We start from the raw sequence: 57,671 nt of genomic DNA, 5'->3' as shown, positions 1-57,671 counted from the left end.
AGGGGCACAGCTCTGCGAAGAGCTGCCAGTGCCAGGACCGCCGAGGCCCGTCGCCCAATGAAGGGACGGGCCTCGCGTCATTCTGTGACGTCCCGATGAGATGCCGTTGCGGGGAACTCATTCCATCGGGGGGCATGCCGGTACCCCGTGCTCCGCAGAGCGTCCGGCGCGGAGCTGAGGCGGGTTACTCGAGCATGCCGTGCATGCGGAGCCAGGCAATGCAGAGCGGTGGCCAGCCACGCTCCGTGGTCGTTCGCGTTGTCGCGAGTCCGTAGCCGTGGCCGCCGCGCTCGAAGACATGCAGCTCTGCCGGGACGTTGTTCTTCTTCAGAGCCTGAATGTACCGCAGGCTGTTCTCAAGGATGACGACACCGTCATCGGTGGAATGGACCACGAAGGCGATCGGCGTTTCCGGCGTTACGCGCAGTTCGTTCGAAGAGCGGTCGACCAGCTGTTGGTCCGGATCATTCCCGAGGAGATTCCTCCGCGAGCCGTTGTGGGTCACCCCGGTCTGCATGGAAATGACCGGATACATCAGGATCGAGAAGTCGGGGCGTGCGCTGGTGGTGTCCGACGCGTACACCTTCTCTGCGAAGCGGGTAGAAGCACTTGCCGCAAGATGGCCCCCGGCGGAGAATCCCATTACCCCGATGCGGTGCGGATCCAGATGCCATGCGGAAGCATGACGCCGCGTTATCCGGATGGCTTCTTGCACATCCTGCAGCGGCCCGACGGTCTTGTCCACCATCGCTGAATCGCTCGGGACGCGGTATTTGAGCAGGATGCACGTGATCCCGGCATCGTTGAGCCAGGCAGCGATCTGGGTCCCCTCATGGTCCATGGCGAGCCGGATATACCCTCCGCCAGGGCACACAACAACAGCGGTTCCGTTCGCTTTTGTTTTCTCGGGGATGTAGACCGCGATGGTGGGGTCCGCGATCCTCAGGGTCCGCTCGGCCCCTGTTTCTATCTTAATGGTTTCCTCTGTATATTGCGGGTGGTGGACCGCACCGGGGACCCCTTCGGGCCACACCTTCAGCAATTGCGGTTGAGAGTACGCCGATCCGGCGAAAAAGTTGGCGAGGACGAGGAAAAGGACAGCGGGTCTCATGGACATCTCCGAGTATGATGGTCAACGCATCAAGATGATGAAAAAAATCATGAAAATCAGTACACCGATCGCAGACCATGCCTGCATCTGATGGAGGGATCACTCTGGTCCTCGGCAGCGGAGGCGCACGCGGGTTGGCTCACATCGGGGTGCTCAAGTGCCTCCAGGAGTATGGTGTTCCCGTCCGCGCCGTCGCGGGGACGAGCATCGGTGCATTCGTCGGGGGATTGTACGCGTCCGGTATGAGTGCGCTGGATATGGTGGAGGTGATCGTGTCGATGCATACCCTCCGCGTGACGAAGATCCTCCTTCCCGGCCTTTCGTCGTCCGGCCTCATCAGCGCCCCATCGGTCAGGAAGTTCGTTGCGAGCCTGACGGGACCGTGCCGCATCGAAGACCTCCCGATCCCGTTCAGGGCTGTTGCAACCGATCTGATGACGGGCGAAGGCATCGTGTTCGATCGGGGTCCGCTCGTGGAGGCCATTCTTGCCAGCATCGCGATCCCCGGGCTCCTTCAGCCGGTGTTGAATGATGGGCGGTATCTCATCGATGGAGGACTCTCGAATCCTGTGCCCGTGAGCGTTGCAGCCGGCCTCTCTTCCGGGCTGACCGTTGCCGTCGATGTCACACCGAATCCGAGCCGGTTGCGGGCGAGGATCGGCGAGCGCATTGCGAAGCGCGATGCCCCCGGAAAGCGTCGGGTGGTCCCGGCATGGCTCAATGAGGCGATGAAGGCCGGCCGGTATCCGCGCCTCAACCGGACCCTGCGAAGGGTCCCGGTCCGGTCAAGGACCCCCAGGAGTCCATACTATCCCACCGCGTTCCGGGTGTCCATGCAGGCGATCTCGATCAGCGCGCATAATCTCATCCAACTCCAGCTTCAGCGCACGCCCCCCGATCTGCTGATCGATCCGGCGGTGGAGGAATTCGATATGCTGGACTTTCACAAGGGAGCAGCTCTCATCCGGTGCGGCTATGACGCTGCCCGGGCGGCGATGCCGTCCCTTCTACGTCTTTTGTGAAAGGTGCGCAGTATGGAGACCTCGCTCGTCGTCATGGCAGTATCGATCCTCTGGATCTCCTCCGAGGTCATCCTCTCACAGGTGAAGCGGTCAGATGGGGGAGAGAAGAGCCTTGACCGCTCTTCGCTCCGCTTCTTGTGGATCGCGATCACGGTGGGAGTGACAGGTGGCATCGTGCTCTCCAAACAGCGAGTCGGCCATTGGGGTACGGATGCCACCGGAACGGGCATTGCCGGTCTGGTGCTCATCCTGTCGGGCATCGCGCTGCGTTGGTGCGCTATCATGTCACTGAAGCAACATTTCACTGTTGACGTGGCCATTGCGAAGGACCACCGGATCGTGAAGACGGGGCTGTACGGTGTCATCCGTCATCCGGCCTATGCAGGGACCCTGCTTTCGTTCTTTGGCCTTGGCGTCTATTTCATGAACTCTCTGAGCGTGCTTGTGATCATTGTGCCGATCGCCGCAGCATTTCTGTACAGGATCAGGGTGGAAGAGGAGGCACTCCTCGGTGCGTTCGGCGACGAATACCGGGTGTATCAAGCGGCGACGAAGCGATTGATCCCGGGGATCTATTGAACAACGGATGGTCCGATCAGAGGAGAAGATGATGAAGCCAAGACGTGTGGTGTACGCAGGCGTGATCATGATCGTCGCTGCAGTCGGCATGAACGCGCAGGATGCCGCTCATCCACCTTCGGCGCCGGCCAGGCATTTCACGCTGAACGAATGCGTGAGCGAATTCAGCCCGGCACGCATCGAGTCGACGAAGGCAGGGTATCAGTACTGGTTCGTGGGGAAGGAGTTCCTGGATGGCCGCACGCTGAAGATGAGTGTTGTCGGGCCGCATGCAGCGACGCACGCACCGCACAAGCACGCGGAGGATGAGTTCTTCTTCGTACTGGAAGGCACGGCGGAAGTGATCCTGAATGGCGAGACCCGCGTCGTGCGCCCGTACACGAGCTTCTACTGCCCGCCGGACTCACTTCACGGCATCCGCAATCCGGGCGACACGGAGTTGAAGTACCTCGTCATCAAGAAGTACGCGACGCCCTGAGGCCCCCAATGGGACGATCCCGGCAATGGATCGTGAACCTTCCTCCCCTCTCGATGGGTCCTGCAGATGTCGGATCTTCTCCTCACTGATGCCGGATGCATCCGGATCGATGACGCGGGCCCCTCGTCCGTGCATGCGCAGAACCGACGTAGACCCTCCGGCCCTACTTCTTGTTCAGGACCGTGTAGCGGAGCCAGAGGGTGCCGTTCTTCCGCTTCGTGACGGACGTCAGGCGCAGGGGAACGGCATGCGTGTGCTCCGGCCCCACGCCGTCGAACACTGTTGGGACTCCTGCCCGTCCGTCGATCCCGGGGATGAGCAGGAGACTGATCTCGTCGATGAGCCGGGCCTGCATGAAGCCTCCGTTGATGTGTCCACCTCCCTCAAGAAGAAGCCGCTTGATCCCGAAGTGCTTCCGGAGAAGGCGTACCGCTTTTCCGAGATCCACCCCTATCCCTCCCGTGACGATGTAGGAGATCTTCTTCTTCCTCAGGTCCGCAAGGTACTCCAGAGTCACGCGTTCACTCGTGATACAGAGGAGATGGTCCCCATCGATGTCATTTCCTGCCCACGGAAGTGTTCCCCTGGTGTCGACCGCGATGGCATAGGAGCGTGCGCGCGTTGCGACATGGACCGATGGGGAAGCGGCTTGCTTGCGGGAGCGGGGAGTGAAGCGCCGTTTCTCCGCGAAGTGCATCTGCATGGTGGTCCTCCCGCAGATCCATGCATCGCCGCGGAGTGAGGCCCCGGTGCGCTCGTATTCGCCCTTCCCCATGAGGGAGGCAAGGGTGGAGCCGTCGATCCGGCCGTCAATGGATGAGGCCATGTGGCAAATAATATGTGGGCGCATCGGATCATCCCCCGGTGTGTGAAGTGTCGTGTGAGCGATCTCTACCAAGATAACGATTCTACGATCGTGCAACCACCCCTCCGGGGCGGCAGATCTGCCGTCTCCACATTGCGTGACCACGGTGCCCGGGCGAGATCCCTCCAAAAGCGCCCAAAATGGGTGCTGGGAGTGGGTCCGGGGAAGCGGGGGACCATTGACATGAGAGCGCGATTCACGTATCTTCGTTGTACCACTTCAATCCCGTGAGATCACCATGACCCTGCGAAAGTCTGCGTTCGCCGCAGTATGTCTTCTTATCATCGCGTCAAGTGCCGCTGCGGGCCAATCCAAGTTCTATCAGTATTATTCCGATGGGATGGACTACGTCGAGAAGAAGGATTGGCTCCGGGCGATCCAGGAATTCCGCAGTGCCATGTCCCTGGAATTCGAGGATGCCTCCCGCAAGCGCACCTACGGGACGCGGTTCATCGAGTATTTCCCTCATCGAGAGATCGGCGTCTGTCACTATTTCCTTGGCGAGAACCAGGCAGCATTGAAGGAACTCGAACTCTCGGCGGCATACACGTCGAGTGAACGGGCGAGCGAGTATATCGATCTGATCCGGGGGACCGGTCCGGCCCCTCTGGCGACGAAGCCAGGGAAACCGTCGCGGACCCGCACGGAGGACGACACTGCCGACCGTTCGCGCATGGAAACGAATCGGACGGGGACGCTCCCCGTGGGAGCGCTGACCTACGATCCGTCCAGGGTCACACAGGTTGGTTCACGCCTTGGCGTGGGCGTCATCCCCATCACCCTGAAGGGCGATCTGGAACAGTATGGGGATGCGCTCACCGACAAGATGGTGACCCAGCTCGTCAACCTCCGCCGGTTCAAGGTGATCGAACGTGCAGCGCTCGACAAGGTTCTCTCGGAGCAACAGTTGCAGGTCTCCGGGGCCGTGGATGAGGCAACGGCCGTGCAGGTAGGCAAGATCGCAGGTGCTGACGCGATCATCCTCACGTCGGCCATTCAATCCCGTGACGGCGGCAAGGTGAGTGCGCGGATCATCGACACCGAGACCGGAGAGACCATCGTTGCGCGCAGCGAGCAGGTCGAGGGCTCCGACGTCGAGGATTTTGAGAAGGCGGTGGATGCGCTCGCGATCATGATCTACAATGAACTGCCGATCGTTGAAGGGTTCATCGTCAGTCTGGAAGGCGATACGTTCTACGTCGATGTGGGTTCGCTCAAAGGCGTGCGCAAAGGATCGAAATGCGTCGCGTTCCGCGAAGGGAAGGAGATCAAGCACCCATCCACCGGTGAGGTCCTTGGCCATCAGGTGACCAAGCTCGGCGAATTGGTGGTGGTGCAGGTGCAGCAGAAGGTTGCGCAGGTGCGCGTCGTGGACAAGGAACAGGCGATCAAGGTCGGCGACAAGATCGTAGTGAAATAATCCTCATTCCCCCTCATCCCAGGAGAGCGTATGCAGGTCCGCATGATACTCATTGTTGTCGCACTGTCGATCCTCGTGGCATTGCCTGCCGTTGCGCAGGAAGATTGGAACGTCACGGGCGCCGGCGCGCGCGCAGAGGGCTTGGGTGGTGCATTCATCGGGTTGGCGGATGATGCCACGGCGATCTCGTGGAACCCGGCAGGACTCGGACAGCTCGAGCGTTCGGAGTTCTCGGTGGTCGGACGGTGGATCGGCGAGCAGTTCAAGTATGAGAACCCGACCCGCCCGGCGGTGAACTACTCGATCAACCAGTCGCATTTCACGTACAACTTCGCAAGTATCGCGTTCCCCTTGCATGCCGGCAAGATCAACATCGTCCCTGCCGTTGCGTTCCAGAAGCAACTCGACAGCTTTCAGAAGTATGATGTGAATGACGAGGAGTACGAATCGAATGGTGGCGCCAACACCCTGACCCCGGGCATCGGCATCAAGCTGCATCCGATGATCTACGTGGGCGGCACGGCGAATATCTGGCTGGGCAACTTCGACAATAAGACCACGACCAAGGGTACAACACCGTTCGGCTTCGATGAGAACAATGGCTCGTACAAAGGCCTGAATTTCACGGCAGGCCTGCTGATCGACTTTGAAGGAATGAAGACCCCGGTGCCGATCAAGGTCGGGGCGACCGTGCGGACACCCTTCGATCTGAAGGTGGAGGGCGACTACAAATGGAGCACCGGTACGCGGGTGGATGAGCAGGGGAGCTTCGAGAATTCGGTCCAGGTCCCGCTCATGTTCGGCGTCGGTGCTTCTGGGCGCATCGGTGAGAATCTGACCATTGCGTTCGACTTCGAATCGCGGCTCTACGGTGACCGCAAACTGTACCGGAAGGGGCGGACCCAGGCGGGGATCGAGCGCCAGGACACGATCAAGTTGAGTGCCAGTGAGCAGGACCTGAATCAGATCCGCGTGGGCGCTGAGTATCTTATCGTGACCCGTGCAGGAGTCATCCCGGTGAGGGCCGGCTTCCATACGGTGCCAACACTGCGCGCCAACTGGGATGTCAATGATAAGCCCGATGGACAGGTCGCGGGCACAGGCTTCAGCGTCGGTACCGGTTTCATCGGCGGTGCGATAGCACTTGATGTGACCTATTCCCAGACGAGTTGGGAGCAGAAGTTCGCGATGACGGCAACGAATACCGCCACCAGTGAGTACCTTTCGCAGATGGTGAGCGTTTCGGCGATCATCTACTTCTGAGATCCCCCTGCAGTCCAGCCCACAGGCCGCCGGTATGATGTACCGGCGGCCTGTCTTCTTTCCCCCCTTCCCCCGGCGTGCAGGTCTCCGGTCCTGCAACGCGGATCGGCGGGGAGAACGTGATGCGATCCTGGAAACAGCGGACCAGTGCCTTCACGTGAAGTAACGCCCCCCCCGGGGTAGTGTCGCTCCTGGCAGGAGCGACCTGCTTACCGGGGTTGATACCGCAGGAGGACTACTCCGCTGGTGAACACTCTGTGTGACACGAGTCTCAGATCCACATGGTGTGTCAGGGCCTTCGCGATCGGCGTTCCTGATCCGATGAGCACCGGATCCACCATGATCTGATATTCATCGATGAGCCCGTGTTCCGCACACAGGGTAACGATGCTCCCGCTTCCGAGGATCGTGAGGGGGTCCTTCCCGTCCTTCTTCATCCGCTTGATCGCCCTGACCGGATCGGTGGCAATGAGCCTGGTGTTCTCCCATGCTGCCTTCTTCAACGTCCGGGAGAAGACGATCTTCTGCGATGCATTCATCCCGCGGGCCACGTCCGGCATGCTCTGCAACGCCATCGGGGTCGGCCACCAGGAGGCCATCATCTGGTAGGTCTTCCGTCCAAAGAGCAGCGTGCTCGGCGAGTTCGCCCCTTTGGCGGCATACTCCTGTTCTTCAGCACCATGTCTGTGCCACTGGATGTCTCCGCCCGGACCCTTGTAGGCGCCGTTCACTGTGATGAAGTTGAAGACGGTGAGCTGTGCCATGCACGGTGCCTTTCGGTGATAGGGAGTGAGAGAGTACGACGTCCATAGTGTCATGGACGAAGCCGCGTTGTCGGATCATCCGTTCATCAGAGGCCCGGAGACCTTGTAGGTGCTGAAGACGATCCCGGACGGGAAAGCCTTTGTGCTGACAAGCTCGAATGCACGTGCGGGGGTTCCCTCCGCGAAGAAGCGTTTTCCGGTGCCCAACAGGACGGGATAGACGATCAGCGTGACTTCATCCACCAACCCCTGTTCGAGCAACGTCGAAGTCAGCGTGGCGCTCCCCCAGAGGATAAGATCCGGACCGGCTAGCGACTTGATGCGGCGAACACTTGCAGCGGTATCCGGGCCAAGGCCCTCGAAGGGTCCCCATGCAAGACTCTCCGGATGCTGCGTGACGATGTACTTCGTTGCGGCATTGATGCCGTCCGCGATCGGGCTGGCCGGCGCGTGCGGCCAGTAGCCTGACCAGATATCGTACGTGCGACGGCCGAGCAGGAGATCGAACCTCCCCCCCTGCGCGGCAGTGACCGCATCCCGGCCAGCGGGACTCCGATAGGGGCGGTCCAGTCGCCATAGGGGAAATCGCTTGCTTCGCCGGAGATCTGGATCACACCGTCCAGCGAAATGTGTTCGAAGATCTTGAGAGCTCTCATGCGCTTCTCCGTGTCCCTGGTTGTCAACTGGTGGGTCTCGTCAGTTCCATGGTGCGCCCCGTCTGCCCATCAGCGTGCCGTGGCATCCTTCCCGCCCGCAGTCAGCGATATCATATGGCGAGAAAAATTGTCCAGGATAGCCTGCCAGCCGGCACGCTGCTGTTCCTCGGTATGCGTTTCTTCACTATCGAATGTCACTCTCACGGTGACGCCGGTCGGGCCATCAACGAACTCGACAACGCCGACGCGCCCCCCGAACGTGTATGCGATCCGTTGCAGGGGAATGATCGCGGTGTACTCTCCGGCAAAGTCAAAGCCGGACGAGCCATCTTTGGCCTCCATGCGGGAGGTGAACGTTCCACCCACGCGAAGATCAACCGCAGCGGCGGTTGTATGCCAATCCGGAGACGCTGCGTTCCAGGCCTTGATATCCTCCGGTGTCGTATAGGCGCGCCACACGTCAGCGAGCGGAGCTGCAATTGCAGTGGAAACAGTGATCTTCATGTGTCCTCCTCTTGATGATTGTGCCGGGTGATGCCGGCTATGTCGCAATGTGTCACTCTGGGGGCAATTGCGCAAGGTGCAAAAACGGCATTCTTGGGGGTTGAATGCGACACACGCGTTCGCTATACTTGCACTACCGTCACAACGTCCATCGCTTCGAGCAAGGTGCAGCCGATGAAACATCATGTGTCCATACTGTTGCCTGAAGGTGCAGCCGTCGTCGGTTGCATCGAGGGCGCACGCAAGACCTTTCTCCTCGCGAACACCTTCCTGGAGGGGCGGGGGGAACGGCCCCGCTTTGATGTCAACCTGGTGGCACTCACGAAGGTTCCCCGGACCTATGATGGGGTGTTCGCTGTGCAGCCCGATGCTTCGGTACGGTCGGTGTCGCACACGGACCTTATCATCATTCCTCCGGTGAACGGGGATATGGAAGAGGTCGTAACGAACAACAGTCCGTTCTTTCCGTGGATCCGGTCACAGCATGAACAGGGGGCCGAAGTTGCGAGCCTGTGCGTGGGTGCGTTCCTCCTCGCGGGGACAGGGCTGCTTGATGGAAAGAAGTGCTCAACGCACTGGTCAGCGGACCAGCAGTTCCGCGCCATGTATCCGGAGGTGGACCTGGTATCGGACAGGGTGATCACTGACGAGAATGGCCTCTACTCCAGCGGCGGAGCGAACTCATTCTGGAATCTTCTGTTGTACCTCGTGGAGAAGTATGTGGACCGCCCTCTGGCTGTGCTCATCGCAAAGTACTATGAGATCGAGATCGACCGCGTGAGCCAGGCGTCTTACTTCATGTTCAAGGGACAGAAGGGACATGAGGATGTTGCCGTCCGGAAGGTCCAGGAGTATATCGAGCGGAACGTGCAGAAGCGCGTCACCGTGGCCTCCCTTGCGGACATGGTCGCCCTCAGCCGGCGGAATCTGGAACGCCGGTTCAAGAAGGCGACGTCCAACACGGTCGTGGAGTACATGCAACGGGTGAAAGTGGAATCTGCGAAGATGCATCTCGAGCGGTCACGGGCGGGCATCACCGAGGTCATGGAGCGGACGGGGTACACCGACACCAAAGCATTTCGTACGACCTTCAAGAAGATCACCGGCCTGTCGCCGGTGCAGTACCGGGCGAAGTACGCCCGGGCGGCTCCGGCAAAAATGGCTTGACCGGGGGGAGACCCTCCCGGCCGAATGCAGGATATCGAACGGACGGCAGAGTCACCAACGCGTGCCCGGTCCGTGCGGTCAGACCGCAGGGTGAATGCTGAACACGAAGTATGCGGCATAGGCGTTACGGGGTATGAGATGCGCCCATCCGATGGCCAGGCCCTTCTCCCCGGCCATGGCCTCGAACGCCCTGCGGATGGATCCTTCGGACAGCGCATCCGAAGATGCGAGCGGGATCCCGTAGAACTGTGCACGTGCCGCGCGATGAGCTTCTGTACCACATTCGGGGTATTGCTTCAGGAGCGCTGGATTCCTTTCCGCCATTATCGTGCAGACGATGACCCCCGTCTGTTGCCGTAGCAGGTTCAATGCCCAGGGGAAGAGATCGAAGACCTCCCAGTGATCTCCGGATTTTGGCGAAGCATCCAGCACGACAATGTCATACGACTCCGTCTCGACCTTGATCTGTTCGAAGGTATCGATCTGCACGACACGTGCCCCCGGGAACTGCTTCTTCAACTTCGCGATCTTCGCCGTCCCCCACTCCCAGAGCGACACGTGCGCGACCTGCCTGTGATAGTCGACCACCTGCATCTGACCATCACCTGCGAACGCCTCGAGAACCGTCAGGTCCTTGAGGCGGGTACCCTGTTGCTCGATGATCTTCATGACCTGCTGAATAGGAGACAAGTGCAACCAACGGCGCATGCTCCGATAGATGGATTTTAGCCACAGGACCACGGGGTGAACATGCGATCTCCCGGATCTGTTCTCGCGGAGGGAGGGGGGCCATCGTTTCAAACACGGAGAGGCGCAACACCGTGGGGACGGTGACCGCCTTCCTCTGCTGATCCGGGCCTGCATCCTGGCCGGCTCCGCGACCAGGCTGTGGGCCCTCAGTGACAACTGGAATTGAGCGAACCGGATCGGTATTGTTCACGTGCTACTCCGCAAGGAATTGGATCGATGGTTGACCTTCCCGATGTTCCCATCGAGGCTGATCAATGTGTAGCCCTGAAGACTTTTCGCTCTGAGGAGCACACGAGTGACCCTTTCGATCGCCGAGCATGATCGCGGTCCGCCATGGACATACTCCCAACGTCCTTCGTCTGGCCTGAGGGCTGCTGTATAATAGAGGAAACGCCACATTCGGGCATCGTCCGGAAGATTGAAAATGTAGTTAATCACTCGCATCACGGATGGGAAACGGGGAGCCCGGAAGTGGGGCAGACCGCCGGCAATGAGGCTTGAGGGGGGGGGGTGAACGCAATGCGCCCGCTGCCGGGCGGATCGAGCGAGGAAGAACTGACCGCCCGGATGGGCTAACATGCAGGGTGAACGGATGCTCCCTAGAGAGCGAACCAGTAGCTGAACTTCAGCATCACGACATTTTCTGGTGCAACAGATCGCAGGTTCCCCAGGGTTGTGCCGGCAGAGGGATCGCCCGGCATCTCGAAGGCAGTTCGGTCCTGCGACCAGACGAGATACACATTCGAGCCCGGCCGGAATTCCCAGCGTGCGACCAGGTTGGAGCGGAACTGACTGAACGCGAAGTCCGGATCCTGCACTGTTGAAGGATCGGCGACATACGTGAAGCGGTCTTCGTAGCGTTCGGCACGCGGCGCCGTGACGATCTTGAATCCGCTGAAGCGGCCCACGGAAGAGAATGGACTGCCATAGTATTGAATTGTCAATTCCGGCGTGATGCAGTAGTCCGCCCTGAGGGTTGCGATCACCGTGCGCTGGTCGACCCGCCCGAGGATGTATGTCGGCCCCCCGAAAGGATACTGCGTATCAACGTACTGCAACTCGTTCCTCATGCCCGCGAACTCCAAGCCCACCGAGACGCGCAACGTCTGGTGAGGGGTCACGGTCAGGGTCGGCTCCAGAGACCAGGCATTCCCACCTTCGTGTGTGGTCCATGAGGAGGAGGCATGGAGACTCCCGACGACCGTCGCGGATCCGTCCGTATGCGCATAGAGATTGCCGGACCAGGTCGAGGGAACGCGCATACCAGGCCCGCCGCGCAGGAGGCGCGTATCGATGCCCGCCGTTCTGTATTCGCCGTTCACCTCGAACCCCCATTGATTGAGGAATTGGAACTCACCATCGAGCGAGATCTCGGAGGAGTGGAATTCTCCACCAAAGTCCCATGTGTTGGCCTCGTTAAGTTTGAGCGAGTACGTGCGGAAGATCCCCGCCGGCTGGTTCAGGAAATAGGAAACGGAATTCTCCTGCACGATCACGTCCGCCTGTTGCATGAAGCCGAGATCGTTGATCTCCAGGCCGGGCGAGCGCCAGCGAATGCCCGTTGCATACCGCCACAGCCCCTTGCTGCCCTTGCCGACCCTGATACTCCCGCCATGGCCGGTCAGGGATGTGCGTGTGCCGTCGACACCGAGATACCCGGCGTCGGGACGCTGGAAGTAGCGCGCCGATGAACGTTGCAGCAGCTCTATCGCTGCGGTGCTCCCGTTGACGGCGCTTCCGATCAGGCGCACATCCAGGAAGTATTCCTTGTCTGCCCATTGGTGGAGCAGATCCAGCCCGCCGGTGAGTGCATTGCGCGGGAGGATCTCAAGCGCAGGATCATTGATGGCCCGGTTGACCATGCCCAGGGCACCACCGAGTATCGTCGCACTGTTGTTGTAGTCCTGCTGTATGCGGGCGAAGGTGTAGCTTGTCAGTGGTTCCACCGCCGCTTCGCGGCGGCTTCCTGCTGAATCGATGGTGGCAAATTCCCGGGCCGTCAGGCTCTGGAGGACGCCGACGGCGAGTCCGTCCGCGGTCTTGCCGCTCACCTTCACCGCGCTGAAGATGGTCGTGGTGCCGGGCATATCGACAGAGGCACCCTGCGGAACGGCGGGGGAATACGCGGGCGGGCGTCCGATCCGTCGGCTATAGAACAATGAGCCATCATCATAATCCACGTTGAAGATCGTCCGCCCTTCGAGGAAGAAGGGGCGGCGCTCGTCGTAGAAGGTCTCAAAGGCGGTGAGGTTCATCACCGATGGGTCCGCTTCCACCTGGCCGAAATCGGGATTGATGGTCACGTCCGCGGTGAAATTCGACGAGAGCCCGATCTTCGCATCGCCACCAACGCCGCCGAACCATTCCCGCCCGGAGGCGGTGAACGGGTTCCGGGGATCATGCGGATAGGTCTTCAGTCGCGTCACGACATAGGGCATGATCTCGATCCGTTGCGGGGCAGGAAGCCCCGCAAGTCCATGGAGTTCACCGAACAGGTAGAGCGCCCCGGGCCCGGTGGACGACTGCGGTTCCCAATCGCTCTCCTCCTGGAATCGGTCGATCCAACGCCACGCATGCATACCCCACACCTGGACGGAGTCGCTGCTATACCGCAACTGGCTGAGCGGGATCCTGTATTCCGCCGTCCAGGCGGAATCCTCGAAGCCGGTCTTGCCGAACCACACCGCGTTCCAGTTCACATCCCAGTTGGTGTTGGTGAGCACCAGGTCGATCTTCTGGCCGGCCGCCGTGAGGTTGAATTCGAACCCCGTCCTCCGGTCATGGTAACTATCAAAGTTGATACCGACCACATCGCCGATGAACTGGTCCCGCCTGCCGCGCCTGACGGTGATGTCCGAAGCGATGGTATCCACGGCGCGAATGGCGACATAGATGTTGTGGTCGTCATACAGGACTTTCAGGAATGTCGGTTGCGAGGGCTTTGCCCCTTCCCGGGGCAGCCACTGGACATAGTCGCCAGCCCACGTCCCGGCAGACCAGCACGCATCGCTCAGGGATCCATCGATCTCAGGGGGTGCCGTGGTCAGACGAACGGTTGTATAGGTGCGGGAAGGGGTGACCGCTGAACTGTCGGTTGCTCCAGCTTCCGCGGGGAGGATACTGGCGACTGCGAGGTGGATCAAAAACACGTGCAAGGACTTCATATGCTATGGTCTGTGGCGTTGCTCTGGGGGATGGACTCATATGATCGCCGGGCACGAGTGTCCGGCTCCGGGTCAGGTCTGCCCGGGGTGCTTCGAATGATGCTCGTTCGGGAGAGACACGACGAAGCAGCAACAATGTACAGAATCGTATCGATTGTTCCGAGAGGGCGGAAAAAAAGAACGCCCCGGGGTGCGGGGCGTCCGTCGGTCGGGGATCGTGCGGTTCCCCGACGATGAAGCTCGAGTGCAGAAAGATGCCCGGTACCGGGTCCCGCAGACTACGTCAGATCCTCGCTGTCAGCGCCCCCCGCGCGCGCGAAGGCCGCCAGAGTATCGCTCAGCGTGTCATACCACTCTGCGGCGGCGGTGTTCTGCCCATCGATCGCCTTGCCTGTTCGCACTGCCCTCTCGATGTCCTCCGCTATCTTGAGTATTCGTGCGAGTGGGTCTTCGACGCCCACCCGATGGTGGCATTCGACTGCACGTACGATCTCCTCCGGGAAGTTCCAGAAACGGAGCAGCGAACTGCCGACCTCATCGTGCGTGATGGTGAAGACCATGGCGTCTGCCTGCAACAGGGGAACGTCCTCCTCATCGACCGCATGGAAGAAGGCAGCGAGGAGGTGGGGGTCGAGTTGAGCACGGAGGACCAGGCCGATATCCTGAAAGAGCGATGCGACGTAGGCGACATGTTGTTGCTGACCCCCGTCCCAGCGGGCTGCGATCGCCTTTGCGATCGTCGCGCGGCGCAGGGCCTCATCCCAGAGGCGATCCATGCATTTCCGCCCCTCGGGCGAGCAGTCCTCTTGCAGGGCGTCGAAGGTCTCCATCGCCAGCAGGAGGCTGGCCACGAATTCCGTGCCCACGAAGAGGACAGCATCCTTCACGGTGCCGATCGGGTGGCGGGTGCTGTAGTGCACGGAGTTGGCCACGCGCAGAAGCCGGGCGACGAGCGGCGGTGACTGCTCAACAGCGACCACGATATCTTTGATGTTCACGTCGGCCCCCCCCAGGACACGCGTGATGGTCTCGACGGAGCGCGCCGGTGCTGTCAGGGAGTCGATCTGGCCCAGGATCCTCCTGAGCTCGGTGTCATGAAGGGCGCGGTGCATCTGCAGGTTGTCGGCGACCATCTGCCGGAACGAGGTGTCGTCCCACGGCTTCATGACGTAGTCTTTCGCAAGCCCCTTCCCGATGGCACTGATGACGACGCCCTTGTCCTCGTAGCCGCTGAGCATGATCCTGATCGCATAGGGCTGGATCGCCGTGGCCTGGGCAAGGAAGTCCGCACCGGACATGGCCGGCATGCGCATATCGGATACGATCATGTCGACGGGGGAGCTTCGCAGGCGGCTCAGTGCCTCTTCAGGTTCAGTGAAGAATTCGAGTTCGTATCGCTCCCTCCGGAAGAGACTGCGCAACGAGGCCAGGATCGCGGCTTCGTCATCGAGAAAGAGGACCCGGTGGGGCCGTGATGCCACCACAGTACCTGGTGCCGCCGTGCGCTGGTCACTCATGACCCTGCCCCCTGGGCTCTGTCTGCCTGACGGGCAGATCGATGGTGAATGTTGTCCCTCTTCCGATCTCGCTGTCCACGGTGATCTCACCCAGATGCTTCCGGACCAGCGTCGCGGTGATCCAGAGCCCGAGACCGGTTCCTTTGCCTGTCGGCTTCGTGGTAAAGAACGGGTCGAAGATCTTCTTCAGGTTCTCGCGTGGTATGCCGCATCCGGTGTCCTGGATCTGGATGTGCACGCGGTCGTTCTGCACGTACGTGCGTACGGTGATGTCCCCCTGCGTGTCCAGGGCATGAGCGGCGTTGACAAGCAGGTTCACGAAGACCTGTTTCATCTCTCCGACATTGCACGTGACAGCAGGAAGATCGCCATACTCGCGATGGACCGTTGCTTTGTATTTCAGTTCGTTCCAGGTGATCATCAGCGTGTCTTCGATCGCCTCGTTGATGCTGCTCTCGGTGAAGCCGGCGCCTGCAACGTGCGAGAAGCCCCGGAGTTGTTCCACGATCTTCTTGATGCGTTCGGCCCCTTGCGTGGTATGCTCCATGAGCCGGTGGAAATCCTCCTTCATGAATGCGAGGTCGAGCTGCTTCTCCTCTGCTTCCTGCTGGCTCAGATCCCGTCCGGTATCCTCCGTCCGCGGGAGGCGGAGAGCCAGAGCCTTCCAGCCCTCGAGCAGGGCGGTGGTGTCCCCGAAGTATTCGCCGAACCGGTTGAGATTACTCATGACGAAGGCGAGGGGGTTGTTGATCTCATGGGCGATCCCGGCCGTCAGTTGGCCGATGGACGCCATCTTTTCCGATTGGACCAGCCCGGTCTGCATATTGCGAAGCTCAATGATGGTCCGTTCGAGGTCGATATTCCGCTTCCGTAATTCGGACTCCAATGCCTCTCGCTGCTCCTCGCTCACCCTGCGGGCGTCCTGCGCCCTGACGCGTTCGGTAATGTCGTGGATGATCGAGAACACAGCACTCTTGCCGTCGATCGTGACGGGACCGGTATGGACCTCGACGTTCCGGAGCTCTCCGTTCGCAAGCCGATGCTCCCAGGTGAAGGCCTTCTGCGAGCCGCTCTTTGCACGTTGGAGGCCTGCGAGGAGGATCTCGAAAGGTGCCGGGTTGATCTGCCCGATGTGCATCGATGTGAGGGTCTGCACCCCGTAGCCGTAGAACCGGGCAGCGGCGGCATTGGCATCCGTGATCCGGCCCGTCTCGGGGTCGAGGAGCAGCATGACCGCATTGACATCCTCGAACATGTTCCGATAGCGTTGTTCCGAGCGTGCGAGCGCATCACGGAGCCCCTGCTGCTCCGTGAGGTCGATGAACACGCTGACGGTCCCCTCCACATTGCCATCGGCGTCTTCAAACGCGGCCTGGTGCGTGAGCCCTGCCCGCGGTCGCCCGCTGGCGTCTGTGAGGATGGTCTCAAATGACATGCTGCCGTGCTTCTCGGTCAGTTCTGCATTGGCGAGTGAAAAGGTCTCGGCGATATCAAAAGGAAGGATCGCATCAAGAGGCAATCCCATGTTGGTGTCACGCTGGTGTCCGAAGAAAGCCTCAAATGATGCATTGCACCCGAGGAACCGGCCGCCTGCATCACAGTAGAAGACCGGCGCCGGGATCGCATCCAGCAGGGTCTGCTGAAAGCGCACATCGTCCTGCAGCATCTCTTCGAACTGTTTCTGTGCCGTAATGTCCCGGTTGATCCCGATGATCCCGCTCGTACACCCATCCGGGTCGAGCACGGGAACGCGGCTGGCGAGTACCCAACGCGGTGTACCTGCGGCATCGATCTGGCGTTCCTCTCGATTGAACCGCGGAAGCCCGCTGGACATAACGTCGATCTCCGTGGCGATCGAGTTCGCCGCAAAGTCGGGCAGCGAGAGCTCCACGTCGGTCCGGCCCAGGATCTCTGTTTCGGATATTCCGAAATGTTGTGTGCAGCCGGGGTTGCAGAAGATGAACCGATGGTCCAGATCCTTGACATACACCTGATCGGGCAGCGTATCGACGAGGGCACGGAGGAATTGCCGCTGCTGCGCAAGCTCCCGCTCGATCTCCTTCTTTCCCGTGACGTCAATGAGGGTACCAACGATGTCGCCTTCCTCTGTGACGACCATGTTGGCAACCCCCCAGAAGAGCTGGCCGTCTGCCCGCCTGAGCCGCAGTTCCTGGGCCTCGAGCTTCGTGTTGGTATGCAACCGGTGGAGAATCGTCTCGTATTCGTGCGGGTCGGCGAAGTACATCGTCGCAGGAGGGTGGCCGTCCGCCTCCGGTGCGGAGAGCCCCAGCATGCTGGAGAACGCCGGATTGGCATCAAGGATGGCACCGCTCTCATTGAGACGGAAGACGCCGGCAAGGTTGCTTTCGAAGAGGACACGATATCGTTCCTCACTGCGCCGGATACGGCGTTCTGCGGCATGCTGGGAGAGGGCAAGTTCGAGCGTGATCCGCAGTTCGCCGGTGTCGTACGGTTTGAACACGAACCCGTGCGGGCCGATCGTCTGCGCCCGTGCAAAGGTTTCCGGATCGGAGGACGCGGTGGCAAAGACGACCGGGACATCCAGCGCATGCCGGATCTGCCGGGCAGCCTCGATCCCATCACGCGACCCCCGCAATACAACATCGAGGAGCGCGATGTCAGGATGGAGGGCAAGGGCCTTCTGGACGGCGTCATCGGCGGATTTCGCTACGCCCACGACGTCGAAATTCATGGCTGTCAGACGGCCGCACAGGTCCTGCGCGACGATCGCTTCGTCCTCCGCCACGAGTATCTTACGCAGACCGGCTGATGTCCGCGTTATGTCCCCGGTCATCGGGCTATTCCTCGAATGACAATGTCACGGACAATCCATCAGCACTCACCACCTCAAGGGTTCCGTCGATCTGGTCGGCGAGCATATGCATGAGCCGGAATCCGAGGGTATCCGTCGTGACGACATCAAGGCCCGCCGGCAGGCCGATGCCATCGTCGGCAACGGAGAGGCGCCGTGTCCCGTCGGATCGTGTCGAGAATCCGACCCGGACCGTGCCGGAACGGTCGGGGGGGAACGCGTGGCGGAATGCGTTGGAGAGCGCTTCGTGCAGCATCAGCCCGGCGGGAATGGCGCTGTTGATATCCAGTGTGACCTCGTCTGCCTCGATCTGCAGCGTGTACCGGTCCGCATCGGGACCATACGCGTTCTTCAACGATGGTGCGAGCTCTCTGACGTACGCACCGAAATCCACGGCGGCGAAGTCTTTCGCATGGTACAGGTGTTCGTGGACCAGAGCCATGGCCCGGATCCTCCCCTGAGACTCGCGGAACAGCATGAGGTCTGATGGGTCTCTCACAGCGGATTCCTGGAGGCTGAGGATGCTCGAGATGATCTGCATGTTATTCTTCACGCGGTGGTGGATCTCCTTGATAAGGACATCCTTCTCCTGAACCCGCGCGGCAGTCGCGGCCTGCCGCGCATGCGAGTCCGTGACGTCGACGAGCACCCCCCGGTACAAGGCGAAAGCGTTTCCATTTCCGGGCAGGGGAAGACCCTGCATGCGTGCGAGGCGCAGTCCCCCGCCTTGCGTGGCGAGCCGGAACTCGAGATCGACCGGGGCATTGGCGTTCCTGGCTTCTTCGAATTCTGCACGGATGCGCGGGCGGTCTGCTTCGAGGATCCCTGCGGTCCAACCGTCGATCGCCGGGTCATCCATGTGACCCGTGAGTTCGAGCCACGCGGCATTGACGTTGAGCCGCGGCCCCGAGGGATCGGTCTCCCATGACGGGAGGGGCATGGCTTCAATGATCGCGTGGTCGCGTGCTCTCCGGCCTGCAGCAGTGTGGTCTCCGCACAGGTGGTGTCCGTGCTCATGACCCCGGGGGGGTCCGGTGAACTCGTCGAAACGGGTGGAAGTGAACATGTGAGTTCTCTCAGTCCTTTTTATGCTGTCGTGCCCGTGCCGGAGAGGTTCCGGAGCGTGTCGAGCAGCTTGTCGTATTCGGTGGCTTTCCAGAAAAAGTAATCTGCTCCCATGGCCTTGCTGACGGAGCGGTAGCGTTCGTAGGGGAAGTTGGTCCAGACGATGATGCGTACTTCCGCATTGCGCTTGCGTATGGCCTGAAGGACATCAATGCCGGTGCCGTCCTCAAGCTTCATATCCAGGATGATCACGTCAGGCTGCTCCCGTTCGTACAGCGCAACCGCTTCTGCTGGTGACGCCGCTTCGCCCACGATCTCATAGTTCCCCATGCCCAGGATCGTTTCGCGGAGGCGTTCTCTGACGATCGAGGTATCGTCAACGATTTCCAGCTTCAATTTTGCCATGAGTGCTCGGTCCTTCCGGCGTTGTGTGGAATCAATATACTGCACCCGGAAGGCGTGTGCCATCAGACAGAGCCGCAATCGGGCCTCGGTGTTTGTCTGATAGGGGTGGATCCGGAAAAAAGGGGGGGGGAAGCGGGTTTACGGGAGCAGGCCGCGGGTCAACACATACTGCATGATCTGGGCATTATTCTGCAGATGCATCTTCTCCAGGATGTGCGCCCGGTGGGTACTTACGGTCTTCACGTTCAGATGTATTTCACGGGCGATCTCTCCGACCGTCTTTCCGCTGCCGATGAGGAGAAAAACCTGGAATTCCCGCTCGGAAAGGAGGTCGTGGAGGGGGGGCCCTGAGTCTCGCCCTGTACGCGGTCCGCGAGTTGGTCAGCGACATCCTCCGAGATCACTCGTCCTCCGGCTGCCACTCTGGCAACTGCCCTGATGAGTTCTTCTGTAGGAGCGGTCTTGGCCAGATAGCCCGCCGCCCCCGCCTGCATCGCTCGGACTCCGAATGTCTGTGCGGAGTGCATGCTGAGCACGAGAACAGGCACCGGGCTTTTTTCCTGCCTCATTTCAGCAAGGACGTCGAATCCGGACTTTCCCGGAAGATTGAGATCAAGGACAAGCACATCCCACTGTCCGGTCCGGACCTGATCGAGTGCCTCCTGGCCATTCGAGGCCTCGCCAACGGCGGCAATGCCGGGGGTGTCGCCCAGCACCCGGACGAGCCCTTCGCGGATCAGGTGGTGGTCATCAGCGATCAGGACACGCATAGCTCACTCCTCCGGCCAGGGAATGCGGGCATGCACGGTGGTCCCGGTCCCCGGCTTCCCGGTGATCGCCAGCGTCCCACCATGTTCCATGATCCGCTCCCGCATGCCGATGATCCCGTGTGATGTCAGCTTCTTCATTTCCTCCTCCGTGATCCCTTTGCCATCATCGCTGATGGTCAGCGCCACTGCGGCGTCGGCATAGATCAGTTGGATCTCCACTTCGGTCGCACCGGCATGCCGCGCGACATTCGTCAGGCTTTCCTGAAGGATCCTGTAGAGGGCTGTGGCCCGCTTCCGGTCGGTGACGGGGGGGTCGTCGAACCGCACGCGGGTGCACGCGATCCCGAATCGCTCTTCAAAGTCCTGAATGTACCACGCCACGGCGGCGAGGAGTCCGAGTTCATCCAGCATGGGCGGACGGAGTTCACCCGCGAGTCGTTGGACCGTGCGAGCGGTCTGGTCGATGAGTGTTCCCATTGCCGAAAGCCGGTCCCTGGTCCGCGGCGGGAAGTCGTTGCCGTGCGTCCGAATGTCCGTGATATCCATCTTCAAAGCCGTGAGTGACTGCCCGAGTTCGTCATGGATCTCGCGGGCGAGGTGCGCGCGCTCCTCCTCCCGGGCGGCAGCAAGGTGGGACGAGAGGCGGCGCATTTCGTCGGCAAGCTCCTGCACACGCATCTCCGACAGCTTGCGGTCCGTGATGTTCTCATGCGCGACGACCACGCCTGCCATGTCGGCCTGGAGGAGCGGGGACACGTGCATAGAAAACCAGCGATTCGTTGCCGGGGAGTGGCACGGGTACTCCAGATAGAACCGGGAGATCCTGCCTTCGATCACTCCGAGGATCCCTTCTAATGCCTCTGCTGCGATCTCATCATGGTCCCGGTGGACCGCGGTACGGCAGATCTCCAGGTAGTTGGCGCCTGCGCTCACCGTCGTCGTATCACGAAGCCCGGCCTCGATCGCAAAGCGGAGCCATGCATCATTGACCGCTATGATCCGTCCATGGGCATCCAGCATGGCGATATGGCTGGTGAGTGCATTCAGTATCGCCTCGGTCGTTTGCTGGCCCTTCCGGATCTCCAGTTCAGCCCGTCTTCGTTCCGTCACGTCGCGGACGATAGCCGACATGCCCGAGGGATTGCCGGCGGAGTCTCTGATGAGGAGGACGCGCAGTTCGACGGGAACCAGGGGGCCGGATCGTGTGATGTACTCCTTTTCATAGACCCCGGAATAGCCCTGGATGAGAACAGAATTCGACACCACGGCATCATCGATCTCCAGCGATGCAGGAGGTGTGAACTCCCGGTATGTCCGGCCGAGGAGCTCCTCCCTGGAGTATCCCAGGAGATCACAGTACGCATCATTGCACCGGAGAATGTGCCCGTCGAGGTCCGTTACCACGAACCCGTCCCTCATGGATTCATAGAGCACGGCGATCTCGCGTTCGAGCTTTCGCGCGGCGAGTTCTGCCTGTTTCCGGGCGGTGATGTCCTGAGAAATGATCTGCACCCCGATCACCGAACCATCGTGCCGGAGCACCCGCGAGTAGGTTGATATGTACCACTTCGCCCCGCCCGGCATGGATACGCTATCCTCGTATTCATCCGGCGCATTCCGCGCCGCGGCGAGGCGGATCCGGCCGAGGTAGACCTCTCCGGCCGGACCATGAAACAGGTCGAGGATGGACCGACCGACAAGTTCCCCTGCGGAAGCGCCGAGTGCTGCCGACGCGCGGGAGTTGAAGAAAAGCACGGTGCCGTTCGCATCATAGAACCCGACGCCAACACCGGAGTGATCGGTCAGCAGCCGGTAGCGCTCCTCGCTCGTTCGTAACGACTCTTCGGCGGATTTGCGTCCCGTGATATCGGTGATCGTTCCAACGTAGCCTGTGATACTCCCGTCCCCACCGCGCTGGGGAACCGCGCGCCCCTGCACCCACGCGATCGACCCGTCGCGCCGCACGAAGCGGTAATCTGCTGAAGAGACCCCCTCCATGTTGGTGGCCATCCGCCAGCCCGCGCTCAGGCGGGGGCGGTCATCGGGGTGGACCGCTTCGAGCCACCTGTGATCCAATGCTTCGTCGGGCGTGCGGTCAGCGATCCGACACCATTCCGGGTTCACATATGTGGTCGCCCCGTGCTGATCAGTGTGAAAGATCCCGACGGGCGCCGCGTTGGCGAGGATGCGGTAGCGTTCGTTACTTACCTGCAGTGCGGCTTCGGCGGCTGCCCGGTCCCTCCGTATGAGGGCCTGATTCCGCTCGCGCAGTACAACGGGGGCAAGGCGCGCGAGGTTCCCTTTCATCACATAGTCATTGATCCCGCTGCGCATGAGTTCCGCCGCATTCTCCTCGCCGATCGCGCCGGACACGATGAGGAAGGGGATGTCCTCGCCGGTCTCCCGAAGGATGGCGAATGCTGCATGTCCGTCCATGGCGGGGAGACGGAAGTCCGAGATAATAACGTCCCACGATCGGGAAGCGAGTGCCGCACGCATGGCTCCGGGTTGTTCCACACGCAGAACGTCCGCACGGAATCCTCCCGCGTTCAGCGCGCGCGTGATGAGCCCGGCATCACTCTCTGAATCCTCGACAAGGAGGACGGACAGAGGCGTGCTCATACAGCGGCTCCCTTCGGCGGGGGCTCGTTCATGACGAGCCAGTAGAGGCCCAATTGCTGAACGGACTGAGAGAACTGAGAGAAATCCACCGGTTTGCGAATGTAGGAGTTCGCCCCAAGATCATAGGATTGGGCAATGTCCTCCTCCTCCTGCGACGTGGTCATGATCACCACAGGGATGCGACGGGTGCGCGGGTCGCTCCTGATCCGCCGCAGCACCGTGTGGCCGTCCACCCTTGGCAGCTTGAGATCAAGCAGCACCAGTTCAGGAAGCCTGTCTGGGGCCGAACCGGCCACTCCCTGCGGGCCGAAGAAGAAGTCGATCGCCTCCTGACCATCGCGGGCAACGACGAGAGTATTCGCGAGCTTGCTCCGATCGAATGCCCGCCGGGTCAGATCCACATCGCTGGGGTTGTCTTCCACCAGAAGAATGATCTTCTCGTTCATGAGCCTTTCTCCAGTGTGAAATAGAACGTGGCCCCGGCGTTCACGGCCGATTCCGCCCAGATCGCACCACCGTGTCTGTGGATGATCCGCTGGACGATCGCAAGCCCGATGCCGGTCCCGGGAAATTCCGATAGTGTATGCATGCGCTGGAACGGAGCAAACAATTTCTTCGCAAACGCCATATCGAAGCCGGCACCGTTGTCACTGACAAAGAACACATTGCGCCCACCGCCGTTCTGCCTGCCCACGGTGATACGTGCCGGTGCGACCCTGGACGTGAACTTGAAAGAATTGTCGAGAAGATTGGTGATCGCGATCTCGAGCAGGGAAGGATCGCCCTGGACGGTAAGCCCATCTTCCACACTGAGGAGGGTGTCGCGATCGGGCTGACTGATCCGTATGCTCTCACCAAGCCGGCGCACGAGAGCCGTGAGGTCGACGGGTACCGAACGCATATCCGTTCGGGTCACGCGCGACAACCGGAGGAGATCATCGATGAGGTGCCCCATGCGCTGCGTCTCCGAACGGACCCGGTCGAGGAATTCCTTCGCCCGGGGTTCCAGCGTGTCTCCGTAGTCCTCAAGCAGGGCCAGACTCCATCCGTCGATCCCGCGGAGGGGAGCACGGAGGTCATGGGAAACCGAATAGCTGAATGTCTCAAGTTCCTTGTTCGTGGTCTCGAGCTGTTCCGTCCGGACCTTCACGCGTTCCTCCAGCTCCAGGTGGAGGTTCTGCTGCAATTCCTCGGCCCGTTTCCGTTCGGTGATATCGCGCACGATCGCCTGAGCGTTCCCATCGGGGAGAACCCAGGCACTGACGTCGACCGACAGGCACGATCCGTCCGCCCGCCGGAGGGACAGTTCCGTGGCTCTTGTGTCGGCGCGGATGAGCGACAGCCACAACGGGTTTCCATCGCTGCCATCCGGAAGCCGGAACAGCGAGGGGAACGGCTGACCCACCAGCCTGTCGTGGGGGAGGCCGAACATCGTGCATGCACCGGGGTTCGCATCTGTGCACGTGCCGGTGGCATCGGTGAGGACGATGCCGTCCCGGGCGGACTCCACGAGTTTCCGGAAGCGCTCGTCGGATCGACGCATGTTCTCGGCATGCTGGAATTGCTCACGGAAGATGCGGGCGCGTTGGGCGACGGCGAAATAGGCCAGAGCGAGCCCGGCAAAACCCACCAGGATGACGATCAGGATCAGCATAAGCGACAGCCGCTCGCGCACGGGAGTGATGGCTTCGGAGACACTGGTCCGAGCAATGAGGTACCAGGGGGATCCGGGTACAGGAGCGATGCTGGCGATGACCTCCTGTCCAGCGTAGTCTATGCCCTCCACACTCCCGCGTTCGCCGAGCACGGCCTGGACGGCCGGCACCTCTGTGTGGGTGAGGCTGATCCGGTGTGTCAGGGGAGGATCAGTGCTGAAACGGAGAGGCGACAGGAACACCACGCTGTTCCCATCGCGCCGGACGAGCAGCGTCTCTGATGTGCGGCTCGGGCCGGGCCACGTCTGGAGATAGGGGTACAGATAGACCTCAGGATCGATGCGAAGGACGAACACGGCGAGCGGTGTGTTGCCATCGTAGACGGGGATGAGGAGAGCGATGTAGATCTTCCTGTCAACGTCGCTTCGGTACAGGTCTTCCACATGGAGCGTGTGCGACCGGAGCACGCTGGCGCAGCGCGACGCTATCACCGTGTCGATCCGCTCATCCGGTTCGCCCGGTGTCAGACGCATGTCCCCTTCAGGGTCGAGGAGAAAGACCCTGTCATAGGAATAGGCCTCGCGGAGCTTACGCATCCAGTTGCCCAGCAGTCGCTTGCTCGTTCCATCCGGCGAACTGCCGAGCGTGCCCAGAGCGAGCCGGCTGATGTCCGGGTTCTCCATGAGGAGAGAGGCGTCACCAAGACGTTCGCGACGGTACTGGGCAATGTCGCGCACCTTGAGTTCTGCGACGGCTTGGAGGAACGCGATCACGAAGATGCAACTGGCGAGTAACAGGAAGACCAGGATGCTCTGGAACACGAACTCGCCGCCGCGTCGGGGGTCCATTCCCATGTCAGGCCACAGGATACGCGCAGATGCAAAAAGGAGTCCTCCACTGAGGAGGACGAGTCCGATCGCTGTGGGGAGGGATGGCACGATCTCGCTTGGGCCGAAGCCGAACGGGCTACCCCCAAGATTTGCGATGAGGAGCAGCTGGGACGACATGAAGAGTGTAGCAGCGAGCACGAGGGAGATCACCGGCCCTGTGCGCCCCTTGCTCCGGGAGAGCTGAAGAATGACGAGTGCCAGTGCCGAGGCGGTCAACCACCCTGCGGCGATAGAGGAGATGTGACCAATGGCCATGCCATCCGGCATCGTGGACGACGGGAACCCGAGATGTTCGATGTCAGATTGTAACCCCTGTGCCGAGAGCACGGTGAGTGTACCCGCTCCGGCAAGCGCCACGATCGCAACGCCGAGCGCCGTAACGCGGACGACGTTGGATCCCTGACGCCACACAATGAGGATGAGGGCCGCCCCGTTCATCATGAAGAGGAGCGCGGTGCTGGGGGCCATGGGGAGGAGGTCCTGGCCGAACGACATGAGGACTCTCGACCCGTATATCCAACCGGCCAGCACAAAGGCCGCGATGCAGACAACCAGAGCTCCGCCGACAAGCGGGGCGATCGCGGTGACGGTCCGCATAGTGTGCCGCAATTTGGCTAGCATCGATCGGCCTGAAATGCCTGTTGTCCGATACGCGCAGGGGTTAGGGAATCATAAGGAGGAGGCGCAATGCCGCTCAGGTAGGTACCAACAAGTCTAATGATCCACCCCATAAGAGATCATCCCCGTTGTACAACGCCAGCCGAAGGCTGACTTGAAGGATACTACCAATTCGCGGAGGCAAAGTCAACACATCAGGGGGGGCAGGAAGCCTCGAAGCACCCCGCGGGCTGTGGATCGGTGGCAGAACAGGGGGTGAAATTGATTTTTGTTCGACTCTCAGCTACATTACCAACGTGAAATCCTTCACGACCACACCTCATTCCGTCACATCCAAGGAAGCGCTCAATGAAATCTCCACGCGCTGTGGCTGCCACTCTCGCGCTCCTGTTCTTCCCGATCGCCCCGCATGTCTTCGCCCAACTCGATGCGCGGATGATGCGCACGCCGGATATCTCGGCGACGCAGATCGTGTTCGCGTACGCCAGTGACCTCTGGCTCGTGCCGGCAGGGGGAGGGACGGCGGTCAGACTCAGTTCGCCCAAAGGGGAAGAACTGTACCCGCATTTTTCGCCCGATGGAAAGTCCATAGCCTACACCGCCAACTATGACGGGAACATGGACGTCTATGTGATCAGCGCCACCGGGGGCATGCCTGTGCGGGTGACGTCCCACGGGAGCGGCGAACGGGTGGTGGGCTGGTACCCGGACGGGAAACGCATTCTCTTCGCGTCGTCGATGTACAGCGGGCGGCAGCGTTTCAATCAGTTCTTCAGCGTGCCGGTCGACGGTGGACTGCCGCAGCCGTTGCCCCTGCCGTATGCCGAGATCGGATCCCTCTCTGCCGACGGGAAGAAGCTGGCGTACACGTTCCAGACCCAGGCGTTCCGCACATGGAAGCGGTATCGTGGGGGGTGGGCGCCGGACATCCACGTCTTCGATCTCGACAAGGGGACAGATGAGACCATCAGTCCCAATGACGCCAGCGACGAGTTCCCGATGTGGCAGGGGAACCTGATCTACTTCCTCTCCGACCGCGGACGCGAGCAACGCTCCAACATCTGGGTGTATGATGGTGCAACGAAGATCATCCGTCAGCTTACCCGCTTCACGGATACGGATGTTCATAGTCCGTCGATCGGTGCGGCAGGGATCGTCTTCGAGACGGGCGGGAAATTGTTCGTGCTGGATCCTGCAACCGGGAAGGAGCAGGAGGTTGCCGTGAAGGTGGTCACGGACCAGAGCTCTCTGCTTCCCCGTACGGAGAATGCAGCAAAACTCATCCGGGCAACTGCTGTGTCACCCGATGGCAAACGCGCACTCTTCCAGGCACGCGGAGAGATCTTTTCCGTGCCGGCGGAGAACGGGCCGGTGTACGACCTGACGCGCACACCGGGAGCGGCCGAACGGTCTCCCTCGTGGTCGCCGGATGGCAAGACGATCGCCTACTGGAGCGATCGCAGTGGTGAATACGAACTCACGCTCATGGATGCCGGCAAGCGGACCGAAACCACGGTGACATCCTACGGTCCCGGCTTCCGCTACCGCATCTGGTGGTCGCCGAACAGCAAGATGGTGGCATTCATCGACCAGACGATGCAGATCAGGGTCTATGACATCGAAAAGAAGCGGACGACGGACGTCGACAAGGCCCTCTACTTATACTGAGGGGGATCTTGCGGGCTTCCGCGTCAGCTGGTCGCCCGATAGCCGCTGGATCGCGTACGCACGGGATCTCGACAACCGCAGCAGCGCGATCTTCCTGTTCGATACACGGGAAGGGAAGAGTATGCAGGCAACGTCGGGGTACTATAACGATGTGCAACCGTCGTTCGATCCCGATGGGAAATACCTGTTCTTCCTTACGAACCGGACGCTCAACCCGGTGTACTCGGATCTGGATGGGACGTGGATCTATCCGAACACCACGCGCATTGCCGTAGCGACGTTGACCGACGACATCCTCTCGCCTCTCGCTCCCCGGAATGATACGCTCTCGGTGCCGGCCGGCGATGCTGGAGCAACACCTGCCGGAAAGAAGGACGAGAAGAAGGAAGAGAAGAAGGATGACAAGAAGGCGAAAGAGACCGCGGTCACGATCGCGGGCCTGGAACGCCGGGTGGTGATCCTTCCGCCGGCTGCGGGAAATATCTCCGGTGTCTATGCTGTCGCCGGGAAGGTCGTGTTCCAGCGATTCCCCAATTCCGGCTCATCCGACAAGAAGAAGTCCGTGCTGTATTATGACATCGAGAAGCGGGAAGAGAAGACCATTCTCGATGATGCGGATGGGTTCCAGGTGAGCGCCGATGGGAAAAAGCTGCTCGTCTCCAAGGAGGGGAGCTTCGCCGTGGTCGACATTGCCGAAGGCCAGAAGATGGACAAGAAAGTTCCGAGCGGCCAGCTGGACATGACGGTCGATCCGCGGGCTGAATGGAAACAGATCTTCACCGACGCGTGGAGGCTGGAAAGAGATTTCTTCTATGACAGGCAGATGCACGGTGTGGATTGGGCGGCGATGCGGAAGCACTATGCGGCACTGTTGGATCTCGCCGTGACGAGATCTGATGTCAATTTTGTGATCGGTGAACTTATCGGCGAGCTCAACGCATCCCACACCTATCGTGGGGGCGGGGATGAAGAAGTTGCGCCGATGCGGGCTGTCGGTTATCTCGGCATCGACTGGGAGCTTGCTGAAGGTGCCTATCGCATCAAGAAGATCATTGATGGCGCCCCATGGGACAGTGAAGTCCGTTCCAGCCTCGCGATGCCGGGGCTCAAGGTCCGGGAAGGAAATTTCATCCTCGCAGTCAATGGAACGCCGCTGGACGCGCGCCGTGCGCCGTGGGAGGCGTTCAGGGGATCGGCGGAACAGACCGTTGAGTTGACCGTGAACTCCAGGCCGACAATGGATGGGGCGTGGCAGATCATCGTCAGGACGCTCGCCGATGAATCGCGTCTGCGTCACCTGGCGTGGATCGAAGCGAATCGGAAGAAGGTCGATGAGCTCTCCGGAGGCCGGATCGGCTATGTCTATGTCCCCAGTACCGGCATTGATGGGCAGACGGAGCTGGTGCGTCAGTTCGCTGCTCAATTCACGAAGGACGGACTGGTGATCGACGAACGGTTCAACAGCGGCGGGCAGATCCCGGACCGCTTCATCGAACTCCTCGACCGGAAGCCGCTCGCGTACTGGGCGGTCCGCGATGGCAAGACCTGGCAGTGGCCGGTCGTTGCGCACTTCGGTCCGAAGGCCATGCTGATCAACGGCTGGAGCGGGTCGGGTGGCGATGCATTCCCCGACTTCTTCCGGAAAGCCGGCCTTGGTCCGCTCGTGGGCACGCGCACCTGGGGTGGCCTGATCGGCATCAGCGGAGTCCCGGAATTGATCGATGGGGGGAATGTCACCGTTCCCACGTTCCGCATGTACAATCCGGACGGGAGCTGGTTCAAGGAAGGTCACGGTGTGGATCCCGACATCATGGTCCCGGAGGATCCGGCCGCGCTCGCGAAGGGGGTCGATACCCAGCTTGAACGGGGAGTGCAGGAAGTGCTGAAGAGGCTGAAAGAAAAGTCGCCGACGATGCCTGCCCGTCCGGCGGACGAGAAGCGGTAGGCAGATGTATTGCGACACAACGCGATATCCCCGGTGTAACCAAAGAGGGGGTCCCGGATACAAGGGACCCCCTCGGGCGTTGTAGTTCCTGTGTGCGCTCCACCAGTTCCCGCGTGCCACAGTTCCCACCGCTGGTATCGCTTCGATCCTTCGTGTGATTAACCATTCTCTCATGCTTTCGACCGATGTTTGTTGGGGATCCTTCCGGTAGCTTTCATCAGATCCACGGCGGAGAATCGCCCTGTCCAGCGACCACGGAAGGAAGAACCAGATCATGAAGACCAATTCTTATGGGAGTCCCTTCGAGAGAGTCTTCGTGGCGTTGATAGCGATCGCCACCGGTCTTATGCTGGTCTATCTGGCGGTCGAGGGCCCCACGTTCCTGAACCAGCTTCGGTACAAGACCCCGGGGATCAACAACAACCAGATCGTGGCGCAGGACCTGGTGAATGTCTTCCTCTTGAGTCCCTTACTTATTGCCGGCGGCGTCACCCTCTTCTTCCGGAGGGGGATCGCACCGTACCTTCTCATGATGACCCCTCTGTATCTGATCTATTTCGTTCTCAGTTATACCCTCGGCATGGAATGGAGCTCAACGCACTACTCAGGGAATAGCGAACAGTACACGTTCCATTTCCTTTTCATTCTCGTCTCGGCACTTATCATTCTGCTGTATGGTCTCTCGATATTTCCCGGGAACGTTACGGCGACGTTCAGGAAAACGGGACTCATTATCTATTCCATTGGCTTTCCTGTCTTCCTCCTGGTCTTTGCCTCGATGTGGATCAAGGAAGTGCTGGAGGTCATTGCCACCGGCACCACGCGCGCCTATGATGCATCGCCGACGATGTTCTGGGTGGTGCGGATGTTCGACCTCGGATTCTCCATACCGTTGGGGCTCATCAGCGTCTATTTGCTCTGGACCAGGCCACGGACCACCTTTCCGGTTCAGTTCCTCTTCTACGGGTTCTTTCTCACCATGATCGTTGCTGTCAACGCGATGGGCTGGGTGATGTGGATGAACGATGACCCGACATTCATGATGCGGGATCTGATCGTATTCCTCAATCTGGGCTTGATCATCGTTTCCGGGTTTGTGTACGTGTTGTGGCATTATCGCATCGAGAAATGATGTCCGGCGCTCCGGGACAACCCGTTGCCTCATCAATACATCGAGTCCAACGCTGGCCCGTTGCCTCATCAATAAATCGAGCCGAACGGCTGATTGACTTTCCTCCAGCATTTCGATAGGTTGAATCGAGAGACGCTTCATCTGCTCATACTGCTTTGATATTCACGGGGCGCCGCTTCCCATGAGTCAAACCGCAGTTGCGATCTCCGCCTGAATGCAAACGTTCATTCATCCGAACAGGACCCGATACATGCGCTCTGCCCTATGGATTCTGGCCACCCTGATGCTGCACGCCTCACTGTATGCACAGTCGAGCGACGACGTTGAGCGTCATGCACAGATCGTGCGTGACATCGCGGGATACACCGAGGGTTACAGCCAGATCGTCGGCGGTGACCTTCTCCAGTACCCGCGTCTCCGCCCCGCCCTTGCAACGGCGATGATCTGTCGTGCGAACACGGGAAGCATGGCGATCGAATGGAAAACCGCCCTGCCCGGCTCCATCCCTTCCGGTAAAGATGCCGGCTTCGTGGTGAGCGCCGGCATTGCAGGTCAGGGGGAGTCCCCGGTCACGTTCCACGTTTCCATTAACGGCGTGCGGAGATTCGATTTCCATCCGACGACGGCCTCCTCCTGGCGCGTGAATGGGAAGGAGGGCGGTGTACTGGCATTCGACGGCGTCCTTCGCGACCAGTTCAATGACCATTTTGGATATCTCCGGTTCGTGGTTCCCGGAACATGGATCCGTCCGGGCGAACCTGTTTCCATCCGCATCACCGCCGACAAGTCCCCGACCGCTTCGTGGATGATGGTGTACCAGGATGGATCGGTCATCGACTATCTACAAGGGAAGGCCCGGTTTGACGCGTACTGCGAATGCACCGTCAGCGGGACCGGTTCCGATGCGGTCATGAGCATCGTCGCCGCCTCGACGTGGATCGGTCGCACCGTCCGCCTCCGTGCCGGTTCTCGGCCCGAGCTCGCCGCGCAGCTTGCCGATGTGCATCATCGCGCCGGAGCAACACTCACAGGGACGATCTCGCCAAGCGAGCCGCTCGAGGTGTGGATCGATAAGGATGAGATCGTCCGTGTAGGCTCGCTCGGGCAGCCCGTCGATGAATCCCTGATAACGCCTAAAAGGCTGATACAGCGCACCGTCTCGAGAACGCCGACGGGCGCATGGAAACTCGACTACCGCACCACTTTTCTGCCCGACTTCGGCGGCGCGTTGACCGATCTGTCAACGGCCATGAAGGGTTCGGAACGGGGGTACATCATCAACTCCTCCCACCAGGATATCGCCTGGATGGATACGCCCGAGGAGTGCATCAAGGCGCGCGACGAGAAGATCATCACTCCCGCCCTCGCACTCCTCCGCGACATACCGGCCTACCGGTTCGATCTTGAAGACGTTCTTGAACTACGCGAATACCTCGGCAGGCATCCCGACCGCAAGGCGGAGATCGGATCGTATATCGCCGACGGACGGCTCGGTATCGGCGCCAGCTACAATATGCCGTACGAAGATCTCTGCTCGGGCGAAATGCTGGTCCGCCAGTTCTACGCGGGTAAGAAATGGCTCCTGACGAATTTCCCCGGATGCGATTCGCGAGTTGCATGGAACCCGGACGTCCCGGGGCGGGCCGGACAGATGCCCCAGGTGATGGCGAAGGCCGGCGTCCCGGCGCTCATCGTGAGCCGTCAGGAAAAAGGACTGTACACCTGGAAGAGTTACGACAGCTCGTCGATCACTGTTTTCAGTCCTGCGCACTATGCACTCTTCATCGAACGCTCGCTCGGGAAGCCGTTCCACGAGGCTGCAGGGTTTCTCGCATCGTTCTCCCGCGATTGGGCCGTCGGCATTCCCAATGGCACCAGAGCCATCCCTGTGATCTCGATGAGTGACATGAGCGCCCCGATCAACTATGGCGACTTCATGCACACCTGGAACAGCCTGAGTTCCATCACGTCGGAATCCGGCGAGAGTCAACCCCTCCGTCTGCCTGCCCTGCAGTACTCGACGGCAGCCGGGTGGCTGGATCAGGTCGCAAAGGAAGGCCGCTCCTTCCCGGAGATCCGCGGGGAACGGCCGAACATCTGGCTGTATATTCACGGGCCGACCCATCATTGGGCGATCGACGCCAAGCGGGAGGCGGACACGTACCTCACCGCGGCGGAGACCTTCTCCACGATCGGTGCACTTCTCGCCCGTTCGTTCTCCGGCTACCCCGCCGCGCGCCTGACGGCGGCGTGGGAAGCGCAGCTCTATCCTGATCACGGATGGGGCGGCAAGAACGGCGACGTCACGGATAGTACCTTCCTGGCGAAGTACCGGACGGCCCGCGATATGTCCAAAGAGATCTATGGCGAAGCCACGAAGAATATCGCAAAGATGGTGAGGAGGGACACGAAGGGAGGTATCCCCGTTGTGGTCTTCAATCGGCTCAGCTGGAAGCGGACAGGGGCAGTGACGTGCACGGTGGAACCGGCCAAGGGGATGTTCAAGAAGGGAGTGGGGATCAGGGGACAGGGGGAGAAGTGATCCCGGCTCAGGTGAGCAGACTCGAGCGCTTTGACGATGGAAGCATACGGAGCGCCGAGATCACCTTCATCGCCGCCGGGGTCCCCTCCATCGGGTATGCGACGTACCGGGTTGTCGGTGGCAATGCGGTTTCCGGTTCGCCGGCGAATGCGCCGGCCCCCAGCATCATTGAGAACGAGCACTACCGCATCGCCCTCGCGCCTGGCGGCGTGAAGCAGATAACCGACAAGAAGCTCGGAAAGAATTTGCTGGCACGCTCGGCGTTTCTTGGAGGCGAACTTTTCACGATGCAGTCGATCGGCGAGGATGCGGGAGAATGGGCTGACCCCCAATATCCGACGATGGAGGGATTCGACAGGATGAGCAATCATCCCTCGCGCTGGTATGTCCTTGAGCAGGGACCGGTCAGAGATGTACTTGAACTCCGCCAGCCGATCGAGCACACGACCGTGGTACAGCGGATCACTCTGTATCATGCCCTCAGGCAGATCGACTTCTCAACATCGCTGCTTGGATGGGATGGAACGCACTACCGCGAGTTCCGTCTGGCGTTCCCGGTGAACGTCAACCGGGGCACGGTTGCGTACGAAGCACCGTTCGAAACGGTCGAGATAGGGAAGGACGAAATGCGCGGTGCGCCGGGAGAGCGGTATACCAGTCCGGCTCCGGGCGTCCGTCCGCGCACGATCCAGAACTGGATCAACGCCTCGGACAATGACCTCGGGATCACGTTGAGCTCAAGCGTCGCCGTATGGGATTATCGGAATCCGACCGACAGCACGGATACCGCGACGTTGCTGCAGCCGATCCTCCTGGCCTCCCGGAAGAGCTGCCACTGGGAAGGCAACTGGTATCCGCAGACCGGCGATCATGATTTCCGATTCTCTCTCACATCGCATCAACCCGGATGGAGAAACGGGCGCCGGTTCGGCGTCGAGGCGAATTCTCCGCTGACAGCGGTCGTGCTCGATCCCGGTCATGCGGGCGGGACGCTTCCCGGATCGAAGAGTTTTCTCTCGGTGGAGGCGGACAATATCGTGCTGAGCACGATGAAGAAGGCGGAAGACAACGATGATGTGATCCTCCGGCTCTACGAGGCGGACAGGGAGAGCGCGACGGCCCGCATTGGGCTTCCATTCGAAGCGAAGGCATCGTTCTCGACGGACATCATTGAGGTGAAAGTCGGTCCCATGAACCAGAGCGGGAACCGTATATCGGTACCCGTCGGACATCAGGCGATCGAGACGTATCGGTTGGTTGTGAAGTAGCCTGGTATCACGGGGGGCAATAGACCGGAACTTCTACGCGTTCATTTCCCCGGATCTGCGGTATGTCCTCGCGCAATTGCTTCTCTCTACGCTTTTCATCCAGAATGAACGGGAGATAGTTCTCTCTGTTGATCAGCGTCAGAAGGGCATCCGGATATGTTGTTTTCCACGATGAGGGTGTTCTGGATTTCTTTCCCGGAGACGACTTCACCTCATAGCCGTGGATCCTGCCATTCTGTTCCTCAATAACATCGACTTCCTGTCCGTCGTAGGTTCGCCAGAAATATGTCTGAGAGATCCTCTGCTTGTAGGCATTCGTTTTCTGGCGCTCCATGACGATGAAGTTCTCGAAGAGATTTCCTGTATCGTTCCGATCTCCGATCTCATTGAACTGCGAAATGATGGCGTTCCGGATGCCGACATCGAAGAAATAGTACTTCGCTTTGCTGGTCACCTCCTTGCGCGGATTCCGGCTCAATGCACCGATGCGCTGGATCACGAATCCTTTTTCCAGGATATCGAGGTAGCGTGCTACGGTCTTCACATCCAGCCGGACCTGTGTGGCCAACTCAGTGAAAGACACCTCATTGCCGATCTGGAATGCAAGAAGCTTGAGGAGATCCAGAAGCTGGCGCGAACCCTTGATCTTTTCGAGGCTGAGAATGTCCTTCAAGAGGTAGGAATCGACAAGTTCCCGCAGGATTTCCATCTTTCCCTTCTTGCTTTTCGTCGTGATGATCTCAGGATACAGCCCGAATCTCAAGAAGTTTTCCAGTTGCTCTGAGAGTTCTTGCTTATTGTAGAGGGCGCCGAGTTCCAACAACGACATCGGATAGAGGACCACCGTTTTCTTGCGGCCCGTCAATGGTTCACCGACCGATTGTGACAGGTCGAAAGAAGAGGAACCTGTAACGATGATCTTGAGAGACGGGTGTTGGTCCACAAGGATCTTCAGGCCCATGCCGATGTTCCTGATTTGCTGCGCTTCATCAATCGCAATCAGTTCATACCCTTCGACGTAATCGGACAATGCCTCAAAGTCCTGCGACTCGAACACATGCTGGAGCCTGATATTGTCGCCGGAATCAATACGGTATTTGAGCTTCGAATGAGACAGGAAGTCTTTCAGGAGGGTCGTCTTGCCAACCCTACGGGCCCCGTACATGATCAGGACCTTCCTGGGTTTCAGAAGCCGTTCAATATGAAGTGCTCTTTCGATCACAATGCGGGCCCCAAATATGTGGATGATGACTCCACAAATTTAACTAAATATGTGGACTTACTCCAGTACAATCGGGGGGGCCAGCGAGCAGGATCCTGCTAATGCAACGGGGGAGACTATGTGCAAAATTGAGGGGCTCAACTCGCATCCCGCTAACGAACGGAGGGATTTCGTCCCGATGAAGGGCATCGGGACTCAGCCTGCAACACTGGACAAAAAAGAAAAAGGGGTCCCGTCTGAGGGGACCCCTTGCTCCGCGAAAGACACCATAACTCAAACTTTTGTTGGTCCGGATTCCCCTTGAAATCCGCAATTCCGCACATGGTGAGAAGGTCTTTTCGATCACTGAAGCGACTCTCCATTCGTCGCGGGAGATATCGGCGGGCGGAATCATGCACTTGCGTGAGTGCGGTCTGATACTCCCATTCGTTACGGAGAGGATCACCAGATCACGAATCGACTATGTGGCGCTACAACGACTGTACCGCCGAATGCTTGACGACGGACCATTCACGACGCAAACGGATCTGGCCCAGCATTTGGGAGTGATCAGGGTCTGGGTAAGCAGAGTGCTGAAGGGTATGTGAAAAAGGCTGGGTAGCCGGGTCCACATCTACCTCTTCTTCTTGGATCATCGCCCAAGCTGCTTGATGGCAGGCAAGGCGGGGTCTCCTATCACGGATGGTACATATCTTCTGCTGAATGAATGGATCGTATGATGAGCAACATCGACTCCCAGACGGGACATGAAGTGACGGAAAGTTCGTTCGCGGTGATCATTCGTGGTTCACATCGGATTTGACAACCTCGCTGCCGAGCCGTATTATTGAATGGCATCACCGGGGAACGATATGGCCCTTGACCGATCAGCAATGCCATGTCGGACAATTCGACACCTCACCGGAAAGGGAGAGAGGAGCAGATGCCCCCACCTAATGATGTTGATTGATCGGAGTGGGGGATTCGTATCAATCCCGTCCTGATCCCTTTCCTCCCGTGATTCCAGATTTCAGACCGCTTCACGCTGGGGGTGCACATGCGCATTGCCATTCTTATCACGTGCCTCTTTCTCCTTCCGTTCATCTCACACACGGCGTACCTGCACGATGTTCCGGTCACCGTCCGGCAACCGGACGGCAGTACGCTGCAATGCTTTGCGACAGGCGACGAGTATCATAACTGGCTCCACGACCGCAACGGGTTCACCATCATCCAGGACCGGACGAGTGGGTTCTACGTGTACGCCGAGCGGAGGGGAGAGTTGCTTGTCCCGACAGCCGAACTCCCCGGCCGAGATGATCCCGCCGGCGCAGGGCTGCTTCCGCACGCGAACATTTCCCTCCAGGCGGAAGAGGCGATCCGTGCCCTGACGCCGGAGTATGCACCGCCAGTGCACGCGGCCACGCCGAGGACCGGCGTGATGTCCAACCTGGTCATCTTCGTACGCTTCAGTGATGATGACGCATTCGGGGATAGCTTCGCGCAGTATGTCGCCAAATTCAATGAGGCCACTCCTGGAGTGAGCTCGGTGTACAACTACATCCGGGAGATATCGTTCGGCCGGCTTGAGGTGATGACATCGTTCTTCCCGACACAGCCGGGATCCACGGTCCTCTCGTATCTGGATGTCCGGCCCCGCGCGTACTACTATCCGTACAGCGCAAGCGACACCATCGGCTATCCACCCTCGCAACGGTACATCCGCGAACGGGAACTCACTGACCGGGCGATCAGCGCTATCGCTGGCCAGATCCCCAACGGCCTTGTGCTCGACGGCGATGGGGACGGGTATGTCGACAACGTGTGCTTCATCATACAGGGTGATCCTGTTGCACGGGGTACCTTCCTCTGGCCTCATATGTCGTCGATGCGGGATATGGGCCCGATGATCGGGACGAAGAAGGTGAACTTGTTCAATGTCCAGATGCAGTCGCGTGCCACCGTTGCCGTGTTCGTCCATGAAATGTTACATTCGCTTGGTGCGCCTGACACGTATCGGTACACCACATCGGATAACGTTGTTCCAGTCGGTCGTTGGGATCTCATGGCGGATACCCGGGAGATCCCTCAACACACCGGGGCATGGCTCCGGTACAAATACCTGGGATGGATCGACACGATCCCGCGGATCACAACATCGGGGCGCTATTCTCTTCGGCCCTTGACTTCACCCTCGAACAACTGCTACAGGATCGATTCTCCTGTGGAAGGCGAGTGCTTCATCCTTGAGTATCGGAAGCGGACTTCCATCTTTGAGAGCATTCTTCCGGGCGAAGGGTTGCTGGTATACCGGATCGATAGTCTCCTTCGCGGAAATGCGGATGGCCCTCCCGATGAAGTGTATCCCTATCGACCGGGCGGCAATCCCTACCTTGGTTTCCAACTGAACGGCACGCTGGATTCCGCTGCATTCTGCAGGCCAGCACGCACGGCGATCAGCGGGATGACGAATCCGGCGTGCATCCTCGCATCAGGGCTGATGGGGAATCTGGATCTCTCGGAGATCGGTTTCCCGGGAGACAGCATCACATTCACGGTGAACATGAAGCCCGCCCCTCCTGCGTGGGAGCGTGTTGCTTCACCAACGCCCGGGGCGATCAATGCGGTCACTTTCACGAGCCCTGCGTCAGGGTGGCTGGCGGGAGAGTCGGGGCTCCTTCGATCAACGGATGCCGGACTCACCTGGGCGGCCGTATCTTCTCAATCAAACAAACCGTCATATGGAGTGAGTGCGGTGGATCCACTCCGTTGCTGGGTCATCGACTCTGCGGCGATAAACCGCACATCAGACGGCGGTGTTTCCTGGGAGCCGTCGCTTGTCAGCGTGCCTGAGGGTGGCCGCCTGTGCGCGATCCAGATGCTCTCGGCCACCCGTGGATGGGTTGTGGGAACGGGAGGTGTGCTCTACACGACCACGAATGGCGGCATACATTGGACGCTCGTACCGTTGTCGACCACCAGGACTCTCCGGGGTGTATACTTCGCTGATCCATCGCGAGGATGGGCGATGGGGGACCATGGCACTCTGGCGGCGACACAGGACAGCGGTGCCACCTGGACGGTCTGGACCTTTACCGATACGCTCACCATGCAGAGCATGACATTCGCAGACTCGCTGACAGGATACCTCGTGGGGGACTTCGGCCGTATCTACCGGACAACGAATGGTGGCGAAGTCTGGATCCTGCAACAGGGGGTCCCAACGCGATCATCCCTGAATGCCGTTGCATTCTCCGGCCGCGATTCCGGTTGGGTGGCGGGAGCCCGGGGCACGATCCTCAGGACGACCGATGGAGGAGCGACGTGGGGGTACATGGTGAGCGGGACGACGCAGGATCTGCATACCATCGCGGTTGTGAACGGGCAGACCCAGCTCATCGCCGGCAATGCGGGAACGCTGCTGAAAAGTCCCGGGTCGTCGGTTACTGCCGTCCGGGAGAGGCGTGCCGATCCTGTTGGAGGATTCATGCTTGCGCAGAACTTTCCCAATCCTTTCAATCCGACAACTACCATCCGGTTCGCCTTGCCTGCACGCATGCGCGTGAAGCTCACGGTGTTCAACGTTCTCGGCCAGCAGGTCGCCGTTCTGCAGGATGGAGAACAGGATGCGGGGGATCATAGCGTGCAATTCGATGCGGGAGGATTTTCAAGCGGGGTCTATTTCTATAGACTGCAGGGGGCAACTTCACGGAGACCCGGGAGGCTTTTGGTTCTCCGGTAGTGGTGATCGCCATCAGGGATGCCACGATTGCATAGCGTAGGGCGTGTTCCAAAACGCAGAAAGCCCCGGAATTTCTTCCGGGGCTTTCTTGTGCTCCGCGAGCAGGACTCGAACCTGCAACCCTGCGGTTAACAGCCGCATGCTCTACCATTGAGCTATCGCGGAATCTACCTCATCCTCTTCGCTGAACCACCGCGATGTACCGCTCATTGTCCAACCCGGAGGATATTTTCAAGATAATGCTTCTCGGGGAAAATGTCAATTGCTTTTTCCTCGCCACTCTCCGACCTTATGATGGTATCTTGGGCCAACCACCTCCAGTCCTCAGAAGGTCCGTACCGTCTCCACCCTTGTCCATTGATCGTCCATGCCCGGAATCGCCGTCACGGTGCTGATAATCGCTTTTTACCTGTCTTCGCTCAGCGAACGAACCATCGTAGAGAACACCCCATGATCGGCAAGATCATCCAACCGGAACTCGAAGCATTCATCGCTTCGCGCGACTTCAGCGGCCTGCAGGCCGTCTTCAAAGAGATGCTCGTCCCCGATATCGCCGAGGTGATCGAGGATATCAAACCGACCGACCGCGCCGTCCTGTTCCGCCTCCTCCCGAAACAGATCGCCCTGGAGACGTTCGAATACCTGGACGGCACCGCCCAGCGGGAACTGCTCGCCGAACTCGGCAAGGCCGAGGTGGTCTCGCTGCTGGACGAGATGCACCCCGACGACCGTACCGCACTGCTCGAGGACCTTCCCGGTACGATCGCACGTGACCTGATCGGATCTCTCTCTCCCGACGAACGGCGCGTTGCTCAGGCCCTGCTGGGATATCCCGAGAACAGCATCGGGCGCCTCATGACGCCCGAGTACCTTGCCGTCCGGCCTGAAACGACCATTGCGGCGGTCATGGAGAACCTCCGGAAACACGGACGCGACAGCGAGACGTTCGATGTCATCTATATCGTCAACACCAAGGGAGTCCTTCTGGATGACGTACGGCTCCGCGAACTCCTCCTCGCTCCCCCCGAGGTGTCCATCGGATCGATCGCCGACGGGATCGTCGTCTCCCTGAACGTCACGGAAGACAGGGAAGCGTCCATTCAGATGTTCCAGCGCTACGGGCGGACCGCACTTCCGGTGGTCGATAAAGAAGGCGTCCTGATCGGCATCGTGACCGTCGACGATGCCCTGGCCGTTGCGCAGGAAGAGCACACCGAAGACATTCACAAATTCGGCGGTCTGGAAGCGGTCGAGACCCCGTATGCCGCAACACCACTCCTCACGCTCGTGTGGAAGCGTGCCGGATGGCTGGTGGTTCTCTTCCTAGGGGAGATGCTCACGGCAACGGCCATGGGCTACTTCGAGAACGAGATCGCCCGCGCCGTCGTCCTCGCGTTGTTCGTCCCCCTGATCATCTCCAGCGGGGGCAATTCCGGGTCGCAGGCCGCGACCCTGATCATCCGTGCGATGGCACTCGAAGAGATCAGGCTGGCGGACTGGTGGCGTGTCATGAGACGCGAGCTTCTCTCCGGACTCATCCTTGGCCTCATCCTCGGATCAATCGGATTCCTTCGCATTGCAGTCTGGTCGGCATTCTCGCCGATCTACGGCGAACACTGGCTGCTGGTGGGGCTGACCGTCTCGGGAAGTCTGGTGGGGGTGGTGATGTGGGGTACCTTGTCCGGATCGATGCTGCCGTTCCTCCTCAGGGCACTCGGTGCAGATCCCGCGGCTTCATCGGCACCGTTCGTGGCAACGCTTGTTGACGTGACAGGACTGGTGATCTACTTCAGCGTCGCTTCCTTCATCCTGGCGGGGACGCTCCTGTAATGCCACATGAATAGATGCTGCCAGACAAATTGCAGGCAGCCTCACGGTTGTGGTGCGCATCCCGCTATGCTGCTCGTGGCGGGATGCTTCTTCCTACCGCCACATGTACTCGACCGTGAGCATGAGATACCGCGGGAGAACACGGTTCGTGGTGTCCTCAATGTAGGATTCCGTTACCGTCCTCCCGATGCTCTTGTTCTGATCCAGGATGTCGTACATCGTCAACCGCACCTCCCCCCGGCTCTCGGCCAGGAATTTCATCCCCACCGTCGCCGTCCACAGAAAACTGTCCTGGTCCTGTCCGCCGGCCAATCCCGTCCGCAGCATATAGGACGCTTGATTGCGTACCACCACGATGTCCCAGAATGTGAGCGTGGATCGCAGACTCGCTGTCTGGGTGAGGTATGACGCCTGCGAATTCTGCGTGAGCGTGTTCCTGCTCGTCGTGTACGTTGCGTTGTACGTCAGATGCCCATCCACTTCACGGCCCACGTTCGTTCCCACCGCGAGGCCCCCTCCGAAGGACCAACCCGTCGTGGCATACACCAAGTCATTCAACATGCCGGGGGAATGGCTCACGGAGGCATTGGTGCTCAAATTGAGGTTGCTGGAGATGTCTTCGAGAGGGAATCCGAAGTCCGCATTCCCGCGAACGCTCCAGTAACCCGACATGTTCACCGGTGTCGTGATCTGACTCCCGGCGGTCGCTCCAACACCACCGGCAAGGATCGTGTCGCGCATGAAGCGTCCGGATGTGGTTCGCGACGTAGTCATTGGCCGCCGACACCATCACCATGAACATCCTGCTTGTCGCGCGGTCCGCTTCGGTCTCGAGCAACCGCGCGGTGAGCGAATGGGTGTACGTTTGCCGGAGGGACGGATTGCCGCCGCTCAGGAAGAGCGGGTTGCTGTTGTCCACGACATCCTGCAACTGGGTGATCGACGGTGCCTGTGTCGAACCGCGATAGTTCACCCGGAAGTGATGTCCGAGCGCAGGGGAGTGATCCAGTGTCACGCTTGGCAGCACGGACCAGAATGTATACCTGGACTCCGCGTCGGACGGATACCTCCGCTCACCCTCCAGCGTGGCCCTCTCCAGCGCCGCTCCGACAGTGAACCGTGTTGACGTTGTCCTGATCTGATAACTCACTCCTCCGCGCTGCGACCAGTACAGGTTGTCGTAGCTGTTCGACAATGCCTGATCGAGGGTGCGCACGCCAATGCTATCCTCGTTGTACGTCCGCGTGTCCGATGCGGACCGCGTGAGCGAGGATTGCACTTCGACCTGCGCCTGGCTGTTCACCGTCATGGGTTCTGTGTATGCCACACGCGCCGAGTATCCCAGCCCCGAGATCTCCGTCGATCGTTGTTGCCGCGTGAGATCGGCCAGGTTGCCGTCGGTCGATACCGAAGACCCCAGCGTCGCGTCCCGGTCGCGGGCGTTCCCGGAAAGCGTGGCGTCCACCGAGATGGTGCGCCCCGGCAGGTCGAATTTGTGACGGTACAACACGTTCTGCGAAAGGGTGTACCCCGTGCTGCTGGACCAACTGTCGGTCGATGCCACGCTGGACGATCCGCCCGCGAAGAGCGAGGCACCATCCATGACGCTGATGCCGTCGGTGGATTGATAGCTGACGTTGGGAACGAACAGCAACGAGTTCATGGAGTCGATCGGAACGTCGAGCCGCATGCTGAACCGGTGGTTGCCATTACCGGTGGAGCCCGTCGACCGCTCTTCGTATGCGGTCCGCGTATCGCCGGCGATGGTGTAGTCGCGATGCGTTGATCGGTCGTTCTCGTTGTCCGACCGGTTGAAGAAGTAGCTTCCTGTGATGTTCACACCGCTTTGCCACATATCGGTATAGTTCGTTCCGATCGAGTGGACCGTCGAGATGCCGCTCTGGATCCCGATCATGCTGTTGGCGAGTTCGACGGTCCCTCCCGGGCGTCCCATCCCCCCCTGCGGAGGCGCACCCCCGGCTCCGCCGCCCGGCCCGCCTCCCGGTCCACCGCGTGGCCGCCCCTCACCGAATCCTCCCCGCGGCCCACCTCCACCCGGTGGGCCTCCCAGGCTGCCCAGGATGTCCTGTGCCGAGAAGTTCTGCTGGTTCGCGTTGTTGCTCTGCCCCAGCAGGGAGATCCGCTGGGTGCCGTTGAAAATATTGCCGGAGCCGGTGGCGACATACCTGCCGCTCTCACCATAGCCTGCGGATGCGCGTCCGAATTGCGACCGGCGCCGGCTTTCACGTGTGATGATGTTGATGGTCCGCATCGACTGGCCGTCATCGAACCCGGTGAACTCCGACTGCTCGCTCATCTTCTCGAAGACCTGCACCTTCTCGATGGCGTCGGCGGGGATGTTGCGCAGAGCGATCAACGGATCGGTGCCGAAGAACGGGCGGCCATCCACCAGGACCTGCTTCACCTCTTCACCCCCGGCACGCACGATGCCCTCCGTCACCGAGACACCGGGAAGCTTCATCAAGAGGTCTTCCGCCTGCGCATCGCGATGGAGCTTGAACGCGTCGGCAACATATTCCGTTGTGTCGGCCTTCTGGACGGCGGGAGGGGTTGCGTGGACCAGGACTTCACCGATAGGGATCGTGCGTGGCCGCAACAGGACATCTTCGATCTGTCCTGAGGAAGCCGTGATCGTGATGGTCCGCCGTGCGTGATGGTAGGCGAGATGGTTGACCTGCAGGAGATACGTGCCGGGATCGATCTCTGCGAACCTGAAGACGCCGCTGGTATCGGTCCAGGTGCGATGAACAACGGCGGTGTCTGTGTCGTGTGAAAGGGTGATGATCGCGCCGGAGACAGGGATGCGTGAATCCATGGCAAGAACGCATCCATGGATCTCATGCGATCGGGACCTCGCCGGGAAGGCGAATAAGGCGGTGAGAATGCAGAACGTGAGAATGCGCATCGGGTGGCCCGGGGTGGTATCGGAGATTCGTCCTCATTAGACCGGAGGAGAAGGACAGCGGTTTAACGAGAGGTTGTTAACTCCTTTAAATTGGTGCTGTTCTTGCTTGCATCGTCCTGATGCACTTGCTACATTGGCATGTCCCACAAGCAGAGGCCTCCGATGTTCTCCCGCTCATTCCGTATCGCCGCCCTCAGTCTGCTGTTGTCCATCAGTGCTGCCTGGGCCCTCCCCCCGGCCGCCGTTTTCCATGTTGCGCCTTCTGGCAACGACCGCGCTGTGGGTGATGCCGCCCACCCGTTCGCATCGCTTGCCCGGGCTGCCCGGGCAGTGCAGGATCTCCGGTCGGCCCGGCCAGGCCTCACGGATACCGTGCTGGTCCTGCTCCATGGCGGACGGTACTTCCTGAACGCACCTCTCCATCTGGGATCCGGGATCAGCGGTTCCGCAACATCGCCCACAGTCATCGCGGCCCTCCCGGGCGCATCGCCTGTGCTCAGCGGCGGCGCCGTCCTCACACAGTGGACCCGGACCACCCTCGATGGGAAGAACGTCTGGGTTGCCGCGTTGCCCGCACAGGTACGCAGGTCCAATCCCGATGTGCGCGAACTGTGGGTGAACGGTGAGCGCAGATCTCCGGCACGCTTTCCCGATTCCGGCTATCTCTCCGTCGATACCATCCCTGAGATCACGCCGTCCATGGACTGGATGGAGGGTCAGCGTTCCTTCGTCGCGAAACCGGGGACCGTACCGCCGAAGTTCGACCTCAGAGGGGCGCAGGTCGTCCTCTCCACAAAATGGGTCGAGTCGTACCTGCCCGTGACAACCTATGAACCGGCGTCGCGCACGTTCCGTTTCGCGCGCAGGTCGGTGTTCCGCATCGATCCCGGTGATGTGTACTATATCCAGTCCGCGCGTGGCGCATTGAACGTACCGGGGGAGTGGTGGCTCGACGAGAAACAGGGGAAGATCTACTATCTGCCGATGCCGGGTGAGGACATCCGGAGCATCGATGCGGTCGTGCCCGTCCTGGAGCAGGTGATGCGGATCGAAGGCGAACCCGCACGAGGCCGCTGGGTGGAACACGTCGTCTTCCGCGGGATCGGTTTCAGCCATGCCGAGTGGTTCTTCCCGAAAGGATACACGACCGATTCGCGCAATCCGGATGTTGGCGGATTCAATCAGGCCGCGACAGGAGTGCCCGCGGCCGTAGCGTGCACCGGGATGCGGCACGTCACGTTCGAGGAGTGCGCGATCACACACACCGGAACCTACGGCATCTCCCTCGGGGCCGCATGCCAGGACAATCTCATTCAGCGGTCCGAGATCGCCGATCTTGGCGCCGGGGGCGTCTTCCTTGGCCTCAAGACCCTGGAGAACGATCGTGCATTGTTGACGCAGCGGAACCGGCTCCTCGATAATCATATCCATAGCGGGGGGAAGATCTTCCACAGTGCCATCGGCGTGTGGATCGGCCAGAGCCCGTTCAACCGCCTCATCCACAACCATATTCACGATTTCGAGTATACCGGCATCTCGATCGGGTGGACGTGGGGGTATGGGCCGGCGCTTGCGTACGGGAATATCGTCGAGCTGAATCATGTGCATCACATCGGTGTCCTGAGCAATGGCGAAGGGCCGATGCTGAGCGATCTCGGCGGCATCTACACGCTTGGCTATCAACGCGGGACCGAGATTCGGCGCAACGTCTTCCATGATATCGCGGGACGGGTGTACGGCGGATGGGGCATCTACTTCGATGAGGGGACGACGAATATCCGCGCCGAGGAGAACCTGGTGTACCGCACGAAGCACGGGGGGTTCCATCAGCACTACGGGAAGGAGAACATCTTCCGGAACAATATCCTGGCGTTCGGCGCGGAGTATCAGGTCGCCCGGACCCGCTTCGAACCCCACATGAGTTTCGCATTCGAACGCAATATCATTCTCTGGAGCGGTGGGCCCGTGCTCTTCGGTTCGATGCGCGACAGCAATCTCATCATGGACCGGAATCTGTACTGGCCGGTGCAGGGGTCGTTCCGGTACGATTCCCTCGATTTCAGCGGCTGGCAGCGTACCGGACGCGACGTGCATTCCCTGGTCGCTGACCCCGGGTTCGCCGATGCCGCCGGAGGCGATTTCCGGCTCAAAGAGGGTTCGCCGGCATTCGCGCTTGGCTTCCGCCCCTTCGATCTGTCTGCGGCCCTTTCTTCGGCTCCGGTAGGGGATGCGACCCTGCCGCCCCGGTTCGCCCGGCGCCTCATCTATAATAATGACGGTTCAAGCATCCCGATGGATTTCGATTCACTCACCGTGCGCGACATCCACGGCCGTGTCGATCCCATTGCGGAGGCCGGGGTGACGACGTTCATCTATAATATCAATCCCGGACAGAACCCGGGGTACCCGAGCAGCGTTGAGTCCATGTTCCATTGGCCGGATGCCCCGGTGCATGCGAAAGAGGGATGGCCGTTGCTGGGGGCCAGGATGAGCAGGAACCTCGCACGCTTCGGCACCGACTCCCTCGACCAGGTGCGGATCGTCCTTGATCGTGCCCGGCTGCGCGGCATGGAGGCCTTCCTGAGCTTCCGCATGAATGAACTGCATGATGTGGACAAGCCCGAGAGCCCTCTGCTCGGCGATTTCTGGAAGGCCCACCCGGAGTGGCGGGTGGGGGGATATGCCGGCTGGGGAAAAGAGGCCCTAAACTACGCGGTGCCCGAGGTGCGTGCATACTTCTACTCCCTCGTGAGGGAAGCGCTTGAGCGGTACGACATGGACGGCTTTGAACTCGACTTCATGCGTTTCCCGTACTATTTTCCGCTGAAGCCGGATTCGATGACCCACTTCGCAGGCATCCTGACGGACTTTGTCGGCCGCGTGAGGGGAGTGGTGGACAGCATCTCGGTTGCGCGCGGGCATCGGATACTCCTTACCGCCCGGGTGCCTTCATCACTCAAAGGGTGCGCATATCTTGGTGTGGATCCGGCAACCTGGTGCACGAAGGGCATGATCGACGTTCTTGCGATCGCACCGTTCCTGTCGACCGAGAATGACATCAATGCGCGCGAGTTCAAGGCGGTCTGCGGCCCTGTGCCCGTGTATGCGGCGCAGGAGTTCACCATGGGGAACCGTCAGATGACGCGGGGGAAAAGCGGGCAACAGCTGCGTTGCACTACGCCAACGGCGCTGACGGGATCTACCTGTTCAACTACTTCGTGGCATGGGATGGAGGGATCGAACCTGATCTGGAGGTCCTGCATGAGCTGATCGATCCGTCACTGTTGGAAGGGAAGGACAAACTGTACTCGCTTGCGCCGGCGTGGTTCCCGGTGCCCGGCGTAAGCTTGACATCGCAGCTTCCACTCGCGTTGCGCAAGGCTCAACTCGAGACTGTAGAGCTGAGAGTCAAAGAGTCCATGCCTCCGCGGACACTGGTGCTGCGGATCGAGTGCAAGGAGGATATGGAGCTGGAGGATGTGGTGGTCTTCTTCAATGGCATACGCTTGCAGGACGGCCACATGCCCGCCGCTCCACAGATCTTTCCCGAGAAGGTGGTCCGCCAACTTCCCGATGTGAAGAAGTCGGTCGAGTTCTCCGTTGAGCCGTCGTTGCTCCAGGGGCTCAACCGGATCGGCATCCATGCGCAGAAAGCGATGACGGTGGAGTACGTGTATCTTGGCCTGACGAAATAAGAATTAAGAACTAAGAATTCTTAGTTCTTAATTCTTAGAGGCCAAGAAAGAGCACGCTCAGCCCCGACATGGCAATGATCCCGCCTGCCATGGCGTGGATGTAGCGTTCGAGGCGGGGGAAGGGGATCAGTTCGACGCCGGCCAATCCGAGGAAGACCATGCCGAGCATCGTTGCGATCGTTGTAAGGGCGAAGACCGTCGCAACGAGGGCCACGCCGAGCGACGAGTGGATGGCCGCGGGATACATGAGCAACGGGATCAGCGGCTCGCACGGGCCGAAGACAAAGATGCTGAAGATGATCCAGGGCGTCAGGTTCGCGGGCTTGCCGTGTTCATGGGGATGCGCGTGCGCTGAGTGATGCGTGTGCGTGTGCTCGTGCACCGCGCCATCTGCATGGGCGTGTGCATGGGAATGCGGGCGGGAGCGGATCCCGTGCCAGATCCCCCAGACCATGTATGCCAGTCCGAAGCCGGTCAGCATCCATGCCGCAACCTCACCGCGTATCGATTCGACCCACTCAAGATGCGACAGTGCACTGCCCAATGCGATCCCGACCGCTCCGAGGAGGATGGAACTCCCTACATGGCCGAGGCCGGAGAGTACCGTCACGTACAACGTCTTGAGCCGGCTCCATTTGCCCGCGCGGGCCATAGCGACGAACGGCACATAGTGATCCGGCCCGACAAGGGTGTGGATGAAACCGAGTGATGCGGCAGTGCCGATGAGGGTATACAGATCGCTGTTCATGTGGTCCATGTGAAAGGAAACGACCACTCAGAATACTAAAGCCGGCGGCCAAAGGCAAGAGCCCGGAGCGCTGCTGCCCGACGCCCGGGGTCATCCGTTTGCGGCATCCGTCTGAGACATCTGTCCACGGGCTCTCGTTGCATCTCTCAAGAACACGGCGTACATTCACCTGCATAGCCACTCCTCCCGGGAAGCCACACAGAAAGTTACGGTATGCCCTGGAAACTCGAGGTCTCCGGTTCTCCCGCTATCATCGAAGTGATCTATGAAGGTGTCGTCGCTCCCACCGACCTGGAAGCCGCATTCTACGCTGCGCTTGCCGAAGGATCTCAGCGCCAGAGCCTGCTCTTCCTCGCGAACCTGGCCTCGCTCACCGGAGGCCACTCCATCATTGATCTGATGGACATCGTATCGCGTATCGAAGCGGAAGGGATCGACCGGAGCTTCCGGGAAGCTGTCCTCGTTCCCCCGGGAACGCCTCTCGGTCAACATGCAGAGTTCTATGAGACCGCGTGCCGCAACCGGGGGTTCAATGCACGCGTGTTCAACGACAGGGATGAGGCCATCGCGTGGCTCCGCAAAGCCGTGGTGCCCGGCCCCTGATCTCGCCACTGTCCGCCACATCCATCTGTTCCGATCGCCCCGGGCACCGGGTGTAACATTGCTGTGATGAAGCCACCGCACGACATCCCTGATCACTTTCCAGCCGGAGACTCAACCGTGACCCGCCGTATCCTTCTCGTCCTCGTAATTCTCGCGTGCTCGTTCACGGAAGCCTCAGCCATTCCTCCAGCCCCTCAGGATTCCGTGTGGCTGGGCGCTCTCGATCTTACCCATCTCCGGCAGGGGTGGGGGAGGCCCAGGGCCGATTCTTCCGTCGATGGATCGCCGCTGCGCCTCGGAGGCGTCACGTACCGGAAGGGCGTCGGCACTCATGCACGTGCCATTCTTCGGATCGACCTGCACGGATCCGCGGTGCGCTTCCGTGCGATCGCCGGGGTGAACGATAGCAGTAACGGCGCGGGGTCCGTACGCGTGCGGCTCCTCGGCGACGGAAAGATCCTGTTTGAGTCCGGTGCGCTTCGCACAGGCAGGGGCGGGGTGGCCATCGATACCGATCTTCGCGGCATCGATACGCTCATCCTCATGGCGACGGATGCAGGGGATGGCATTGACCACGATCACGTGGACCTGTGTGATGCACGGATCCTGTATTCGGGTGTGCCGCCCCGGGCGTTCACGCCGGCCCCCGAACAGCCGTTCCTCCTGACCCCGACCCCGGGCCCGATCCCGCGCATCAATGGTGCGCGTGTTATCGGATGCAGGCCCGGCCACCCGTTCCTCCACCGTATCCCATGCACCGGCGAACGTCCGATGAAGTTCACAGCCGTGAGCCTGCCGACCGGACTCACGCTTGACGCCTCTTCCGGGATCATCCGCGGCACCGCTCCTGCGGCCGGGACGCACCGCGTGACGATCACGGCGACGAACGCGCGGGGATCCGCTTCCACACAGTTCCGGATCGTGAGTGGCGCAACGCTTGCGCTGACGCCGCCCATGGGCTGGAACCACTGGTACGCGCACTACAACCGCGTGACCGATGCACTGATGCGTGATGCGGCCGATGTGATGGTCCGCAGCGGCATGGCGGACGCAGGCTATCAATATGTGTCCATCGACGATTGCTGGATGAATGCGCCGCAGCACAGCGATCCGCTCCGCGTCGGCCCGCTGCGTGATGCGCAGGGGAACATCCTGCCGAACAAACACTTTCCTTCGATGCGCGGCCTCACGGATCATATCCATGCACTGGGATTGAAGGCCGGCATCTATACGTCGCCCGGCCGCCTCACCTGTGCGGGTTTCTCAGGAACACTTGGCCATGAGGAACAGGATGCGAAGCAGTTCGCGGCATGGGGATTCGACTTCCTGAAGTACGACTGGTGCAGTTACACGGAGGTCACCGGAAATAATCCCGATCGTGCCGCGCTCCGGAAGCCCTACGAGATCATGGGCAAGGTGCTGGCCTCGCAGGACCGCGACATCGTGTTGAATCTGTGCCAGTACGGCATGGGCAACGTATGGGAGTGGGGTGCTGCCGTGGGTGGACAATGCTGGCGGACCGCGGGTGATCTTGGATTCGAACTTGACCGGATCTTCGAGGTCGCCCTCCAGAACGCAGAGCATCGTGCATGGTCGGGCCCCGGCTCGTGGAACGATCCGGACTATATTCAGATCGGGTATGTGGGGAGCGCATTTACGGGAGGGGAACCGACACCAACACCCGTCCCGCCACGCATGCAGTATGTGTACATGTCGCTCTGGTCTCTGATGGCATCGCCGCTCTTTTTCAGCGGCGATATGAACCGGCTCGATCCCTTCACGCTCAACATCCTCTGCAATCCTGAAGTGAACGAGGTGAACCAGGACCCGTTGGGACAGAGCGCTGCGATGATCCCGCTCGACGAGGAAACGTTCGTGATGGTGAAAGAAATGGAGGACGGCTCGAAGGCCGTCGGGTTCTTCAACCGCGATGAGATCGACCGGGATCTGACGGCATCCTGGAGCGTGCTCGGACTTCAGGGAACGCACACTCTCCGCGATCTGTGGCGGCAGAAGGATATCGGTACCGCCGCGGGGTCGTTGACGTACCGCGTGCCAGCCAGGGGCGTCATGTTCGTCAGGGTGCGCCCCCTCCATTGAAACGACCGATCCACGTCACACTGCAAACGGAACATCGCTATGACATCAGCTTCGAAGGACCTCTCTGCATCATTCGATCTGCGTTTTGTATGGCTCATCTCCGCCGTCGCCGCGATGGGCGGACTGCTGTTCGGGTACGACTGGGTGGTGATCGGGGGAGCAAAGCCATTCTTTGAGCCGTACTTCGGGCTCGAGGATGAGGCCGTTCGCGGATGGGCCAATAGCTGCGCTCTCCTCGGGTGTCTGCTCGGCGCGCTCTTCACAGGAGGCGTGAGCGATCGCTTCGGACGGAAACGACTGCTCCTGTTGTCGGCCGTGCTCTTTGCCGCTTCCTCCATCCTGACGGGCTGGGCGGGCAGTTTCACCGCGTTCGTCACCTGGCGCATCGCCGGGGGCGTTGCGATCGGGATGGCCAGCGCACTCTCACCCATGTACATCGCCGAGATCGCCCCGGCCCACCTGCGGGGGCGGCTGGTCTCGCTGAACCAGTTCACGATCGTCATCGGCGTCCTCGCCGCGCAGGTGGTCAACTGGCGCATCGCGGAACCCGTACCGGATGCCGCAACAGCGGAGTTCATCCGCATGTCGTGGAACGGACAGGAAGGGTGGCGCTGGATGTTCACGGTGGTCGCGATCCCCGCGGTTGCCTTCTTTCTCGGATCACTCGCCATTCCCGAAAGTCCACGCTGGCTGATCAAGAACGGTGCCGTGGACCGCGCCCGGGAGGTCCTGCGGCGCATCGGTGGTGAAGCGTACGCAGCAGCGGAATGTGCCACGATCCAGGAGACCATCGCCACGGAAGAGGTACGGCAGGTGCACTTCCGCGACCTCCTTGCCCCCGGTGTGCGCAGCATCCTCTTCGTCGGTGTCACCCTCGCCGTGCTGCAACAGTGGAGCGGCATCAATGTGATCTTCAACTATGCGGAAGAGATCTTCCGCACCGCCGGGTACGGGGTGAGTTCGATCCTCTTTAATATCGTCATCACCGGCATCGTGAACATGGTGGCCACGTTCATCGCCTTCGGCACGGTGGACCGGTTCGGACGGCGCGCGCTGTTGCTCATCGGGTGTGCCGGGATCGGTCTCTTTCATATCCTCATCGGTCTCGCCTACCTGCTGCACTGGACGGGCCCGGTGGTGATCACGTTCGTCCTCCTGGCCATCGCAAGCTATGCCATGTCGCTTGCACCGATCACATGGGTCCTGATCTCGGAGTTGTTCCCGAACAGGATCCGGGGGGCGGCCGTTGCCGTTGCGGTCTCTGCGCTCTGGATCGCCTGCTTCCTCCTGACGTACACCTTCCCCTTCCTGAACGCCGCCCTCGGCGTATCAGGGACGTTCTGGCTCTATGCCGCCATCTGTATCGCAGGTTTTGTCTTCGTCTGGTTCCGCGTCCCTGAAACCAAGGGAAAGTCCCTGGAACTCATCGAACAGGAACTGACACATTGACGTTGCAGAACGTGCCCCTATGAGATCACTGTCCTCGTCTCTCCTTCACTCTGTGAGAACACCTATGCACACAGTCTCCCGTATCCTTGTCCCCGTGCTTGCCCTGATGCTCTCTGCTGCGTTCTGCCGGGCCGGGGACGCATGGCGCCTGCCTGCCGATGCGCCGCTTCTCACCCCCTGGTCGGCGAAAGTGGATCCCGCGAAGCCGCTCCCGGATTACCCGCGGCCCATCATGACGCGCAAGGAGTGGCTCAACCTCAACGGACTCTGGGGATATGAGCTGCCGTCAACTCTGGACACGCCGCCTTTCGGGAAGGACCTGTCTTCACAGATCCTTGTGCCCTTCCCTGTAGAATCAGCACTCTCCGGTGTCATGAAGCGCACGGACCGGATATGGTACCGGCGGATGTTCTCCGTTCCGAAGGCCTGGGCCGGCAAACGGATCCTTCTGCATTTCGGCGCGGTGGATTGGGAATCGGTGGTCTTCGTGAACGGTGCCCGGGTCGGAACACACCGGGGCGGCTACGACCCGTTCTCCTTCGACATCACGGATGCGCTGAAGTCGTCGGGCGCACAGGAGATCGTGGTTGGTGTGCACGATCCGTCGGATGCAGGCGATCAGCCCCGCGGAAAGCAGGTGCGGAAACCTGGCGGCATCTGGTATACCCCCTGCACCGGGATCTGGCAGACGGTATGGTGTGAACCTGTACCCGCCACCGCGGTCAGGGACCTCCGCATCGAGACAGGGAAGGATGCCGCGTCATTCATGGTGACGGTGGATGCCAGCGGTGAGCCTGCGGGTACGGAGTGCATCGTGACGGTATTCAACGGCAGGAAAGAAGTGGGGAAGGGGCGCGGCACACCCGGGGCACCCATCAGTGTGGGTGTACGCTCCCCGAGACTCTGGTCGCCGGAGACGCCGTTCCTCTATGATCTGAAGGTGACACTCGTCCGCAATGGGAAGACGATCGATGCCGTCGGAAGCTATGCAGGCCTCCGCACGATCGCCGTGGCACGCGACGCGCGCGGGATCCAACGCCTCATGCTCAACGGGAAGCCTGTGTTCCAGGTCGGTCCCCTCGATCAGGGCTTCTGGCCTGACGGCATCTACACCGCACCGACAGATGCCGCACTCCGGTACGACATCGAGATCACGAAAGAACTCGGCTTCAACATGACGCGCAAGCATGTGAAAGTGGAGCCGGCGCGGTGGTATTATTGGGCGGATCGTCTCGGCCTTCTGGTGTGGCAGGACATGCCAAGCGCGAACAACACCACCCCTGCTTCGCGGACCCAGTTCGAGGCCGAACTCGACCGGCTCGTGGCGACGCACCGGAACCATCCGTCCATCATCATGTGGGTGGTCTTCAATGAAGGGTGGGGGCAGTACGACACCGAACGTCTGACGGCCCATGTGAAGCAGCTCGATCCGGCGCGGCTGGTGAACAATGCCAGCGGTTGGACCGACAAGAATGCCGGCGATGTCATGGACATTCATTCCTACCCGAAACCGGCGGCGCCGATCGCGGAATCGGCACGCGCGATCGTCCTCGGCGAGTTCGGAGGACTTGGCCTCGCCCTGCCCGGACACACGTGGAAAAAGGAGCACTGGGGATACAAGGGGATGAAGGATGCAGAGGAACTGACGTCCACGTATGCACAGTTCCTCGGTTCGGTACGCCGGCTCAAAGATACCGATGGGCTCTGTGCCGCGGTGTACACGCAGATCACGGACGTCGAGGTGGAATGTAACGGCCTGATGACCTACGACAGGATGGTCGTCAAGGCACCGGCGCACCTGGTCGCTGAAGCGAACCGTGGTGCGATCACTCCTCCCGCGCCTGCGAACGGCATCTCCCTGCATGCCGTGATCGATCCGCCGCACACCTCGACGGGGAGCCAGTGGAACCGGCCACCCCTTGTGGGCACGCCGATGACGCGGTTGCCGATCGGAAGCATCAGGCCCGAAGGGTGGCTCCAGCGGATGCTGGAGATCGAACGCGATGGCATGGTCGGGCACCTGGCCGAGATCTCTCCCTGGCTCGATCCTTCAACGAGCGCGTGGGCGAACGCAGAGGGAAAGGGCTCGCGCGGGTGGGAGGAACTCCCGTACTGGTTGAAAGGGTATGGGGATCTCGGCTACGTCCTCGGGGATACCTCCATACAGCGCAAGGCACGTTTCTGGATCGAGGCGATGCTCTCGTCGCAACGCGAGGACGGCTGGTTCGGCCCGCGCGATCTGCTCACCTCGCTCGAGGGGAAGCCCGATCTCTGGCCGCACATGGTCATGCTCAACGTCCTGCAATCCTACTATGAATATACCGCAGACCCGCGCGTGATCCCGTTCATGGAGAAGTACTTCGCATGGGAGAACACGCTTCCGGAGACGGCCTTCGGTGAGGGCTACTGGCCCAAGACGAGGATGGGAGACAACATCGAGAGCGTGGTGTGGCTGTACAACCGAACGGGGAGAGTGTGGCTGCTCGACCTTGCGGGGAAGATGCATCGTAACATGTCGCGGTGGGACTCCACGGTCGTGAACTGGCACAATGTGAACATCGCCCAGGGGTTCCGTGGCCCGGCGATGTACTATCCGGTGGCGCGCGACTTCTCCCTCTTGCATGCCGTGGAGCGGAACTACCGCCAGGTCCGCGGGATGTACGGCCAATTTCCCGGCGGCGGTTTCGCGGCCGATGAGAATGCGCGGCCCGGCTTCATCGACCCCCGTCAGGGATTTGAGACATGCGGGATCGTGGAGTTCATGCACAGCTTCGAAATGCTCACGCGTACGGGCGGCGGTACGGTCTGGTCCGACCGCTGCGAAGAGCTCGCGTTCAACAGCCTGCCCGTGGCCCTCACACCGGACCAGAAGGGGTTGCACTATCTTACCTGTGCCAATCAGGTGCAACTGGACAAGGAGCTGAAGACGCCGGGGATCCAGAACGGCGGCACGATGTTCTCGTACAGTCCTTTCCAGACCTACCGCTGTTGCCAGCACAACGTCGCCCATGGCTGGCCGTACTTCGCAGAGGAGATGTGGCTTGCGACGCGTGATGGCGGCCTGTGCGCCTCTCTCTACGCTCCCTCGCAGGTGCGCGCGGTGGTAGGAGATGGCATCGCCGTGGGCATCGAGGAGCGGACGGACTATCCCTACGACGGTGTGGTTCGATTGCGCGTGACACCGGCGAAGAAAGTACGCTTTCCGCTCTACGTCCGCATCCCCGGCTGGTGCGCGGAGGCATCGGTCAGCATCAATGGCGCCGCGACCGCATTGCCTTCATCCGGCGGGATGTTCGCTTGCATCGACAGGCAGTGGTCGCCGGGTGACGAGGTCGTGATCACCTTCGCGATGCCGCTGCAGGTACAACGGTGGGAGAAGAATCAGAACTCCGTGTCCGTGAATCGCGGCCCGTTGACCTTCTCCCTGAGCATCGGCGAACGGTGGGAAAAGTACGGCACCAACACCGCGTGGCCGGAGTGGGAAGTGTTCCCCACGACGGCCTGGAACTACGGCCTGGTGCTCGACTCCGTGGATGCAGCCCGGTCGTTCACCGTCGAACCCCGCACGCCGGATCCGCATGCGCTCCCCTGGACCCCTGCGGCATTGCCGTTCGTGATCAAGGCCACGGGACGGAGGATCGATGGGTGGCAGGCCGACTACCGTAACCTGGTCGGGCCACTGCAGAAGAGTCCAGCACGTACGGCCGCACCTGAAGAACCGCTCACGCTCGTGCCCATGGGTACGGCGCGGCTCCGTATCACATCGTTCCCCACGGTGACGACGGATGCGCGGGGGGTGGAATGGGTGCCGCCGCAACGCCCGCGTCCGATCCCGTTCACGATCAGTTACTCGTATATCAATCGATATGAAGATCCTGAAGCGGTCGCCGATGGCTTCGAGCCGAAGGCTTCGAACGATGAGAGCATCACGCGCATGAGCTGGTGGGATCACAAGGGGACCGCGGAGTGGATCCAGTACGATCTCCCATCAGAGCAGTCGGTTTCCTCCTGCTCCGTGTATTGGTTCGACGATGGAGTCGATGGTTTCTCCCGGGTACCGCAGTCATGGCGGATCCTCTATCGGGCGGGTGATGCGTGGGTTCCTGTTCAGGCGCAGTCGGCATATGCAACGGAGAAGGACGCGCTCAATGTCGTCCGCTTCACACCGGTCACGACCAGAGGTTTGCGCATGGAAGTTCAGCTCCAGAAGGGCCTTTCCTCGGGCGTTCTTGAGTGGAAATTCAGCCAATAGGCATACAATAGAGTGACAATGGCATGATGATTGCGTTCCTGGAGGCAGATAGTTCATGAAAAGGCGGTTCCCCCTGCTCGCCCTGTCGCAGAAGGCGCAATTCCTGAACGCGGGGGGAAAGCCGTCGACCATCATCAGCCATTGGGCTGATATCGGCCACAGCTCAACTGGGAACCATGGTCTCCGGGCAAAGTGACCTGATTCTGGCCCTGCAAGGCCTCGCTGCGCTGCTTCTCGGGAGCCTTGCCTGGCCTGTCGGGGGGGATCATCAGGAACGACGATTCTGGAGGGTGCTTGTCTTCTTCCTTGCACTCTCAGGCATCGCCGCCTGGTTTGAGGCATTGGCGTTCAGTTTTCCCGAGGGTGGCAAGTTCCAATATGTGGCCGGACTTGTGGCCTCCGCGGGTTTCCTCCTGCTCCTCGATGTTGTGGCCGTCAGGTTCTCCCTGACC

The 57,671-nt window shown here is 60.5% G+C and carries 39 protein-coding genes, 1 tRNA gene and 2 pseudogenes (2 of these 42 cut by a window edge); 21 read left to right on the top strand and 21 right to left on the bottom strand.

Annotated features, from left to right (window positions below; genetic code table 11):
* Position 1: a 1-nt sliver of a c-type cytochrome gene (locus IPI01_06900; GenBank protein MBK7257519.1), read on the top strand. It extends 974 nt beyond the left edge of the window; a 1-nt sliver of its 975-nt coding sequence is all that appears in the window; its start codon lies off the left edge, out of view; the stop codon is cut by the window's left edge — 1 of its three bases falls inside, at position 1.
* Positions 2-184: 183 nt separating this feature from the next.
* On the opposite strand, the gene IPI01_06895 is transcribed toward IPI01_06900, so the two are convergent.
* On the bottom strand, positions 185-1,111 hold the full coding sequence (locus IPI01_06895) for an alpha/beta hydrolase (GenBank protein MBK7257518.1): 927 nt from the start codon (positions 1,109-1,111) through the stop codon (positions 185-187).
* Between the two features lie 77 nt (positions 1,112-1,188).
* Between IPI01_06895 and IPI01_06890 the strand changes: the two genes are divergently transcribed.
* The 3 genes from IPI01_06890 to IPI01_06880 all read left to right on the top strand — a co-directional run bounded on the left by IPI01_06890 (position 1,189) and on the right by IPI01_06880 (position 3,190).
* Complete coding sequence (locus tag IPI01_06890; protein MBK7257517.1) at positions 1,189-2,133, top strand: patatin-like phospholipase family protein; 945 nt, start codon at positions 1,189-1,191, stop codon at positions 2,131-2,133.
* 12 nt (positions 2,134-2,145) lie between these two features.
* Complete coding sequence (locus IPI01_06885; protein MBK7257516.1) at positions 2,146-2,712, top strand: isoprenylcysteine carboxylmethyltransferase family protein; 567 nt, start codon at positions 2,146-2,148, stop codon at positions 2,710-2,712.
* 88 nt (positions 2,713-2,800) lie between these two features.
* Complete coding sequence (locus IPI01_06880; protein ID MBK7257515.1) at positions 2,801-3,190, top strand: cupin domain-containing protein; 390 nt, start codon at positions 2,801-2,803, stop codon at positions 3,188-3,190.
* Positions 3,191-3,353: 163 nt separating this feature from the next.
* Here IPI01_06880 and IPI01_06875 read toward each other — a convergent pair whose 3' ends face one another.
* A complete protein-coding gene (locus IPI01_06875) occupies positions 3,354-4,040 on the bottom strand; it encodes a RibD family protein (protein ID MBK7257514.1) in 687 nt (228 codons plus the stop codon).
* 253 nt (positions 4,041-4,293) lie between these two features.
* On the opposite strand from IPI01_06875, the gene IPI01_06870 reads away from it, so the two are divergent.
* Positions 4,294-5,475: a hypothetical protein gene (locus IPI01_06870; GenBank protein ID MBK7257513.1), complete on the top strand. Its 1,182-nt coding sequence runs from the start codon at positions 4,294-4,296 to the stop codon at positions 5,473-5,475.
* Positions 5,476-5,505: 30 nt separating this feature from the next.
* Positions 5,506-6,738 (top strand): hypothetical protein, encoded by a 1,233-nt coding sequence (locus IPI01_06865; protein ID MBK7257512.1) that lies wholly within the window; start codon positions 5,506-5,508, stop codon positions 6,736-6,738.
* A gap of 209 nt (positions 6,739-6,947) precedes the next feature.
* On the opposite strand, the gene IPI01_06860 is transcribed toward IPI01_06865, so the two are convergent.
* From IPI01_06860 to IPI01_06850, 3 genes and pseudogenes are all read right to left on the bottom strand, one after another.
* Positions 6,948-7,502: a dihydrofolate reductase family protein gene (locus tag IPI01_06860; protein ID MBK7257511.1), complete on the bottom strand. Its 555-nt coding sequence runs from the start codon at positions 7,500-7,502 to the stop codon at positions 6,948-6,950.
* Between the two features lie 75 nt (positions 7,503-7,577).
* Positions 7,578-8,158 (bottom strand): annotated as a pseudogene (locus tag IPI01_06855) (dihydrofolate reductase family protein).
* Between the two features lie 69 nt (positions 8,159-8,227).
* The gene (locus tag IPI01_06850) at positions 8,228-8,662 is read right to left on the bottom strand and encodes an SRPBCC domain-containing protein (GenBank protein MBK7257510.1); all 435 of its coding nucleotides are present in this window, start codon (positions 8,660-8,662) and stop codon (positions 8,228-8,230) included.
* A 174-nt stretch (positions 8,663-8,836) separates the two neighbouring features.
* Here IPI01_06850 and IPI01_06845 point away from each other — a divergent pair, with 174 nt between their 5' ends.
* Positions 8,837-9,829 (top strand): helix-turn-helix domain-containing protein, encoded by a 993-nt coding sequence (locus tag IPI01_06845; GenBank protein MBK7257509.1) that lies wholly within the window; start codon positions 8,837-8,839, stop codon positions 9,827-9,829.
* Between the two features lie 78 nt (positions 9,830-9,907).
* Here IPI01_06845 and IPI01_06840 read toward each other — a convergent pair whose 3' ends face one another.
* The 11 genes from IPI01_06840 to IPI01_06790 form a co-directional block, all read right to left on the bottom strand.
* A complete protein-coding gene (locus IPI01_06840) occupies positions 9,908-10,498 on the bottom strand; it encodes a class I SAM-dependent methyltransferase (protein MBK7257508.1) in 591 nt (196 codons plus the stop codon).
* A gap of 680 nt (positions 10,499-11,178) precedes the next feature.
* The gene (locus IPI01_06835; GenBank protein ID MBK7257507.1) at positions 11,179-13,743 is read right to left on the bottom strand and encodes a carbohydrate binding family 9 domain-containing protein; all 2,565 of its coding nucleotides are present in this window, start codon (positions 13,741-13,743) and stop codon (positions 11,179-11,181) included.
* A gap of 278 nt (positions 13,744-14,021) precedes the next feature.
* A complete protein-coding gene (locus IPI01_06830) occupies positions 14,022-15,260 on the bottom strand; it encodes an HDOD domain-containing protein (protein ID MBK7257506.1) in 1,239 nt (412 codons plus the stop codon).
* The gene (locus IPI01_06825; protein ID MBK7257505.1) at positions 15,253-18,075 is read right to left on the bottom strand and encodes a PAS domain S-box protein; all 2,823 of its coding nucleotides are present in this window, start codon (positions 18,073-18,075) and stop codon (positions 15,253-15,255) included. The genes IPI01_06830 and IPI01_06825 overlap by 8 nt, the downstream gene beginning before the upstream one ends.
* A 4-nt stretch (positions 18,076-18,079) precedes the next feature.
* Positions 18,080-19,159: a PAS domain-containing protein gene (locus tag IPI01_06820; GenBank protein ID MBK7257504.1), complete on the bottom strand. Its 1,080-nt coding sequence runs from the start codon at positions 19,157-19,159 to the stop codon at positions 18,080-18,082.
* 20 nt (positions 19,160-19,179) lie between these two features.
* Entirely contained in the window at positions 19,180-19,563 is a 384-nt protein-coding gene (locus IPI01_06815; GenBank protein MBK7257503.1) for a response regulator transcription factor, read from the bottom strand.
* A 138-nt stretch (positions 19,564-19,701) separates the two neighbouring features.
* Positions 19,702-19,857, bottom strand: coding sequence for a response regulator transcription factor (locus IPI01_06810; protein ID MBK7257502.1), 156 nt, complete (start codon positions 19,855-19,857; stop codon positions 19,702-19,704).
* Positions 19,809-20,333 carry a response regulator transcription factor gene (locus IPI01_06805; protein MBK7257501.1) on the bottom strand — a complete coding sequence of 175 codons (525 nt, stop codon included), beginning with the start codon at positions 20,331-20,333 and terminating at the stop codon, positions 19,809-19,811. Before IPI01_06805 ends, IPI01_06810 begins: the two co-directional genes overlap by 49 nt.
* A 3-nt stretch (positions 20,334-20,336) precedes the next feature.
* Positions 20,337-22,955, bottom strand: a complete 2,619-nt coding sequence (locus tag IPI01_06800) for a PAS domain S-box protein (protein ID MBK7257500.1) — start codon at positions 22,953-22,955, stop codon at positions 20,337-20,339.
* Positions 22,952-23,401, bottom strand: coding sequence for a response regulator (locus tag IPI01_06795; protein MBK7257499.1), 450 nt, complete (start codon positions 23,399-23,401; stop codon positions 22,952-22,954). The genes IPI01_06800 and IPI01_06795 overlap by 4 nt, the downstream gene beginning before the upstream one ends.
* On the bottom strand, positions 23,398-26,097 hold the full coding sequence (locus tag IPI01_06790) for a PAS domain S-box protein (protein MBK7257498.1): 2,700 nt from the start codon (positions 26,095-26,097) through the stop codon (positions 23,398-23,400). Before IPI01_06790 ends, IPI01_06795 begins: the two co-directional genes overlap by 4 nt.
* Before the next feature lie 369 nt (positions 26,098-26,466).
* On the opposite strand from IPI01_06790, the pseudogene IPI01_06785 reads away from it, so the two are divergent.
* The 4 genes and pseudogenes from IPI01_06785 to IPI01_06770 all read left to right on the top strand — a co-directional run bounded on the left by IPI01_06785 (position 26,467) and on the right by IPI01_06770 (position 34,673).
* Positions 26,467-29,731 (top strand): annotated as a pseudogene (locus IPI01_06785) (PD40 domain-containing protein).
* A 274-nt stretch (positions 29,732-30,005) separates the two neighbouring features.
* Positions 30,006-30,863, top strand: a complete 858-nt coding sequence (locus IPI01_06780) for a hypothetical protein (protein ID MBK7257497.1) — start codon at positions 30,006-30,008, stop codon at positions 30,861-30,863.
* A gap of 250 nt (positions 30,864-31,113) precedes the next feature.
* A complete protein-coding gene (locus IPI01_06775; GenBank protein ID MBK7257496.1) occupies positions 31,114-33,405 on the top strand; it encodes a hypothetical protein in 2,292 nt (763 codons plus the stop codon).
* Positions 33,402-34,673, top strand: a complete 1,272-nt coding sequence (locus tag IPI01_06770; GenBank protein MBK7257495.1) for a hypothetical protein — start codon at positions 33,402-33,404, stop codon at positions 34,671-34,673. Before IPI01_06775 ends, IPI01_06770 begins: the two co-directional genes overlap by 4 nt.
* Before the next feature lie 7 nt (positions 34,674-34,680).
* Here IPI01_06770 and IPI01_06765 read toward each other — a convergent pair whose 3' ends face one another.
* Positions 34,681-35,838 carry an ATP-binding protein gene (locus IPI01_06765; GenBank protein MBK7257494.1) on the bottom strand — a complete coding sequence of 386 codons (1,158 nt, stop codon included), beginning with the start codon at positions 35,836-35,838 and terminating at the stop codon, positions 34,681-34,683.
* 1,093 nt (positions 35,839-36,931) lie between these two features.
* Between IPI01_06765 and IPI01_06760 the strand changes: the two genes are divergently transcribed.
* The gene (locus IPI01_06760; protein MBK7257493.1) at positions 36,932-39,616 is read left to right on the top strand and encodes a T9SS type A sorting domain-containing protein; all 2,685 of its coding nucleotides are present in this window, start codon (positions 36,932-36,934) and stop codon (positions 39,614-39,616) included.
* A 93-nt stretch (positions 39,617-39,709) separates the two neighbouring features.
* Here the strand turns inward: IPI01_06760 and IPI01_06755 are convergent.
* Positions 39,710-39,781, bottom strand: a tRNA-Asn gene (locus IPI01_06755).
* Between the two features lie 285 nt (positions 39,782-40,066).
* Here IPI01_06755 and mgtE point away from each other — a divergent pair.
* Positions 40,067-41,446, top strand: coding sequence for a magnesium transporter (gene mgtE / locus IPI01_06750; protein MBK7257492.1), 1,380 nt, complete (start codon positions 40,067-40,069; stop codon positions 41,444-41,446).
* A 93-nt stretch (positions 41,447-41,539) separates the two neighbouring features.
* Here mgtE and IPI01_06745 read toward each other — a convergent pair whose 3' ends face one another.
* Positions 41,540-41,950, bottom strand: coding sequence for an outer membrane beta-barrel protein (locus IPI01_06745; protein MBK7257491.1), 411 nt, complete (start codon positions 41,948-41,950; stop codon positions 41,540-41,542).
* A 46-nt stretch (positions 41,951-41,996) separates the two neighbouring features.
* On the bottom strand, positions 41,997-44,282 hold the full coding sequence (locus IPI01_06740) for a TonB-dependent receptor (GenBank protein ID MBK7257490.1): 2,286 nt from the start codon (positions 44,280-44,282) through the stop codon (positions 41,997-41,999).
* A gap of 252 nt (positions 44,283-44,534) precedes the next feature.
* Here IPI01_06740 and IPI01_06735 point away from each other — a divergent pair, with 252 nt between their 5' ends.
* The gene (locus tag IPI01_06735) at positions 44,535-47,642 is read left to right on the top strand and encodes a right-handed parallel beta-helix repeat-containing protein (protein MBK7257489.1); all 3,108 of its coding nucleotides are present in this window, start codon (positions 44,535-44,537) and stop codon (positions 47,640-47,642) included.
* Complete coding sequence (locus IPI01_06730; GenBank protein MBK7257488.1) at positions 47,543-48,067, top strand: hypothetical protein; 525 nt, start codon at positions 47,543-47,545, stop codon at positions 48,065-48,067. The genes IPI01_06735 and IPI01_06730 overlap by 100 nt, the downstream gene beginning before the upstream one ends.
* A 34-nt stretch (positions 48,068-48,101) precedes the next feature.
* On the opposite strand, the gene IPI01_06725 is transcribed toward IPI01_06730, so the two are convergent.
* Entirely contained in the window at positions 48,102-48,815 is a 714-nt protein-coding gene (locus IPI01_06725; protein ID MBK7257487.1) for a sulfite exporter TauE/SafE family protein, read from the bottom strand.
* Between the two features lie 213 nt (positions 48,816-49,028).
* On the opposite strand from IPI01_06725, the gene IPI01_06720 reads away from it, so the two are divergent.
* The 6 genes from IPI01_06720 to IPI01_06695 form a co-directional block, all read left to right on the top strand.
* Positions 49,029-49,418 carry a hypothetical protein gene (locus IPI01_06720; protein MBK7257486.1) on the top strand — a complete coding sequence of 130 codons (390 nt, stop codon included), beginning with the start codon at positions 49,029-49,031 and terminating at the stop codon, positions 49,416-49,418.
* Between the two features lie 117 nt (positions 49,419-49,535).
* The gene (locus tag IPI01_06715) at positions 49,536-51,518 is read left to right on the top strand and encodes an NPCBM/NEW2 domain-containing protein (protein MBK7257485.1); all 1,983 of its coding nucleotides are present in this window, start codon (positions 49,536-49,538) and stop codon (positions 51,516-51,518) included.
* A 39-nt stretch (positions 51,519-51,557) separates the two neighbouring features.
* The gene (locus IPI01_06710) at positions 51,558-52,967 is read left to right on the top strand and encodes a sugar porter family MFS transporter (protein MBK7257484.1); all 1,410 of its coding nucleotides are present in this window, start codon (positions 51,558-51,560) and stop codon (positions 52,965-52,967) included.
* A 64-nt stretch (positions 52,968-53,031) separates the two neighbouring features.
* Positions 53,032-57,219, top strand: coding sequence for a glycoside hydrolase family 127 protein (locus IPI01_06705; GenBank protein ID MBK7257483.1), 4,188 nt, complete (start codon positions 53,032-53,034; stop codon positions 57,217-57,219).
* A gap of 55 nt (positions 57,220-57,274) precedes the next feature.
* Complete coding sequence (locus IPI01_06700; protein ID MBK7257482.1) at positions 57,275-57,415, top strand: hypothetical protein; 141 nt, start codon at positions 57,275-57,277, stop codon at positions 57,413-57,415.
* Positions 57,396-57,671, top strand: the start of a protein-coding gene (locus IPI01_06695) for a response regulator (protein ID MBK7257481.1). It continues 4,125 nt past the right edge of the window; 276 of the gene's 4,401 nt are visible here — the first part of the coding sequence; it begins with the start codon at positions 57,396-57,398; its stop codon lies beyond the right edge, outside the window. Before IPI01_06700 ends, IPI01_06695 begins: the two co-directional genes overlap by 20 nt.

Source organism: Ignavibacteriota bacterium, assembly GCA_016707525.1.
GTDB lineage: Bacteria > Bacteroidota > Ignavibacteria > UBA10030 > UBA6906 > JAGDMK01.
This window is presented reverse-complemented; position numbering and strand designations above follow the sequence as displayed.

Coding starts and splice junctions, on each gene's coding strand:
- IPI01_06895 (MBK7257518.1), bottom strand. CDS start 1,111: ATGAGACCCGCTGTCCTTTTCCTCGTCCTCGCCAACTTTTTCGCCGGA.
- IPI01_06890 (MBK7257517.1), top strand. CDS start 1,189: ATGCCTGCATCTGATGGAGGGATCACTCTGGTCCTCGGCAGCGGAGGC.
- IPI01_06885 (MBK7257516.1), top strand. CDS start 2,146: ATGGAGACCTCGCTCGTCGTCATGGCAGTATCGATCCTCTGGATCTCC.
- IPI01_06880 (MBK7257515.1), top strand. CDS start 2,801: ATGAACGCGCAGGATGCCGCTCATCCACCTTCGGCGCCGGCCAGGCAT.
- IPI01_06875 (MBK7257514.1), bottom strand. CDS start 4,040: ATGCGCCCACATATTATTTGCCACATGGCCTCATCCATTGACGGCCGG.
- IPI01_06870 (MBK7257513.1), top strand. CDS start 4,294: ATGACCCTGCGAAAGTCTGCGTTCGCCGCAGTATGTCTTCTTATCATC.
- IPI01_06865 (MBK7257512.1), top strand. CDS start 5,506: ATGCAGGTCCGCATGATACTCATTGTTGTCGCACTGTCGATCCTCGTG.
- IPI01_06860 (MBK7257511.1), bottom strand. CDS start 7,502: ATGGCACAGCTCACCGTCTTCAACTTCATCACAGTGAACGGCGCCTAC.
- IPI01_06850 (MBK7257510.1), bottom strand. CDS start 8,662: ATGAAGATCACTGTTTCCACTGCAATTGCAGCTCCGCTCGCTGACGTG.
- IPI01_06845 (MBK7257509.1), top strand. CDS start 8,837: ATGAAACATCATGTGTCCATACTGTTGCCTGAAGGTGCAGCCGTCGTC.
- IPI01_06840 (MBK7257508.1), bottom strand. CDS start 10,498: ATGAAGATCATCGAGCAACAGGGTACCCGCCTCAAGGACCTGACGGTT.
- IPI01_06835 (MBK7257507.1), bottom strand. CDS start 13,743: ATGAAGTCCTTGCACGTGTTTTTGATCCACCTCGCAGTCGCCAGTATC.
- IPI01_06830 (MBK7257506.1), bottom strand. CDS start 15,260: ATGAGTGACCAGCGCACGGCGGCACCAGGTACTGTGGTGGCATCACGG.
- IPI01_06825 (MBK7257505.1), bottom strand. CDS start 18,075: ATGACCGGGGACATAACGCGGACATCAGCCGGTCTGCGTAAGATACTC.
- IPI01_06820 (MBK7257504.1), bottom strand. CDS start 19,159: ATGTTCACTTCCACCCGTTTCGACGAGTTCACCGGACCCCCCCGGGGT.
- IPI01_06815 (MBK7257503.1), bottom strand. CDS start 19,563: ATGGCAAAATTGAAGCTGGAAATCGTTGACGATACCTCGATCGTCAGA.
- IPI01_06805 (MBK7257501.1), bottom strand. CDS start 20,333: ATGCGTGTCCTGATCGCTGATGACCACCACCTGATCCGCGAAGGGCTC.
- IPI01_06800 (MBK7257500.1), bottom strand. CDS start 22,955: ATGAGCACGCCTCTGTCCGTCCTCCTTGTCGAGGATTCAGAGAGTGAT.
- IPI01_06795 (MBK7257499.1), bottom strand. CDS start 23,401: ATGAACGAGAAGATCATTCTTCTGGTGGAAGACAACCCCAGCGATGTG.
- IPI01_06790 (MBK7257498.1), bottom strand. CDS start 26,097: ATGCGGACCGTCACCGCGATCGCCCCGCTTGTCGGCGGAGCTCTGGTT.
- IPI01_06780 (MBK7257497.1), top strand. CDS start 30,006: ATGAAGACCAATTCTTATGGGAGTCCCTTCGAGAGAGTCTTCGTGGCG.
- IPI01_06775 (MBK7257496.1), top strand. CDS start 31,114: ATGCGCTCTGCCCTATGGATTCTGGCCACCCTGATGCTGCACGCCTCA.
- IPI01_06765 (MBK7257494.1), bottom strand. CDS start 35,838: ATGTACGGGGCCCGTAGGGTTGGCAAGACGACCCTCCTGAAAGACTTC.
- IPI01_06760 (MBK7257493.1), top strand. CDS start 36,932: ATGCGCATTGCCATTCTTATCACGTGCCTCTTTCTCCTTCCGTTCATC.
- mgtE (MBK7257492.1), top strand. CDS start 40,067: ATGATCGGCAAGATCATCCAACCGGAACTCGAAGCATTCATCGCTTCG.
- IPI01_06740 (MBK7257490.1), bottom strand. CDS start 44,282: ATGGATTCACGCATCCCTGTCTCCGGCGCGATCATCACCCTTTCACAC.
- IPI01_06735 (MBK7257489.1), top strand. CDS start 44,535: ATGTTCTCCCGCTCATTCCGTATCGCCGCCCTCAGTCTGCTGTTGTCC.
- IPI01_06725 (MBK7257487.1), bottom strand. CDS start 48,815: ATGAACAGCGATCTGTATACCCTCATCGGCACTGCCGCATCACTCGGT.
- IPI01_06720 (MBK7257486.1), top strand. CDS start 49,029: ATGCCCTGGAAACTCGAGGTCTCCGGTTCTCCCGCTATCATCGAAGTG.
- IPI01_06710 (MBK7257484.1), top strand. CDS start 51,558: ATGACATCAGCTTCGAAGGACCTCTCTGCATCATTCGATCTGCGTTTT.
- IPI01_06705 (MBK7257483.1), top strand. CDS start 53,032: ATGCACACAGTCTCCCGTATCCTTGTCCCCGTGCTTGCCCTGATGCTC.
- IPI01_06700 (MBK7257482.1), top strand. CDS start 57,275: ATGAAAAGGCGGTTCCCCCTGCTCGCCCTGTCGCAGAAGGCGCAATTC.